Origin of the sequence: Planktothrix sp. PCC 11201, assembly GCF_900009135.1 — a bacterium.
In the GTDB taxonomy this organism is placed as follows: domain Bacteria; phylum Cyanobacteriota; class Cyanobacteriia; order Cyanobacteriales; family Microcoleaceae; genus Planktothrix.
This window is the reverse complement of the sequence record NZ_LT797700.1, coordinates 113,423-171,093: the sequence shown is the minus strand read 5'-3', so window position 1 is coordinate 171,093 and position 57,671 is coordinate 113,423. Positions and strand designations below refer to the sequence as shown.

General features: G+C 40.1%; 35 protein-coding genes and 1 pseudogene (1 of these 36 cut by a window edge). 19 read left to right on the top strand and 17 right to left on the bottom strand.

Annotated elements, in window-relative coordinates:
* Window positions 1-272, top strand: partial view of an aldehyde oxygenase (deformylating) gene (locus PL11201_RS10175; RefSeq protein WP_079678468.1) — the final stretch only. The gene continues 421 nt to the left of window position 1, outside the view; only the last 272 of its 693 coding nucleotides appear in the window; its start codon lies beyond the left edge, outside the window; it ends in the stop codon at window positions 270-272.
* A gap of 114 nt (window positions 273-386) precedes the next feature.
* Window positions 387-1,412, top strand: coding sequence for a long-chain acyl-[acyl-carrier-protein] reductase (locus PL11201_RS10170; RefSeq protein ID WP_079678467.1), 1,026 nt, complete (start codon window positions 387-389; stop codon window positions 1,410-1,412).
* Between the two features lie 106 nt (window positions 1,413-1,518).
* Here PL11201_RS10170 and PL11201_RS10165 read toward each other — a convergent pair whose 3' ends face one another.
* The 5 genes from PL11201_RS10165 to holA all read right to left on the bottom strand — a co-directional run bounded on the left by PL11201_RS10165 (window position 1,519) and on the right by holA (window position 8,343).
* Entirely contained in the window at window positions 1,519-2,271 is a 753-nt protein-coding gene (locus tag PL11201_RS10165; RefSeq protein WP_079678466.1) for an HAD family hydrolase, read from the bottom strand.
* A gap of 46 nt (window positions 2,272-2,317) precedes the next feature.
* Window positions 2,318-2,473: a PCP reductase family protein gene (locus PL11201_RS10160; protein WP_026787533.1), complete on the bottom strand. Its 156-nt coding sequence runs from the start codon at window positions 2,471-2,473 to the stop codon at window positions 2,318-2,320.
* A 35-nt stretch (window positions 2,474-2,508) separates the two neighbouring features.
* The gene (locus tag PL11201_RS10155; protein ID WP_159451526.1) at window positions 2,509-5,754 is read right to left on the bottom strand and encodes a diguanylate cyclase domain-containing protein; all 3,246 of its coding nucleotides are present in this window, start codon (window positions 5,752-5,754) and stop codon (window positions 2,509-2,511) included.
* A gap of 520 nt (window positions 5,755-6,274) precedes the next feature.
* Window positions 6,275-7,258: a hypothetical protein gene (locus tag PL11201_RS10150; RefSeq protein WP_079678464.1), complete on the bottom strand. Its 984-nt coding sequence runs from the start codon at window positions 7,256-7,258 to the stop codon at window positions 6,275-6,277.
* Between the two features lie 83 nt (window positions 7,259-7,341).
* On the bottom strand, window positions 7,342-8,343 hold the full coding sequence (holA, locus tag PL11201_RS10145) for a DNA polymerase III subunit delta (protein ID WP_079678463.1): 1,002 nt from the start codon (window positions 8,341-8,343) through the stop codon (window positions 7,342-7,344).
* A 34-nt stretch (window positions 8,344-8,377) separates the two neighbouring features.
* Here holA and PL11201_RS10140 point away from each other — a divergent pair, with 34 nt between their 5' ends.
* Together PL11201_RS10140 and cbiE are read left to right on the top strand one after the other, a co-directional pair.
* Window positions 8,378-9,163, top strand: a complete 786-nt coding sequence (locus PL11201_RS10140) for a DUF1868 domain-containing protein (RefSeq protein WP_079678462.1) — start codon at window positions 8,378-8,380, stop codon at window positions 9,161-9,163.
* A 102-nt stretch (window positions 9,164-9,265) separates the two neighbouring features.
* Entirely contained in the window at window positions 9,266-10,561 is a 1,296-nt protein-coding gene (gene cbiE / locus PL11201_RS10135) for a precorrin-6y C5,15-methyltransferase (decarboxylating) subunit CbiE (protein WP_144017721.1), read from the top strand.
* A gap of 8 nt (window positions 10,562-10,569) precedes the next feature.
* Here the strand turns inward: cbiE and PL11201_RS10130 are convergent.
* Window positions 10,570-10,809 (bottom strand): annotated as a pseudogene (locus tag PL11201_RS10130) (DnaJ domain-containing protein); the annotation flags it as partial.
* A 262-nt stretch (window positions 10,810-11,071) separates the two neighbouring features.
* Window positions 11,072-12,295 carry a bifunctional sterol desaturase/short chain dehydrogenase gene (locus PL11201_RS10125; protein ID WP_079678460.1) on the bottom strand — a complete coding sequence of 408 codons (1,224 nt, stop codon included), beginning with the start codon at window positions 12,293-12,295 and terminating at the stop codon, window positions 11,072-11,074.
* A 233-nt stretch (window positions 12,296-12,528) separates the two neighbouring features.
* On the opposite strand from PL11201_RS10125, the gene PL11201_RS10120 reads away from it, so the two are divergent.
* Entirely contained in the window at window positions 12,529-15,726 is a 3,198-nt protein-coding gene (locus PL11201_RS10120; protein WP_079678459.1) for an ATP-binding protein, read from the top strand.
* A gap of 131 nt (window positions 15,727-15,857) precedes the next feature.
* On the opposite strand, the gene PL11201_RS10115 is transcribed toward PL11201_RS10120, so the two are convergent.
* Window positions 15,858-17,681: a two-component system response regulator gene (locus PL11201_RS10115; protein ID WP_079678458.1), complete on the bottom strand. Its 1,824-nt coding sequence runs from the start codon at window positions 17,679-17,681 to the stop codon at window positions 15,858-15,860.
* A gap of 590 nt (window positions 17,682-18,271) precedes the next feature.
* Between PL11201_RS10115 and PL11201_RS10110 the strand changes: the two genes are divergently transcribed.
* The 3 genes from PL11201_RS10110 (at window position 18,272) to PL11201_RS10095 (ending at window position 28,337) form a co-directional block, all read left to right on the top strand.
* On the top strand, window positions 18,272-18,940 hold the full coding sequence (locus PL11201_RS10110) for a response regulator transcription factor (RefSeq protein WP_079678457.1): 669 nt from the start codon (window positions 18,272-18,274) through the stop codon (window positions 18,938-18,940).
* Between the two features lie 696 nt (window positions 18,941-19,636).
* A complete protein-coding gene (locus tag PL11201_RS10100) occupies window positions 19,637-26,251 on the top strand; it encodes a hypothetical protein (RefSeq protein WP_144017720.1) in 6,615 nt (2,204 codons plus the stop codon).
* A gap of 148 nt (window positions 26,252-26,399) precedes the next feature.
* Entirely contained in the window at window positions 26,400-28,337 is a 1,938-nt protein-coding gene (locus tag PL11201_RS10095; RefSeq protein WP_079678455.1) for a sensor histidine kinase, read from the top strand.
* Here PL11201_RS10095 and PL11201_RS10090 read toward each other — a convergent pair.
* Window positions 28,334-28,858, bottom strand: a complete 525-nt coding sequence (locus PL11201_RS10090; protein WP_079678454.1) for an opioid growth factor receptor-related protein — start codon at window positions 28,856-28,858, stop codon at window positions 28,334-28,336. The genes PL11201_RS10095 and PL11201_RS10090 overlap by 4 nt on opposite strands.
* A 74-nt stretch (window positions 28,859-28,932) precedes the next feature.
* Window positions 28,933-30,237 (bottom strand): glutamate-5-semialdehyde dehydrogenase, encoded by a 1,305-nt coding sequence (locus PL11201_RS10085; protein ID WP_079678453.1) that lies wholly within the window; start codon window positions 30,235-30,237, stop codon window positions 28,933-28,935.
* 214 nt (window positions 30,238-30,451) lie between these two features.
* Here PL11201_RS10085 and PL11201_RS10080 point away from each other — a divergent pair, with 214 nt between their 5' ends.
* Both PL11201_RS10080 and PL11201_RS10075 read left to right on the top strand, forming a co-directional pair.
* Window positions 30,452-31,585 (top strand): glycosyltransferase family 4 protein, encoded by a 1,134-nt coding sequence (locus tag PL11201_RS10080; RefSeq protein ID WP_079678452.1) that lies wholly within the window; start codon window positions 30,452-30,454, stop codon window positions 31,583-31,585.
* A 181-nt stretch (window positions 31,586-31,766) separates the two neighbouring features.
* Complete coding sequence (locus PL11201_RS10075; RefSeq protein WP_079678451.1) at window positions 31,767-34,331, top strand: adenylate/guanylate cyclase domain-containing protein; 2,565 nt, start codon at window positions 31,767-31,769, stop codon at window positions 34,329-34,331.
* A gap of 135 nt (window positions 34,332-34,466) precedes the next feature.
* On the opposite strand, the gene PL11201_RS25950 is transcribed toward PL11201_RS10075, so the two are convergent.
* Window positions 34,467-38,828, bottom strand: a complete 4,362-nt coding sequence (locus PL11201_RS25950; RefSeq protein WP_144017719.1) for a DUF4347 domain-containing protein — start codon at window positions 38,826-38,828, stop codon at window positions 34,467-34,469.
* A gap of 445 nt (window positions 38,829-39,273) precedes the next feature.
* Here PL11201_RS25950 and PL11201_RS10030 point away from each other — a divergent pair, with 445 nt between their 5' ends.
* Together PL11201_RS10030 and PL11201_RS10025 are read left to right on the top strand one after the other, a co-directional pair.
* The gene (locus PL11201_RS10030) at window positions 39,274-40,233 is read left to right on the top strand and encodes an Rpn family recombination-promoting nuclease/putative transposase (protein ID WP_079678450.1); all 960 of its coding nucleotides are present in this window, start codon (window positions 39,274-39,276) and stop codon (window positions 40,231-40,233) included.
* Between the two features lie 46 nt (window positions 40,234-40,279).
* Window positions 40,280-41,257, top strand: a complete 978-nt coding sequence (locus tag PL11201_RS10025; RefSeq protein ID WP_079678449.1) for an Rpn family recombination-promoting nuclease/putative transposase — start codon at window positions 40,280-40,282, stop codon at window positions 41,255-41,257.
* A gap of 25 nt (window positions 41,258-41,282) precedes the next feature.
* Here PL11201_RS10025 and PL11201_RS26775 read toward each other — a convergent pair whose 3' ends face one another.
* Together PL11201_RS26775 and PL11201_RS10015 are read right to left on the bottom strand one after the other, a co-directional pair.
* Window positions 41,283-41,927, bottom strand: a complete 645-nt coding sequence (locus PL11201_RS26775; RefSeq protein ID WP_079678448.1) for a hypothetical protein — start codon at window positions 41,925-41,927, stop codon at window positions 41,283-41,285.
* 81 nt (window positions 41,928-42,008) lie between these two features.
* The gene (locus PL11201_RS10015; RefSeq protein WP_079678447.1) at window positions 42,009-42,548 is read right to left on the bottom strand and encodes an HD domain-containing protein; all 540 of its coding nucleotides are present in this window, start codon (window positions 42,546-42,548) and stop codon (window positions 42,009-42,011) included.
* 68 nt (window positions 42,549-42,616) lie between these two features.
* Here PL11201_RS10015 and sbcD point away from each other — a divergent pair, with 68 nt between their 5' ends.
* Window positions 42,617-43,837, top strand: coding sequence for an exonuclease subunit SbcD (sbcD, locus tag PL11201_RS10010; protein ID WP_079678446.1), 1,221 nt, complete (start codon window positions 42,617-42,619; stop codon window positions 43,835-43,837).
* A 5-nt stretch (window positions 43,838-43,842) separates the two neighbouring features.
* On the opposite strand, the gene PL11201_RS10005 is transcribed toward sbcD, so the two are convergent.
* A complete protein-coding gene (locus tag PL11201_RS10005; RefSeq protein WP_144017718.1) occupies window positions 43,843-45,120 on the bottom strand; it encodes a CBS domain-containing protein in 1,278 nt (425 codons plus the stop codon).
* Window positions 45,121-45,271: 151 nt separating this feature from the next.
* Here PL11201_RS10005 and PL11201_RS10000 point away from each other — a divergent pair, with 151 nt between their 5' ends.
* The 3 genes from PL11201_RS10000 to PL11201_RS09990 all read left to right on the top strand — a co-directional run bounded on the left by PL11201_RS10000 (window position 45,272) and on the right by PL11201_RS09990 (window position 49,673).
* Window positions 45,272-47,134, top strand: a complete 1,863-nt coding sequence (locus tag PL11201_RS10000; protein WP_079678444.1) for a hybrid sensor histidine kinase/response regulator — start codon at window positions 45,272-45,274, stop codon at window positions 47,132-47,134.
* A 380-nt stretch (window positions 47,135-47,514) separates the two neighbouring features.
* A complete protein-coding gene (locus tag PL11201_RS09995; RefSeq protein ID WP_079678443.1) occupies window positions 47,515-49,005 on the top strand; it encodes a trypsin-like peptidase domain-containing protein in 1,491 nt (496 codons plus the stop codon).
* A 68-nt stretch (window positions 49,006-49,073) separates the two neighbouring features.
* Entirely contained in the window at window positions 49,074-49,673 is a 600-nt protein-coding gene (locus tag PL11201_RS09990) for a PPC domain-containing protein (RefSeq protein WP_079678442.1), read from the top strand.
* A 31-nt stretch (window positions 49,674-49,704) separates the two neighbouring features.
* Here the strand turns inward: PL11201_RS09990 and PL11201_RS09985 are convergent, their stop codons facing one another.
* On the bottom strand, window positions 49,705-50,052 hold the full coding sequence (locus PL11201_RS09985) for a hypothetical protein (protein ID WP_079678441.1): 348 nt from the start codon (window positions 50,050-50,052) through the stop codon (window positions 49,705-49,707).
* Between the two features lie 108 nt (window positions 50,053-50,160).
* On the opposite strand from PL11201_RS09985, the gene tmk reads away from it, so the two are divergent.
* From tmk to PL11201_RS09970, 3 genes are all read left to right on the top strand, one after another.
* The gene (gene tmk, locus PL11201_RS09980) at window positions 50,161-50,805 is read left to right on the top strand and encodes a dTMP kinase (protein ID WP_079678440.1); all 645 of its coding nucleotides are present in this window, start codon (window positions 50,161-50,163) and stop codon (window positions 50,803-50,805) included.
* Window positions 50,806-50,820: 15 nt separating this feature from the next.
* Complete coding sequence (gene holB, locus PL11201_RS09975; protein ID WP_079678439.1) at window positions 50,821-51,783, top strand: DNA polymerase III subunit delta'; 963 nt, start codon at window positions 50,821-50,823, stop codon at window positions 51,781-51,783.
* A gap of 126 nt (window positions 51,784-51,909) precedes the next feature.
* Entirely contained in the window at window positions 51,910-54,150 is a 2,241-nt protein-coding gene (locus tag PL11201_RS09970) for an FUSC family protein (protein WP_079678438.1), read from the top strand.
* A 69-nt stretch (window positions 54,151-54,219) separates the two neighbouring features.
* Here PL11201_RS09970 and PL11201_RS27495 read toward each other — a convergent pair whose 3' ends face one another.
* Window positions 54,220-56,610 (bottom strand): DUF4912 domain-containing protein, encoded by a 2,391-nt coding sequence (locus tag PL11201_RS27495; RefSeq protein WP_079678437.1) that lies wholly within the window; start codon window positions 56,608-56,610, stop codon window positions 54,220-54,222.
* Between the two features lie 241 nt (window positions 56,611-56,851).
* The coding region (locus PL11201_RS09960) for an ARC6/PARC6 family protein (protein WP_159451525.1) at window positions 56,852-57,671 on the bottom strand (820 nt) is incomplete at its 5' end.

The following is a 57,671-nucleotide window of genomic DNA, read 5'->3' as shown; positions in this document are numbered from 1 at the left end:
AGGACGAATATCTGCACCTCAATTTTGGGGAAGAATGGCTCAAAGCCAACTTGGAAACCTCCAAAGCGGAACTCGAAGACGCCAACCGCCAAAACCTGCCGATTATTTGGAGAATGCTTAACCAGGTAGCCGATGATGCTCATGTTCTGGGAATGGAAAAGGAAGCATTAGTCGAGGATTTTATGATTGCTTACGGGGAAGCTCTAAGCAATATCGGGTTTTCGACCCGCGATATTATGCGAATGTCCGCCTACGGTCTCACCGCCGCCTAAAATACCCTTTGGATTTTAGATTACCAGTAGAGACGTTGCACAGCAACGTCTCTACCCAGACTGCGGCTTTGGACGTTAAACTCTAAAATCCATATTAAAATCTATAGTTGAATCATGTTTGGTTTAATCGGTCATCTTACCAGTTTAGAACACGCCCAAGCCGTTGCCAGAGATTTAGGATATCCTGAATATGCTGACCAAGGGTTAGATTTTTGGTGCAGCGCTCCGCCTCAAATCGTTGATGATATCAAAGTCACGAGTATTACAGGTCAAATCATTGAAGGCAAATATGTAGAGTCTTGTTTTTTGCCCGAAATGTTAGCCAGTCGTCGCATCAAAGCCGCTACTCGCAAAATTATTAATGCGATGGCTCATGCTCAAAAAAATGGAATTAATATCACAGCTTTAGGGGGATTTTCCTCAATTATTTTTGAAAATTTTAACTTAGAACAAATTCAACAGGTTCGGAATATTAAGTTAGAGTTTGAGCGGTTTACCACCGGAAATACTCACACCGCCTATATTATCTGTCGTCAGGTAGAAAATGCAGCGGCTCGGTTAGGGATTGATTTAACTAAGGCTACCGTTGCCGTTTGTGGAGCCACAGGGGATATTGGCAGTGCGGTTTGTCGTTGGCTCAATAGCCACACAGAGGCCGGAGAATTGTTATTAATTGCCCGGGATAAGGAACGTCTTAATGCTTTACAGGAGGAGTTAGGACGGGGAAAAATTATGGGATTAGAAGAAGCCTTACCCCAAGCGGATATTATTGTTTGGGTGGCGAGTATGCCCCGGGGGGTAGAAATCAATCCCGATACCCTAAAAAAACCCTGTTTGCTCATTGATGGAGGTTATCCCAAGAATTTAGCCACAAAAATTCAACATCCTGAAATTTACGTTTTAGACGGCGGAATTGTGGAACACGCCCTTGATATTGACTGGAAAATTATGAAAATTGTCAATATGAAGTTACCCGGACGTCAACTCTTTGCCTGTTTTGCAGAATCAATGTTACTGGAATTTGAGAAAATTTATACTAATTTTTCCTGGGGTCGCAATCAAATTACTGTTGAGAAAATGGAAAAAATTGGTGAGGTTTCAGTCAAACATGGGTTTAAACCTTTAGCTTTACCACTGTAGGAATCAGTCATCAGTCATCAGTTTAAGAGTCATCAGTTTAAGAGTTATCAGTTTAGGAGTTATCAGTTTAAGAGTTATCAGTTATTAGTCCTGTTAGTTCAATTTTTCAAGAGAAGTAAGAGGATATTAAGGCTAAATCTAAATAGCATTTTTCGGGAATCTTCCCCGCTAAGACCGTAAAAGGTTGTTCGGGTTCACCCAGATGATTTACAACTAATAAAGCATCGGTAAAATCTTGATTTTTGGTATAATCATTGACGGTAATAATTGTTTTTAATCCCGCTTGTTTAGAAGCTGAAAATCCATGATAGGAGTCTTCAAATACTAAACAATCTGCTGCATTTAATCCTAATTTTTCCAAGACATAAAAATAAATATCCGGGGCAGGTTTTTTTGCAGGAACAATATCCCCTGCGGCAATAATTTCAAACCAATTGGGATGAATGGCTGTATTTTCTAATAAGGCTAAAACATTCGGTAAAGCACTGGTTGTAGCGATCGCTAACCTCATTCCTCCTTCCTGGGCTTCTTGAATCAACCGTTGTACCCCAGGACGCAAAGGAATTGAACCCTGATCTAATAATTTTCGATAATATTCATTTTTTAACTGATGTAGATCCCTAATTAAATCATTTAAGTTGTCTGTTAATAAAAAGTCTGGTTCATACTGTTCAATATAATAACGAATTCGCTCTTTTCCCCCGCCAATTGCTAATAATTTACTATACAAATCTACAGACCAATTCCAAGACAAACCCACCTGAGAAAAGGCTTGATTAAAAGCAATTCTATGGCCATCCCGTTCCGTATCCGCTAAAGTACCATCCACATCAAAAATCACCGCTTTGAGTTTTCCCATAATCTTAAATTCAATATTTTTCCTATTCCCTATTCCCTATTCCCTATTAATTAAATTTTTGTTTAGCCTGCTCATAAACCTCAACAGTAATTTGAGTAACGCCTAATTCCTGAGCAAACTTTTCAATCTTTTTCCGAGCCGCTGGACGGACAAAAAAGGGAATTTCTTTCAAACGAGTTTCGGCTTCTGCTGTCCATTCCATAGAATTAATTAAAAAATACAAAAAATCATCTCAATCTATAATATACTGACAACGGCCCGATTTCGTCCCTGGGTTTTCGCCTGATATAGAGCATGATCCGCAGCATTAATTAAATCCAAAGGAAACCGCTCGACCGTAGGAATTAAAGTACAAATCCCAATACTCATGGTTACCCGGTCAGCAACGTTAGAACTACGATGGGGTAGATTAAACTGTTCAAGGACATCTTGAATTTTCTGAGCCACTTGCAACGCCCCTTCCCGATCAGTGTGAGGTAAAATTACCACAAATTCTTCCCCCCCATAACGGGCAACTAAATCAATGGAACGCTGAACACCCTGTTGCAAAGCCTGAGCAACCCGTTGTAAACAGGTATCACCTTGAGAATGTCCGTAGGTATCATTATATTGCTTGAAATAATCAATATCACAAAGCAATAAGGAAAGCGGGCGTTGCTCTCGGATTAAATGATGCCATTCTTGATTTAAGATATCATCAAAACAGCGACGATTAGCAATTTGGGTCAGTTGATCAACCATGGCTAAATTTTGTAATTGTTGATTAGCCAGTTGTAATTGTTGATGAAGTTCTGATTGGTGAATGGCGATCGCTAACTGAATTGCTAATTGCTGCGTCAGTTCAATTTCTAGGGTTTGCCATTCCCGCGGCTGAGTACAATCATGGACGACTAATAGCCCCCATAAACCCTGGGTTTGTAAGATAATCGGAACCACTAATTTTGCTCGTACTTGTAAAAGTTCTAATAATTCCAAATGACAGGGAGTAAGCCCGGCGGTATAAATATCAGGAGTCGCTTTAATCGTGTTTTTCCAATAGTATTGTCCCTGATTTTCCACAAAATAGCTATCGGTAATTTCCATTTTCAGAATAGCTTTTGTCCCAGGACTTACAGATTCTTTAACCACCATACCACCCCAGTCGGAATTGAAACGGTAAATGATCACCCGATCTGTCTGTAGGAACTGACGCACCTCGGCGGTAGTGGTTTGCAGAATTTCATCTAAATCCAAAGACTGACGAATTCGTTGGGTAATGGTATAAATCATCCGTTCCCCTTCAGCCTGTTGTTTTAAGGTTTCTTCCACTTGTTTACGCGCCGTAATATTGGTAAAAGAAGCCACCACTGCATAGGGTTGGGGTGAGTCGGGATGAAATAAGGGTTGGGAATTAATCGAAATCCAGGTTAAATTTTTATCGGGTTTATATACTCCCATAATCACATTAAATTGAGGCTTTCCTGTTTGTAAAGTGACCATCGCTGGATGGTTTTCTCCAGGAAAATTTGAACCATCCTCTTGAATGGCTCGCCACTGGGGGTCAATGGAAGTTAAGCCCATCATCTGGTCGGTCGTTAACCCTAAAATATCTTCCGCACTTTGATTACAGGCGGTGATCTGACCATCGACTTGCTGGAGGACAATACCTTCAGCCATGGCTGCAATCACAGAGCGATAACGTTCTTCACTTTCCTTCAGATTGATTTCTACCTGTTGGCGATCGCTAATATCCTCAAAAATATATAACCGTCCAAAATAGTGATCGTCTTGATCTCGAATTTGACTAGAAAAACGGCGAATAGTACGCCCATCAGAAAAAGCAATTGTATCCTCAATTACCGCCCGATTGTCTTGTGATTGCAAGGGTTTACAGGACTCGGTAAAGGCAGGAACATCAGCAATTAAAGGAATACAATCGGGAATAATATCCTTGTTTTTTAAAACTCCTGCTAACATCTGAATTTCTAAGTGTTCAATTCCCCAAATTTTACAAAAAAGATGATTAAAATAGAGAATATTATCCGTTTGATTATCAACAACAAAAAATGCCAAGTTAGACGTATCCGTCATCGAACGTAATAAGGCTTCTTTCCAGCGCAATTCTTGTTCAGTATGCAGATGTTCAATCAAAGCAGTTTGCTGTTCTGTAATATCTTTTTCATTCACAAGAAGCATGGCATTTCCTGTTACTGGATCACGGGTACAACGCACATCTAAACCATGCCAACGAATACCATTTAAAGTATAAACCTGAGTCTCAATACTAAAAATTGCCCCGGACTGGGCGGTTACGATCGCGGTTTCTCCAATCTTAGGATCGACAAAATGGCGGGCAAAGGCATTATCATGATTGAGATTGGGATAGAGGGTATCGCCATAACACTCAAGAGCGGAGGGATTTTGCATTAAGGGGACACCCTCCAGGGTATATAGGGAAATCATCACGGTGGTATGATTCAGGACTTCAATCGCCCGCAGGGTTTCAGGAGAGCTTTGATTAGCAACTTCTGTAATCCCTTCCACTAACATTGCTATCCGACCCGTTTCAATCTGAATTCCAGAACAAGTACAACGAACTGATATCGGTTTACCTTGGGGGTAAAATGTCCAGGTTTCGGTGATATTTTTTTTGTATTTAAATTGTTGTAAATAAGCGTTTAAACGAATGCGAGTAGCTTCTGAAATATCCTGAAAATTACGTTGAATTAATTCTTCTCGATCAGTAGCATTCCAGATATGAAGTGCGGCAGGGTTAGCCCACCACATTTGTAAATTCTCAATATCAAAAATCCAGACTGGGGTTTGGAGTCGATCTAGCCCATTTAATTCCAGAATTGATATAGCATTATTAGATTTTTCAGTTAAATATTCGTCATCAAGATGAGAACATTGGCAATCGGGTCTGGCGTTTATTTCTTGGATAGGTAGTGATATTCTTTGCGATTTTTGTTGATATAATTGCCGGAGATGGTGATCAGCTTCTCTATATTGAATAGCAATTCCTAATTGCATCGCCATGTGTTGCATAAATTTAATGTCTAGGGTTGTCCACTGACGGGAACTTTGACATTGATGAACAATCAATAAACCCCAAAGCTCGGGTAAGGTTGGAGAAGTTTGAGGCGATGGAGATCTCAGGAGTAAAATCGGGACAACCAGATTGGCGCGGATTTGTAATCGTTGTAAAAGCTCTTTGTAACAAGCTTGAAGCGGCTTAGTCTCTACATCTTCAATTGAGCTAATCTGTCCTCGACGATAGAGGTCTACCCACTTGGCTTGAAAGCAGGGATCATAGATTAGTTGTCCTAAAATTGGTATCCCTTCAGGACTGACGGATTCTTCTGCTACGACCCCATCGCCATCAGGTAAGAAACGATAGACCACAGCCCGATCACAACCCAAGATTGCCCTAATTCCTTTGACCGTTACGTCTAAAACTTCACCTAATTCAAGCTGTTGGTGAATTTTCTGCGTAAGTGTCATGATTTGATTCAGGGTTTGCTCTGAAGTAAGTTGGGATACCAATAGAAGATCACCAAAGACCATGATAGTAGTAGAAGACTTATATCTTTATTATTAACCACTGCCCCTTTCCCTGCATCGATTCGGTTTAAAACTTCATCAAAATTTGATGAAAACTTAATGAAAAGGGGTCTGCACTTTATTAAAAATTTACAATTGCTCCCGGGCCAAATAATACACTGGCTCAATCTTTAATTAGGTATAGCAGTCGCCACATCTATTAGGACATTCTTGAAAGCTAAAAGCTTCTCACAGTAAGTATTTACCTATAGCGAGATTGCCTATTCCCTATTGCCTCTTGCTATACTACCTATTGCCCATAGCAAGATTGCCTAAAAAAAAGGCGGGTAGGTATCAGTTTTCCCTGCTTTTTTAGTATTACTATTGTTTTTTATACCCAGATAAATAACCTTACCAGAAAAAAATTCTGATCACATCTCCGAATTGAAATACAGTTAAAATAGAAACCATCAACTATATTTTAATTGGGAGTAGCAGCAGCTTTTTGTTCCGCTATCTTCTGATTATTAGCATATTGAACGGCCCTATCTTCAGCCACCGTAAACTTAGGATGGGAGTTAGGAACCTTTTTCATCAACTCACTAGCCCGTTTCCATTCCGTTGCCACTTTTGTCCATTCCGCGCGGGTTTGGGCTTTTTGAGCTAAATTTGCGGTAGTGGTTGCGGTTTTAACTGCTTCAGAAAATGGATCAACTGGTGTGGCTGGAGAAGCAGGCGGTTTAGGAGAGGTGGCAGTCGAAGGAGTAGATGAAGTATCGGAGGACTCTGGAGAGGAGGAGGAACCTGTGGGGAGGAAGGGTAAGCGGAAGATTCCGGCAAAATGCAATCCCCCCAAGATGGCCAAAACCGCTAAAACCCCGAACAAGATCATCAACGGTAAAACCTTGCTTTTGGGCTTTTTGGGTTCAACCTGTCGAGTAGTTTCCTCAATTTCCTCATCGGGATCATCATCCTCCTCGGGATTGTAGGCGGCTGCTACATTATTATTATGGTCGGGCAAATATTCATCATCATCGATAATTTCGTCATCATCGATAATTTCGTCGTCAATATTGTAGTCTTCATCTTCATCATCCACCAAAGGCACGGAAGATTCATCCAAAAAGACATCAGCAACTGGCCTGATCACGGGTTCCGGTGGCGTTCTCAGAACAATTTCTTCTTCCCAAACGGGTAAATCATCTCCGAACTGACGCCCATAAACCCGAACGGTGTAAATCGTTTCAACACCGAGGCGATCCATACCATTTCGGACTAATTTAACCAAATCTTTTTGATAGTGAGGAACCTGATCCCCCTCCATCATGACATGGAGACAGCCGTTATCCCGCATGACATCGGCATTAATTCCTTTAGATTTTAGGGAACGGTTAATCGCGTCTGCGATCACCTTGGGATCGCCCTGTTTAGCCAGTTCCCGTGGGCTTTGATCTTGTGATGACATAGCTAAAATGATTTCACCTGTCCATGACAATGATAGTATCACTCATTAATCGCTGTGCAACTATTTTCTGAAAATTAGAACTTTTATCCCCGTTGAAATAGACGACACAATTCAATAATCTGGGTTTGTAGGGTCGAAAGTTCCTCTCCACCCCGTTTCAGATGGGCTTCTAGCTGAAGCAATAGGGGTAAACTCTGTTGAAATTGCTTGAGTGTGGGAGTTTGGACTTCTTTTTGCAGGAAAAATACCCGGTTAGGGTTGCCAATTTCGGCGGTTTTAGCAATTTCGACTTTATCCCGAACTCCGGTTTCCATCATTAATTTAATCCATAACCAAGTCCGAAACTGACTAACTAAAGTTGCCACAATTTTCAGGGCGGGTTCATTATGTAAAAGTAGATCGGCAATTAACTCTAGGGCTTCGCTAGTTTGTCCGGCTTTAATACAAGTGGCAAGTTTTAGGCTGTTTTGAGTATTGGACTGAACTAATCGGGAAATGTCCTCCACACTCAAGGGTTGATGAGTCTTTCCACTAAAGAGTTGGAGTTTTTCCAATTCGTTATACAGTTGTCGGATATCATTTCCGACTAACTCCGCCAGGAGAGCGATACCATTGGGGGTCAGTTTTACCCCGCGTTCGGTGGCCAGGGTTCTAACTTGCTGTTCTAACTTGTCGGTTTCCCAGGGTTTAATCCGCGAAAATTCCCGCACTTCTCCTTTGGATTTACGAATCTGGTCTTCTAGGAACTTGGTAGATTTTAGCCGACCATCGGGTTTGTTAGCACTGGTTAATAGTAAGGTGGTGGTATCGGGGATTGCGGGCAGGGTTCGTTCTAATTCCTGATAAACCTCCGTCGGGCATTGCTGCATCAGGGGGGTATCGGCCAACCAAACAAAGCGTCCACCCAACCCAAACGGGGGAGTCATGGCTTGATTGAGTCCCATTGCGATAGAATTTGCTTGATCGGACACAATTCTGTCAGAATTGAAACTATCCCAACTGGGATCAACGACGGCCGATCGCAATCGTTCCACCGCTTGCAATAAGGAAAAGTCATCGTCTCCCCAGTATAGGTAGATTGGCATAATAACTTAATTTTTTCAAAAGAGGCGATTAAAATTGGACGATACTTATCAAGTTTATGTGAATCGGGTGGCGCGGTTAACGCTGCCAGAATCCTATCACTCTCAGTTGGAGTATATCCAGGAGTCCCCTAAGTTTAAACCCGACTCCCAGGGTAGACGCCAAGCTGTACCTTTCCCTGGTTATACCGTGATTACGCCTCCGGCGGCGGAAGACTTGGATAATCAAGAGTTCTATCAAAATCTCCAAGATTGTCAACAGCAACTGGGTGAAAAGTTTGATCCTGATTTTTTAATTACTATCCCCCCGGATAGTTTACATTTTACCCTGGCTGATTTGGTCTGGGACAGTGCCTATCGAGATGCTAGTCAAGATCCTAATTTTGAGCCGAATTTGCATGAAGCGATCGCTCAATCTTTTGAGACGTTTAAATCAACCCCGATTTCTCCGGGTATCCGTTGGCAAATTTTTGGTTTTATGTTATTACCAAGGGCGATTGCCGTTTGCTTGGTTCCCCGAGATCAAGAGTCCTATCAAAAAACTCTTGAATTTCGCCGATCTATCTATCAAAATCCGGGTTTAATTCCGTTAGGTGTCGATCAACAATATTATCTAACGGCGCACATTACCTTGGGTTATTTCGGAAGTATTCCTGAAGATTTAGATCGGGCAAATTTTTGTAATATTCTATCTTCTTTTAATCAACAATGGTTGGATTCAACTCAAGAAATCTGGGTTAACCGAGCCGAACTCCGCAAATTTGACGACATGAATCGCTATTATCGAGAACCAAACTGGCCCGTTTTAGAGTTTAAATCCTAGGGGTTAGTGATTGGTTGTTCGGGTGTTGATGGTTAATCTCTAACGATCAACACCTGTTGAAGAAGGGACGGGGAAAGGGCAACGGGCAATAGGAAATCCTGATTGATGATTCATGTTATTGGAATTGGGTTAGAAGGGGCATCAGGACTGAGTGAGTCTGTGCTTAATTTAATTATGGGAGCGACGGTATTAGTCGGACGCGATCGCCATTTAAGTTATTTTCCTGAACATTTAGCCACCCAGTTAACCTTGGGAGATTTAACAGAAACCATTGTCGCCATTCGTCAACAACTGATTAGATGGGAAGTCGAAAATAAACAATCTAGTAATAATTATATTGTAATTTTGGTAGCGGGTGATCCGTTATTTTTTGGGTTAGGTCATTTATTGATAGCCGAATTTTCCCCCGAACAATTAACCTTTCATCCCCATGTTAGTTCGATTCAGTTAGCCTTTAATCGGATTAAAACCCCTTGGCAAGATGCTCAAATTCTCCGAGCCCAGAGTCCGGCGATGGAAACCTTAATCCAAGCCTTACAACAGGGGATAGAAAAAATAGCAATTTTAACGGATACTATTTATAATCCCTTCGCGATCGCCCAATTAATCAGAAGTTTAGATTTACCTAATTGTTATCAATTTTGGGTTTGTGAAAATTTAGGGGGAAGGGATGAAAAGGTGCAACAATGGGATATAGAAATACTAAAAAATCAAGTTTTTTCACCCTTAAATATTGTTATCTTACTACGTCAATCTCGATCATCCCTAGAACCCTTAGATGTATCTAAACTTCCGACTTTTGGCATTCGGGATCAACTATTTTTAAGTTATAGCGATCGCCCCGAACTAATGACAAAAAGGGAAGTGAGGAGTTTAATCTTGGGAGAATTAGGATTACAACCCAAACAAACAATCTGGGATATTGGCGCCGGAATGGGTTCAGTTTCTATAGAAATTGCTCGTATTTTTCCTGATTCTACCATTTATGCAATTGAAAAAACAGCGGTCGGAACCAGCTTAATTGAACAAAATCGCCAACGGTTTCAAGTGAATAATATGATTTCAATTCATGGAGAAGCCCCAGATATTTTACATCATTTACGTTCTCCTAATCGAATTTTTATGGGGGGATGTGAAAAAAATTTAGGCGAAATATTAGGGATTTGTAGTATTCGTTTAAGTCCTGGTGGTGTAATTGTTTTAGCCTTAGAAACCATTGAACATTTAAACGCGGCTTTAAATTGGTTAGAACAACGACAACGTATTGAGGGGAGTTGGAGTCATCGAATTCTCAATGTCCAGTTATCTCAGGGGGTTCCCATTAATCATTTAACCCGTTTTTCTTCCTGCAACCCCGTCACCCTTTTAACGATTACTCACCATAGTTTATTTGCTTAGGNTGTGGCCCCGGCTTGATTCCAATATTGACCAAACTGATCATATTTGCGGCGTTTATCGGCGTCGGATAACACCTCGTAGGCTTCGTTGACATCCTTGAAACTCGCCTCAGCTTGTTTATTCCCCGGATTCATGTCGGGGTGATATTTGCGGGCTAGTTTCCGATAGGCTTTTTTGATATCATCGGCCGTCGCGGTTTTATTGAGTCCTAAAGTCGTGTAGTAGTCTTTATAGTCAGTCGCAGACATTCTTCCCCTCTCCTCAATACAGTGATCCCTAGGCTACTCGTTGTTGGATAGTATGCTCCCTAACCTATAGGGTATCAAAGTTATTAACAGGATTACGTTCGGTTGTTGCTGATTTTGCGATCGCAATTTCCGAACCTGGGGAGCAGGGGAGGCAGGGGGAGCAGGGGAAGTAGGGGGAGTAGGGGAGCAGGGGAGGTAAACTCTTTCTATTACCCATAACTCATAACCCATTCGTAATTCGTAATTCGTAATTCGTAATTCCCTAATTAGGCTGGCGACTAAACAATTTAAAATAAGTAGAAACCCAGAATTGTTTAATCGGGAAAGCAATAAAAGTTAAAGGATTAATCGTAACAATGATATTACGAACATCTGCTTGAGCCTGTTTAATCACTTGTTTAGCAACCCAGTTAGGAGACATCACCCCAATCGGGTTTAAGTTACTTTTGAATGGCCCTAAAATTAATTTACGAATCACGCAGGGTGCATCCAAACGACGCAGGGTAATTAAATCTCCTAAAGTCCGTTTACTCAGTTCGTAGAGGGGGCTTAAAGCTGGCCCAACCTCTGCTTCCGATGTATTCACCCAAACTTCCTTTTTAGCAATATCAGCGTTAGTTTTAACGGTACTCAGGAACAATTCTAATAGACGCCAACCGGAAAACGTATTCACCTCATAGGATTGACTGATCGCATCTTGAGTCCTTTGACCGTGAACATTAATTCCATGATTAATAATTAAAATATCTACTTTTTGCAATAACTCCCCTAATTGTTGTTCCTGTCCGACTTGCCAAGTTACGGTTTTGATCGGGATTGTTTCCCCCTCAACCGTTAAACTCAAGGGTTGGTCACCGGAGGTCAAAGCCAGAACTTTTGCCCCTTGAGCATGGAGATGAAATAAAAGAGCTTGTCCGAGAGTTCCCGATGCTCCAGTCACAGCAACGGTTTTTCCCTTGAGTGAAAGTGCCGTTCCCATGATTTTATCTAATAAAGTCAAAGTTCCACAAAAATAGGCATTTTGATTATCAAAATGATGCCGCCAATGGTAAGTTCGATTCACCATCCAAGGAGCGGGAGGACGGTCAAATTCCCCGGGAGTATGGGTCAAATCCGTCAATTGATCCGCATTGGGAATTCCCAAACCTCGGGCAATGGCGGAGAATAGGAAACTGAGGGTATAAAGACAACCGAGAAGGGCAAATCCCTGGTGTTCGGGGGTGTAAATATGGGCGATCGCCAGAAATATCAAACTGAAACTGAACATCACCCCGGCTTCGGGGACATCATTATACCAATGGGCTTGGCGATAAATTTCCTGACTCACGGGAGTTAAATCTGGGCGGAATACCCGATGATGCCAATTGTGTAAACGAATTAAGGGCGGGAAAACATGAGCCGCGACATGATAAAGATCCCTTACCATTTCTGCTCCGACGATAGAACCCACTCCCCAAGCCAAATTCCCAATCCAAACCGTTACCATATCCAATCACTCACACCTTTAATTCGCAAGTTTCCTGCCCACGATTAGCAAGACTCGACTCCAATTGTAGTCAAATTTGGTTCTAATTTTATGGGGGGCAACCCAAATTATAGATTTTGGGGTCATTGTGTAATTGCTATATATTATGTAGACTCGGTTTTTGCGCGCTATATATGGTGTAATTGCCTAAGTCCTGTGATATGTAGAGTGTGGATCAACACATTTTTTGCATTATGGATCAAAATATTGATAATTCTCGGAAAATTCCGTTACGCGGTGTCTTAATTGTTCCTTTTATTTTACAAATCTTTGCCTTTGTGGGATTAACGGGGTATTTTTCGCTAAAAAATGGAGAGAAAGCTGTTAATGATCTGGCGGAACAGTTGCGCGGTGAAATTGCCACGAGAATTGAACAAAATTTACATAGCTATTTAGCCACACCTCGTTTAGTTAATCAAATTAATGCTGATGCTATTAGTCTAGGTCAATTAAACACAGAAGACCTGACAGCATGGGAGCGTAATTTCTGGCGACAAAAAAATAATTTTCATAACGTCAATGGCATGGTAATGATTACTGAAAAAGGTCAGGGTATAGCTATTAATAGTAACGAAGAAGGACAAGTATTAATTCAAGCAACAAGTACAACGAAGCCGAATCAGCTATATATTTACTTGGCTGGGACTAAGGGTGAAAGAACCAAATTAATTAAAGTATTTAAAAATTTCGATCCGCGAAATATTAAAATCTACAAACAAGCCGCAAAATCTGGGAAAAATACTTGGAGTAAAATTGATTTTGGTGATATTGTTAACACTCCAATAATTACAGCTAATCAGCCTCTTTTTGATCGAAATGGAAAAATTACTGGAGCCTTATTTGCAGTTCTACGTTTATCCTTGATTGGGAATTTTTTGCAAGATTTAAAAGTAGGAAAAACGGGACAAACTTTTATTATGGAAAGAAGCGGAATGCTAGTGGCTACTTCTACGTCAGAAAAGCCATACCGCAATAAACAAAGATTTTTAGCCACCGATAGCAAAAATATTTTAACCCAAGCTACCGCCAACTATTTAGTAACAAAATTTAAAAATCTCAATTCTATTCAAAGTTCTCAAAAGTTGATTTTTTTTATCAATGGACAAAAACAATTTGTACAAGTTGTTCCTTTTCGAGACGGTAAAGGTATTGATTGGTTAATTGTAATTGCCATTCCAGAAAACGATTTTATGGAAGAAATTAATGCCAGCAAACAGACAACAATTTTACTATGTTTTTTAGCGTTATTTTTGGCAATTATTTCGGGAATTGTCACTTCTGCATGGATTACTAAACCCATTCAAAATTTGGGTATAGCAGCAAGGGAAATAGCTGATAGTAATTTCGATCAAACAATAAATACTTCCGCCATTGAAGAAGTCAATGCTTTAGCTACTGCTTTTAATCTTATGAGTCAGAAACTCAAGCAGTTTTACGAGCAATTAGAAGATTATTCGCACTCCTTAGAACAAAAAGTTGCCGAAAGAACCCAAGAATTAGAGCAAGAAATACGCGATCGCCAAGAAATACAAGAGATACTCAAGAAAAGTGAACAAAGATATCAACTAACTTTAGAAAGTGTGAATGAAGGCATCTGGGACTGGCAAATCACAACCGATACGATCTATTTTTCACCCCAATGGAAAGCCATGCTAGGCTATGAAGACAAGGAAATTCCTAACCTATTTAGTTCTTGGGAAACACTGGTTCACTCCGATGATTTGCACCAGGTATTAGACTTTTTAGGAGAGCATTTAAAAAGTGACTGTAATGAACCTTATAGTTGCGAATTTCGGATGTGGCACAAAAATGGTAGCTACAGATGGATACTATCACGAGGTCGGATTGTCGAGCGAGATGCAGAAGGCAAACCCATGCGTTTACTTGGTTCTCATACCGATCTTACAGATCGCAAACAAACAGAAATAGAATTGCAAATAGCCAAGGAAACTGCTGACGCTGCGAATAAAGCCAAAAGTGAATTTTTGGCAAACATGAGCCACGAATTACGCACTCCCCTGAATGGGATTTTAGGCTATGCTCAAATCCTCATGGGTGCAAAAAATTTAGACTCTCAAAATGTGCTCAGCGTAAAAATTATTTATCAATGTGGTTCTCATTTACTTACTTTAATTAATGACATTCTCGACTTTTCTAAAATCGAGGCTGGAAAAATAGAATTTTACCCAACGCCATTTAATTTTGGGGCATTTTTAGAGGATGTTAGCCAAATCTTTCGTCTCAGAGCAGAACAAAAAGCTATCAGTTTTACTTGTGAATTTGACTTTTCTTTACCCGACAACTTGCACGGGGACGAAAAACGCTTAAGGCAGGTTTTAATTAATCTCTTGGGTAATGCGGTTAAATTTACTGATTGTGGAGGCGTTACTTTCAAAGTTCAACTGATAAAATTAGTACCCTTAGAACCTAATACCCAGGAATTACAGGCTATCAACACTATCCGCTTTCAAATTGAAGATACTGGAGTTGGTATCGGTAAAGAGCAAATGCAGAAAATTTTTCAACCTTTTGAACAGGTGGGTAATACTGATAAGAGGTCAGAAGGAACTGGTTTGGGATTGGCAATTAGCTTAAAAATTGTTGAAATGATGGGTAGCAGTATTCAAGTTAACAGTCAGTTAAATACTGGTAGTCAGTTTTGGTTTGATTTAGACATCCCTTCTGCTAGTCAATGGGAATCATGCAACATTGAGCCAAAAACTGCGATCGCGGGTTATGGGGGAACTAAACTGAAAATTCTCGCAGTTGATGATCGGTGGGAAAACCGATCTGTGCTAGTTAATTTATTAGCACCCTTGGGTTTTGAAGTCTTAGAAGCTGCTAATGCTCAAGAGGCTTTAGAACAAGTTAATTCTGTCCAATTTAATGCCGTTATTACTGATTTAGTCATGCCAGAAATGGATGGTTTCGAGTTAGTAAGTCGTCTTCGCTCTCAACCTGAATTGCAAGATTTAGTGATTATCATTTCTTCCGCCAGCGTATTTGAAGCTGATCAGCATAAGAGTTTAGATGTGGGAGCAAATGCCTTTTTACCCAAACCCATACAAGCTGCCGAGTTATTTGCATTATTACAAAAGCATTTAGGGATATCTTGGACATATCAAGAGTCAGTTGAACTTGATAAAAATGTCAATCAATCTGTAGAATCAGATTCAGTTTCTTTTTTAGTACCACCACCGGATGAGGAACTTGTAATTTTGTACGATTTGGTAATGAGAGGTAATTTAAAAGCCGTTACTAAACAACTGGAACAATTAAAAAAATTAGATGCAAAATATATCCCCTTTGCCGAACGATTAGGGGAATTAGCTGGAAGTTTTCAAGAAAAACAATTACGATTATTTATCAATGATTATAAACCCAATAAGTAGTTGCACAAAATAAATTACCTAGTTGAGAGAGGGAACAGGGAACGGGGAATAGGGTAAAGGACTTGTAATTAATTTTGTTTAGGTACTTAATAGAAATTAAATTGATGTTTGAGAATCCCCTGATATTTTAATTATAAGCCGATGAACCGCGTGGCATTCTCACTATCTAAGGGGCGGGAAAAAAAGTAACCTTGTCCGAAAATACATCCTAGTTCTCTAAGAATTTCTATTTGTTCTTGAGTCTCAACTCCTTCGGCAACAACTTCCATTTTTAAATTTTCACCTAATAATATAATTGTTTGCATGAGAATTGTATCATTGGGATTTCGATTCAGATTTTCCAAAAAGGAACGATCAATTTTTAAAATATCAATGGGCAAATCCTTGAGTAAATTTAATGAGGAGTAGCCTGTACAAAAATCATCAATACATATACCAACACCAAGATTTTTTAAAAATTTAAAGTTTAAATTTGCTTCTTTAAATAAACAACTTTCAGTGATTTCTATATTTAAAGTATTTTTAGTTATACCAGTTTGTTGTACAATTTCTGCAATCTTTTCAAATAAATTAATTTGCTGGAATTGCAGCGGAGAAAAGTTAACATTCATTGTCAAAGATACGCCAGGTAATTGATCTTGCCAATGTCTTAACTGATTGCAATCTTCGCGTAAAATCCACCAACCTAAAGGGTTAATTAATCCTATTTCTTCAGCCATAGGAATAAATTCATCCGGTGGAATCATGCCTTTTTCGGGATGATTCCAGCGAATTAAAGCTTCAAAACCTTTAATTTCTTGAGTGATCAGGGAAACAATAGGTTGATAGTACAAACAAAATTCTTGTTGGGAGATTGCTTTTCGCAGATCTTGTTCTAATTGTAAGCGTGTAATCACATCGGCCTGCATTTGCGGATCAAAAACCTGATAATTACCACTCCCCCGCTTTTTAGCTTGATACATGGCAATATCTACATCTCTAAGAATATCCATCGGTTGTTGATAACCCATGACACTAGAAGTTATGCCAATACTCGCTTCTATAATTGCTTCGTAGCCCCCATTAAAATTAAAGGGTAACTTAAACTGTTCTAATAGTTGTTGAGCGACGGAAATCCCTGTTTCCGTTTCTACTAAAATTACAAATTCATCCCCACCCATCCTCGTTGCTGTTTGGGAAGGTTTTAAACATCCTTGCATCCGATTTGCCACACAGTTTAATAGCTCATCTCCGGCTAAATGTCCCAGGCTATCATTAATAATTTTAAAGCGATCTAAGTCAATAAATAAAACAGAATAACTAGCCTTAGCTGCAATTAACTCCTGCAATCGCTTCATCAACCAGTCACGATTTGGCAAACCCGTTAAGGAGTCATGGAAGACATTATATTCTAATTGAGCTTTACTTCTGCGTAAGTCTTCCAAGGTTTGAGAAAGTTCAGAGGTGCGTTTTTTTACTCGAATTTCTAATTCTTGATTTAACTGATTCAAGTCTGTACGAACTTGGTTGTGTTCGGCAATTTCTTGTAATAAACAGTGATTTTTTTGTTCAAGAATTGCAGTTAAAATTTGCAATTCTAAATGAGTTTTAATCCTAGCTAAAACTTCTTCTTTACGAAAAGGTTTGGTAATATAATCTACTGCTCCTAAAGAAAGACCTTTGACAATATTATCTGTTTCGGAAAGAGCCGTAATAAAAATTACTGGGATTTGACTATATAAAGGATTTTCTTTCAATCGTTCATACATCTCAAATCCATCCATTTTTGGCATCATTACGTCTAATAAAATTAAGTCAGGAATCACATATTCTAGTTTTTGCATGGCACTTTCTGCATCTTCCGCCACCAAAACTTCAAAATTCGCTTCATTGAGGAAATTCGCTAAGATTCCTAAATTAGCAGGGATATCATCTACTACTAAAATCGTACTTGGGTAATAGGTCATATCTGTCATAAATTTACTTATATTAATTATTGATGGTTATTTTTGATCAGCAAGAACTTTAAAATACTATTAAGGTTTTGATGATTCTGATAGAATTATAGTTCTTGCTCAATGCGATCGCTAATCTCGTTTTGTAATTGGCTTGCTACTTTATTAATCGCTCTGTGTCCATTTCGTAAAGACAACCACCCCGTTAATCCTAAATTTGTATGACAAAAGAAAACACGAGAATAGCACGCAGGGCAAGTTTTTGAAAGCTAGGAATAATTAGACGCATACCTGAGTAAGAGGTTATATCTATGATCGACTTATGTTTTTGTATTGATTGAACATTTCCCAGATTTTTTTCTCTTTCAACTCCCTCGCTAAATGTCGCAATTTTAACGCCAACAGTGAATATTTGATAACCAAGAGTATTTATTAATTTAAGGGTTTTAGCCCTTTGGCGACGAGAAAATATCTAAGTCCCACTAGAAAATGCTATTCTTAACCCTGGCTACTCTAAATATAGTGTAGCTGCGTAAGTCCTGTCTATGTTAAAATTCGATTGTGAGTTAGGAATCCGCATCTACGTTTTAAAGCATCCTAGGTATGACCGCATGAGTCGAATTCTCATTGCTGAAGATGAACCCCGAATTGCCTCCTTTCTGGAAAAGGGACTGCGAGCGAATGGATTTATCACAACTTTGGCCCGCAATGGACAGGAAGCTATAGAAAAAGCCCTCGCCCATGAGTTTGACTTATTGATTCTCGACTTGGGACTTCCTGATCAAGATGGGTTTCAAGTTTTAGAACAATTACGGGGTCAGGGAGAACAAATTCCGATTATTATTTTGACCGCCCGGGATGATATTACGGATAAGGTAGCAGGATTAGAGGGGGGTGCAGATGATTATGTGACTAAACCCTTCCGATTTGCAGAACTTTTAGCTCGGATTCGTGTTCGTTTGCGACATCATCCCCCATTGATGAGTAACGAAGATAAGGCTTTAACTGTTGGCCAGATTACACTGGATTTATATACCCGTCAAGCCTGTTTGGGGGAAACACCGATTACTCTATCGGCTAAGGAATTTCAACTGTTAGAAACGTTTTTGCGCCATCCGGGTCAAGTGTTGAGTCGGGAACAACTATTGGATCAGGTTTGGGGATATGACTATGATCCAGGCTCGAATATTGTTGATGTTTATGTGGGTTATCTGCGTAAAAAGTTAGGGGGTCAACGGATTGAAACGGTACGGGGGATGGGTTATCGTCTGGTGTCTTGAAACTTCTGGGAACTTTTGAACTCAACAGAACGTCCACGGCGGTAACCCTGTCGTAACCAGCGATTGGGACAGATTTAGTGATCAGGATAGGTTTTATTGGTTTTATCCGATCTGCGGTTGGTTCATCAGGGACATTTAACGATCAAATATTGTGACTTTGGGATATAAGCAAAGTCCGGTGGGGATTTTTTTTGAAAAAGCGCGAAAATTAGCTATCTATTGCTTACAAATAGCCAGGCTATGTTGTGTCTATGGGTCAGGCTATTAACAATATTTTAAAAACTGTTATCTCTTGCCTCAACTAAGGGAATACTAAAATTAAGTGGGTGAGGAATAACAAAGTCAATGGAGATTTGAATTAAAGTTAATCACTATCTTTCTTTAACCTAATTTTTGAAAAGGGTTAAAGAAAAAGTTTGTGGTTTAAATTTCAAAAAGTCCACCTAAAAAACAAAAATAGGGCAAGTTTTTGTCGTTTAAATTAAAAAAATAAGCTGATAAAACTCTAAAATTAAGATTTTTCTCATAAAGGATTCATAACCATCTTAAATCAATGTTTTAGAGTGAATATGGGCAGAAAAAACAATCAGAATCGAATAATATTCAATCCTTGATTGATATTCGGTTCGATAGTTTCAGAATGGATCTGCAAGAATACCGTTATTGTGTCGTATAGATTACAAGGTTGAAAAAACCATGAATGACCTGAACAAATTTTCAAAAGAATTAGACAAATTGGGTGACAAACTGGGCAAATTAGCCAACAAACCCGATAAATTCTTCAAGAAACTAGATAAGATCTTTGATAAAGATGCCTATTTGAAATTCAACCCTGATGTTAAACTAGCCGTTGAAGCCAACTTAATAACACCAGAAGAACACTTTCTGCTCTATGGAATTTATGAAAATCGGGAATTTAGTAATCTATTTAGTGTTCGTGAATACTTAAAGCTGAATGTAGATTTCAAATTTGTAGCTGAACAACAGGGTTTAAGTGTTGCTGAACATTTTGTTGATTTTGGACAGAGTGAAAACCGTCCCTGGAATCCTCTATTTAATATTCAGGACTATCTCAATCTTAATCCTGATGTTAAGCAAGCTGTTCAAGATGGTTTGACCAATGCTAGTGAACACTTCTTGGAGCAGGGAATAGATGAAACACGAAAGTTTAGTTTTGTCTTCAAACTCAAAGATTATTTAGCACTTAATCCTGATGTTGCAGTCCAAGCTCAAGAGGGTCTAATCAATCCGATTCTCCACTTTTTTAATGTGGGTCAATTTGAAGGTCGAGAATGCAATAAGTCCTTCTTGAATGTCAAGTATTATTTAGAAGCAAACCCAGATATTAAGTTGGCTGTTAAGTCAGGTCAAATTAGTGCGATCGCTCATTTTCTCGAATTTGGTCTGGGGGAAAATCGTCCGTTCAATCCTAACGTTTCTGTTACTAAGATTCTGCAACAATTTAAGGTTAGTAACCTCTCAGTAATTAGTATTGAGCAAATCAAGCAATTTATTGAGGCATCGCTATCAGCACCCGCACCCACACCCACACCCGCACCCACGCCCACACCCACACTCGCACCAACCGCAACACCCGCACCGATACCAACGGTTGAACCGACACCTGCACCAACCACAACACCTGCAGCACCAACCGCAACATCAACACCCGTACCAACGGTTGAACCGACACCCGCACCAACCGCAACACCCACACCCGTACCAACGGTTGAACCGACACCCGCACCAACCGCAACACCAACACCCGTACCAACGGTTGAACCAACACCCGTTCCCACACTAGAACCAACTGCGGAACTTCCCTCAGAATTGTTCAATCTTGACTATATTAAAATCACCTATGGGGTTGAACTGAAAGCGGGTTTAAAAGTTGAGGATCTCAGCAAAATTACAGATAGTGAAATTCTCAATTTCATCAAAGAAAATGGATTAAAGCTGGGGATTAATACCTCAGCCTATGTAGATATTAAGAGTTACCTAGAAGCTTATAGCCAACAACTACTAAGTTTCTATCAAGTTGCCTCTGTTTCCAATCTCACTTTTGTACAGATTCTCAACTATATTAGTGGAGTAGGTTTAGAAGCAGGAAACAGTCCCTCTGTCTTCATTGATTTTGATTTTGTCAAGAAAAATCATGCTAAAAAATTAGAGAAATTCCTTGAGAAAACCCTTGACAAAATCACCAACAAAGATATTTTAAAATATCTTGACCAAGAAGGAATTGGAAGTGGAGATCAACTCTCAGGTTCCATCGACTTTAATTACATTCGGTCAACGTATAATGTGGAACTGGTTGCTAAATTTGGGGTGAGCTTAGAACTCATTAGTAATCAGCAAATCTTTGCATTTATCAACAGTAAAGAAGGATCTGAAGTAATTACCCATCCTTCACCTACCGTTGATATTAACTTCGTCAAAGTTGTTTACGCGAAAGAGATTGCAGCCTACTTCAATATTTCCGTTGAACAAGTCCTGGCTCTGCCCAATCTTCAGATTTTGCTGTTCATTAATAATGTTCCACCAGAACAAAACGTCGATACCTCTTGGACAGTTTCTTTAAATTACTTAGAAGCTGTTTATGGGAAAGAATTAGTCGCTGGGTTAGGAAAAAATCCGTCCGTTGAACAAATTCTTAATTTCATTGAAGAACAAGGAATTAAAAACGGACATACCGTTTCTCCCTTCCTGGGTCTGGATTATGTGAAACAGTTGAATCTCGATAAAATTGTCGAGAAATATGACATCACACAAACCAATGAAATTGGAAGTGAAAATATTCTCGAAAGTATCAATGTAGATTACCTCATTGACGTTGAATACTCTCGCGTTAAATACGCTACTCAGTTAGCCGCTTATTTCAAAATTTCCGAGGAAGAAGTTGCCAACCTAACGGATGAAAAAATCAAGGTTTATATCCTGGGAATTGGCAAAGAATTGGGATTAACTGGAAATCCCATTGACTTTAAGAAAGTCGAAAAACTGCTGGAAAAAGAACTCAAAGACTTCTTTAAAGTCAAAGATGTTAAAGAATTAACCGATGGACAAATCAAAGGTTTCCTATCGGGTGAAGGTAAGAAACTCGGACTGCTGAAGCAAATTAGTGAAGTCGTTGATGTCGAATACTATAAAGAAATTTATGGTAAAGTCTTAACGGCTGAATTTGGAGCAGATATCAAAGCGGAAAACATCATTGATTTTCTATTTGGTGATAAATCTCCAGTTATTGATGTGAAATTCTGCTTAGATAAATATGCAGACGAACTCACACAATATGCCGATAGTTTAGGGAAAAATTCCAAAAAATTAACCCTAGACGATCTGAAAAAATACTTTTTCAGCAATGAAAAGTTTGATGCGGCAAAGAGCCTAGTCACTTTCGATTTAACAGCGTTCAGTACCCAATATTCATCACAGTTAATTGCGTTTTATGGTGTAACTGCGGTTACGGAAATTACCCAAGCGCAAATTTATCAGTTTGTCACCCAAGAAGCCTCAAAATTGAATCTCAATCTTTCTGAATTTATCTCAGCAGATGGATTGGCATTCTACAAGAAAGAATACGCGGAAAAAATCGCGTCTCAATATGGTGTTGAGGTCAGCGTTGTTCAGGAATTAAATCCCAATGTTCTACTCGATATTGTCTTTGGTGGCTGGTCTGATGACCTTGATTCTGACTACTTCCGGGTGAAATTTGCAGGAGATGTTCAAGCGACATTTGGTGTAGATGCGATCGCTAAAGTCACGGATTTACAAATTCTCCAATATCTGCATGATCAGGAAACCGTTGATGTTAAGACAATCAATTGGTTTGATACCGATGGATATGTCAAAAAATACGGTAAAGAACTTGAAGCCGCGCTGAAAGATTCCTACCACGTTAAAGACATTAGTGAACTGTCTAGTCAGCAAATTATCAAGTTTGCTTTTAGTCCTGAAGCTAAAGCGTTTAGCGTAGAAGGATTGATTGATTTAGGGTACGTTACCGACACTTTTGGTGCTGCAATTGTTAGTGGTGATCAAGTTACTGAAAAATGGATTAGTCAATATATTAGCGTTGATGCTGGATATGTTGAGTTTCAACTCAGTGGTTTGATTGAAGCGGGAACTGTTACCTTAGATAAAATTAATCAAGTTCTGGGAACGACCGTTACCAGCGTTGATTTGTTGAGTAAGAAACAACTGATTGACCTTATTAATAACAGTGAATTCAAGACCGCTTTAGGCGCGGGTGTTGAAATTAAACTGTCTCAAGATCCCCCGAATTTGGATTATATCAAAGCCACCTTTGCTCCCGCTTTAGCAGAAGTTTTAGGGGTGAATGTTGCCTCGCTTACGGGTGATACAACCAAGGTTGTTTCTAACGATCAAGTCCTAACCTACCTCGTTAAAAATAAAGCAGCAGAAATCGCGGCATTTGCCAAAGTTACTGAAGCTGAAGTTACACCGGAATTAGCACAACAATGGTTAACTAAATCCAATCTGATTACCCTGGATAATGGTGGTACAACCGATGGCGGTACTCCCATTAAAATCGATTTAGTTTATGGTCGTTATCAGCTAGAACAGTTGGTTACGGACGGAAAAATTACCCTCGATACGGTTAATCAATTCTTAACTACACCGATTGAATCTTTAGCAGCAATTACCGACGCAAATCTGACGGAATTATTACTCAATAAAGACTTGCAAACCGCATTAGGTGAAGACAGTATTGAGTTAGTTCAACCTGATACTTTAGATTTAGGTTTCTTGATTTCTAAATATCAGACTGAACTGTCAGCAAAATACGGTTTACCTGCGGATACTCAATTTACCGAACAACAAATTAAGGATTATTTCACTACCGCAGATGCTGAAAAAATTGCAGCCGCAGGTGTAACGGTTGAACAATATATTCAACAGCTTACGGTGACGGAAGTTCCAGCGCCAGTGCCACCAACTAGCCCAGTGGCAGACTTTGATCCACAATATGTGAAATTCCAACTGAAAGATTTGTTGGATAACAATGTGATCACCCTGGAAGATGTTAATGGTGTTTTGACTACCGATGTTCAAGCGTTAGATGGGTTAACCAATGAACAAGTTCAAGAATTAGTGGTTAACGAAGCCTTTAACACTAAACTGGGTGCAGATAAAGCTCTGAAACTAACACAAACGGAGACACCTGACTATAACTATGTGCGTCACCTTTACGCACAGGAATTAGCGGGTGCTTATAGTGTTTCAGTTAATGATGTTTTAGCGGGAGATGTTGTTACCCTAACCAACGAACAAATCCTTGCAGCCTTTACACAAAAACTGTCAACAATTGATGTGGGATATGTCAGTGATCAACTGGAAAAATTAATTACTGACCAAAAAGTAAGTTTAGATCAAGTCAAACAATTCTTAGGAAGTGGAGACGCAACGTTCACCACCGTTGAAGACTTGACAAATGCCCAAATCATTCAGTTAGTCTATAGTCCTGACTTCAAGGATTTGTTAAAAACAGAGAATCAAACTCTGGAACTTTCCCCTGTTGATTATGAACAGTACATTAAGGACAATACCGATGCTTTGAAAGCAGCCTATCCAGATGTGACCGATATCAAAAATATCACTCTGCAACAGGTCAAGCAATTCATTTATGGTGAAGGAGTTAAACAGGGTATTCAGCTTGATAAATATCTTGCTCTTGATTATCTCGGAGACACCTATACAAGCGCGATTAATAGCGTTGCAGTTGATGATCAGGTGGCGTTAAATTGGTTGAAAGATGACTACAATCAATTGGATGTCAACTATCTGCGTTATCAATTTGACCAGTTAAGTGTTGAACAACAAACGCAGTTATTAACTGATCTGAAAATCCAGAAAGATGTTAATTCTCTGACGGACAAAGACATCATTTCTATCACTTTGAGCGATGCTTATAAACAAGTGTCACCGGATGACAGTATCCAACTAACCGCTATCAATGTTGACGCTTATCGGCAAGGTTACACCCAACAGCTTGTTGATTACTATTTCCCAAGCAACGATGGCGTTACTCCTCCTCCCGATGGCGAAGTTGCTCCTCCTCCCGATGGCGTTACTCCTCCTCTCGATGGCGAAGTTGCTCCTCCTCTCGATAACCCCGAAGATGTTCATAGCGAAAATGGCAACCTAATTGATAAAATCAGCGACAAAGATGTTATTAAGTTTGCCTTTAGCGACGGAATTAAACAAGGAATTAATCCTCTGGAATTCGTTGATAAAGAATACCTAAAAACGGCTTTCAAAGGGGAACTGGCAACCCATTACAACGTTGATATATCGGCAGTTGCTCAACTCGATGATTCCTTGGTCGCGGATTATGTTTATGGTGGGATTCTGGGGGCAGAAATTGACTATAAATTCTATAGTCAAACCTACAAAACCGAGTTAGAAACCACCCTCAACAAACCCATTGAACAAGTCACAGATACGGAGATCCTGCAACACGCTTTAGACGTGACAATTCCGCAAGGAAAAGCGATCGCACCTGTGGATGTGGATGGATTTGTTAAGGAACACAAAAAAGAACTGTCCGAGATTTTTGGTATCGAACCCAAGGAACTCAAAAAACTTGATAAAGCTTTCCTCAAAGACTTTATCCTAGAACAAGCTTCTTCCTATGATTTAGATGGGAAAAAATACACCAATCTTGACTACTATGTGAATCAAGGCGGGGAAGATTTGTTAGAAAATTACCGTGAGGAAAAGGTCTACAATATTGATCCCAAGAAAGTCTTTGACTACGTTTCTGAAAATCAAAAAGACATTTCTAGCACGGCTCCAACGGTTGATTTAGTTTGGTATCAAGAACAATATGCCGATGATCTTGCGACCAATAAACCTAAAATTGATACCAATGGAGATTCCCAACTTTCTAACGATGAGTTGTATGTTTATGCAACCGGGGAAGGTTTAATTAAAGGAAACAAACCTTCTGAATTGTTGAAGGATTTCGACGCATACGTTGCTGATCCTCAAGTGCAAGAAGATGTCTTAACCTACTACAATGTTGGGTCGGCTGATGCACTGACAAATCCTCAAATTGTCACCTATATGGTGGGTAAAGGTTTATTAGATGGTCACGAACCTTTCAGCGATGAATTCTTAACGAAAAATCCTGGACTAGATTTGGCAGCCTTCAAACAAGCTAATGCTCAAGCCTTAGTTCAATATACAGGTCTTGCAATTGAACAGGTGAACTATTTGAATGTCTTCTCCTATGAAGCCAGTGTAGGTTTGTTGAACCCAACCACCACTAACAATGGTTTAGCCTAATCTGAAAGATTAACTCCTAACCCCTCCGGTGACCCCCGGGGGGTTTTTTGTTGAGTTGAATTTTGAGAATAACGATAGCTTATAATAATCATAAAACTATTTAATTTAATATTCTTCCCTATCCCATTGGCTCCAACTCCCAACAATTATGAAAATCTATGCTCGACTTCCCTTAAGCCAAAAAATTATTCTGCCATTTTTGATTGTATTTTTGGTCGTATTAATTGTTGGAGTGATGATTATTGGTTCCTGGTTTACGAAAAGTTTAGAAACCAATATTCAAGAGGATATGAAAATGGCGAATCCTTGGGTTAGCCGAGAGTTTGGAGAACAAATTGAGTTATTAATGATAGAAAATCGCAAGCTCTCCAATTTGGAAACCTTAAAAACGGCTTTAGATACAGGCAATTATAACTCGATTTTTGAACAGGTTACACCCTTACAAGAAGAATTAGAACTAGATTGGTTAAAGATTGTTGATGCTCAAAATAAAATTGTCGTTGATTTGAGATCTCAACCCATAAAAGTTTCAAAAATTAATCATAAAATAGACATTAATAATGGTATTAATGGATTGCCTGTTTCTGATTTGGTAAATATCAAGGATCTGTCCCTAGGGTTAATCATCACAACCTCTCTAATTAAATCCGAAAATAATGTACTAGGAGCTATTGTTTTTGGTCGGTTAGTGACACCGAAATTGCTGGAGGAATTCAAGAAAGGAATGAATATTGATCTGGTAGCTTGGAATCCCGAATTTAAAATTATTGCCTCTACTTTACCCGAAGTTACCCAGATGAATTGGAATCCTCCCAAAATTAATCAATCCCCTAAAAATATTACGATTAAAAATCAGAGTTATTTAGCTGAAACTATTGGTTTAGGCGGAAAAAATCAAAATGCCTTACTCATTACAATATTATATTCTACAACAAGGCTTGAAGAAGGAAAGAAATTGCTTTGGATAGAATTAGTACAATTATTATTGGCTGGTGTATTAGTAGTTACGATTACAGGATTTTTAATTGCTCGTGCAATTACCTATTCCTTGAAAAATTTTATCCATGTTACTCAAAAATTAGCGGCTCAGGATTTAACGGTAAGAGTTACAATCAATAGTTCTGATGAGCTAGGGAAGGTGGGTATAGCCTTTAATAAAATGGCGGAACAGTTAGCCGAACGTGAATACTTACTCCAAAACCAATTAGACCAACTTTCCCAAGCACTTTCCGAATTGAAGCGCACCCAATCCCAATTAATTCAATCGGAAAAAATGTCAAGTTTGGGTCAGTTAGTGGCGGGAGTTGCCCATGAGATTAATAATCCTGTGAGTTTTATTTATGGAAATATTGAATATGTCAAACAGTATACCACAGATTTACTAAAATTAATCAGAATTTATCAAGAATTTTATCCTGATAATCCCGATGAAATTATTACAGTTCTTGAAGATATTGATTTGGATTTTATTATTAAAGATTTACCTAATTTAGTCAACTCAATTCAAAGCGGTGCTGATCGAATTCATAAAATTGTTTTATCATTAAGAAATTTCTCACGTTTAGATGAATCAGAAATTAAAACAGTTGATATTCATGAGGGTATTGAAAATAGTTTGATTCTCTTAAATCATCGCTTAAATTCTAAAATTGAAGTGATCAAAAATTATAGTAATTTACCTAAGATTGAATGTTATGTTGCCTCTTTAAATCAAGTGTTTATGGCAATTTTGACGAATGGGATTGATGCAATTGAAGAAGCCGATATTGAGAATAGTAGGAATCCCACGATTATTATTAATACGGAAATGAATGACAGTGATCATATTAGAATCAGAATTAGAGATAATGGGCATGGAATTCCTGCTCATATTCAGGAGCGAATTTTTGATCCTTTTTTTACGACCAAACCCATTGGAAAAGGGACGGGTTTAAGTTTAGCGATCGCCTATCAAATTATCCAAAAACATCAAGCTGAAATTCAAGTACATTCTTCGGAAAATAAGGGTACAGAATTTATCATCATTTTACCCATAAAATATACTCCCACTGATATTATTTCTCCTTTCAAGTTCTCAAGTCCCTAAGCATTTTTCCAATAACTATAGGTTTCTGACCCAATTTTATCCTTTTCTTCTTGATAAATTTCATCTAAACACTGAAATAATGCTTTGGCTTCATTTTCTAGTCCTAATAGCCTTAAACTGGTTAAAATTCGAGTCAAGCGTAAATAGTTATGATCTCGCCAATCAATCCAATTTTTTTTTCTTTGTTGATAGTTTTCACTTTTGATAATTTTTATCTCTTGAGAGGGCTGGGATTCTAATTTTAATCCATAAAAATCTAACATTAATAATAGAGATTGGTATAACCTTTGTTTTAATTCTGGAGTCTTTCTAAAAGTTTCAATAACAGAGGGATTTAAGGTGGGTGCATTGCGATTAAAATTGCTTTTTTCTACCATAGGAAATAACCATTGAATATAATCATGGGTATATTCTAAACGATCATGTTTCCACTGCCAAATATCTTCTATTTTCCGTCCTTGAGCATCAGGAGATAAACCCAAATAGAACCGAACAAGAATGTCTTGATTGTTTGAACTCATAACAAGTGATTTCTAAACATTAGCCAAGGATAAAAACCCCTGGCTAACAGTATAACCTATTACCGATTACGATATTATAAATCTCGATGGGTAAACGGTTTAGCGTTACTTCCAGAATAGGTTTCTACAATATGCCCGTCCCCAATCACTTGATATTTATAAGTGACTAATCCTTCTAAACCAACGGGGCCGCGGGGGGGCATTTGTTGGGTACTAATTCCTACTTCTGCACCAAAACCATAGCGAAATCCATCCGCAAATCGAGTCGAACAATTATGGAAAACACCCGCAGCATCGACTTGATTTAAAAAGGTCTTGGCGGTGGTTTGATCTTCTGTTATAATGGCATCGGTATGACCGGAACCATAGGTATTAATATGGGCGATCGCTGCTTCTAAATTCTCAACTATTTTAATTGATAAGATTAAATCACTGTATTCCGTTGACCAATCTTCCGTCGTTGCGGGTTTAATATTAACGATTTTTAAGGTTTTCTCATCCCCCCGTAATTCAACATTTTTCGCCTGTAAAGCCGTTACCACTTCTAATAAAAACTCCGAGGCAATATCTCGATGAACTAATAGGGTTTCGACCGCATTACAAGCAGCAGGATATTGAGTTTTCGCATCAATTGTAATGGCGATCGCTTTTTTAATATCCGCCAATTTATCAATATAAACATGACAAATTCCTTCGGCGTGACCCAAAACAGGAATCCGAGTATTATCCTGAACAAACTTTACAAAAGCATTAGAGCCCCGAGGGATAATTAAATCCACATAATCATCTAACCGTAATAATTCTAAAATTTCCTCTCGGGTGGTTAAAAGTTGAACTGCATCGGGATCAATTGCTGTTTGTGATAATCCTTGACGAATGGCTTTAACCAAAACTTGACAAGAATTAATCGCCTCTTTTCCGCCTTTTAAAATAACTCCATTTCCCGATTTTATTGCCAAGGCAGAAATTTGAATCACCGCTTCCGGGCGAGCTTCAAAAATTACCCCTAAAACTCCTAACGGACAGGTAATTCTTTTTAAAATTAACCCCTGATCTAATTCTCGATGAATTTGCACCACTCCCACCGGATCGGGCAATTTAGCAACATCTCTTAATCCGGTAATGGTACTATTTAATTTAGTCAGATCAAATTTGAGACGATTATATAAAGGTTTAGCAATTCCTTCAGCCTCAGCGGCACGACAATCGGCTTCATTGGCCGCAATAATTTCCGATGCAGCCGCTTCTAAAGCCTGAGCAACGGCTTCAATAGCTTGATTTTTTTCTGCTGTTGATAATATCCCTAATTTCTGTGCTGCTAAACGAGTTCTTACAGCAAGTTCAACTAAAGGAATAGAACGGGTTTCCGAGACTATCATTGTTAAAATTTAACCCCAAATTAGTCAAAAATCACTATTTTTTATCATAAGTCATCAGTCATCCGTTTATTAACCATAACCCATTCCCCATCACGGATTTAAGAGGATTACGCAGATTAAAATCCGTGAAATCCGTGCAATCCTCTTAAATCCGTGATCACGAATAATGAGATGATGGGAAAGCTCGGACTATTGACATCAGTGTATAGCTTGTATGCGAATTGCTCTTTTCACTGAGACTTTTTTGCCCAAAATAGATGGGATCGTGACGCGGCTGTGTCATACGGTGGAACAGTTACAACGGTTGGGAGATCAGGTTTTGGTGATTTCTCCGGCTGGGGGACTCACGGACTATAAAGGGGCTAGAATCTATGGAGTGGAAGGGTTTCCCCTACCCATGTACCCGGAGTTAAAATTAGGTATTCCCCATCCGGGTATTGGTGTGCAATTAGAAAAATTCCAGCCCGATCTGATTCATGTGGCGAATCCAGCGATTTTAGGGTTAGGGGGTTTATATTATGCCAAAAAATTAAATATTCCTTTAGTGGCATCCTACCATACCCATCTTCCCCAATATTTGCACCATTATGGCTTAGGACTTTTAGAGGAGGTACTCTGGAGTATGTTAAGAGCAGCCCATAACCAAGCCCAATTAAATCTTTGTACCTCAACGGCGATGGTACGAGAACTACATGATCATGGGATAGAAAGACTGGATTTATGGCAGAGGGGAGTGGATACGGAGATGTTTCAACCTTCTTTAGCTACTGTGGAAATGCGCGATCGCCTCAGCCTGGGACACCCTGACTGTCATCTATTACTCTATGTCGGTCGTTTGGGGGTGGAAAAAGAAATTGAACGAATTAAACCCATTTTAGAGAAAATTCCCAATACCCGTTTAGCCCTAGTAGGTGATGGCCCCCATCGTCAAGCCCTAGAAGCCCATTTTCAGGGAACTCCCACCCATTTCGTCGGTTATCTGCGAGGAAAAGACCTAGCCACAGCCTACGCCTCCGCCGATGCTTTTATTTTCCCCTCCCGTACTGAAACCCTGGGATTGGTGCTATTAGAAGCTATGGCCGCCGGAACTCCCGTGGTCGCAGCCCGGTCAGGGGGGATTCCCGATATTGTTACCGATGGTGTGAATGGCTACTTGTTCGATCCGCTTCAGGAAGATGGAGCAATTACCGCGACTCAACGGTTATTTTTCAATCCCCAGGAAGGGGAAACTCTGCGCCAAAATGCCCGTTTAGAAGCCGAACGTTGGGGATGGGCCGCGGCCACCCAACAGCTACAACACCACTATCAGGAGATTCTCTACCGTTACTCGTTTCCCTCCGTTGCCTAGCATCCACCAGAAACTTTTGATTCAAGACAGGGATGGAAGCCATGACCATCCGTTGTCTGTTATTATCTAGTCAATATATTAATATGTCCTAGTTGGGAAGGTTTTATTCTATTCAAGCTACTTAACGTTCTCTAATCAAAGTTTTTCATTTCAAATCCCTCACCCAAACTATCCCCTTCCCATGACTTTTTCTAATGCTGGTAGCATCTTAGCTACGCTGACACAAGTGGATCGTATGGGCCTATTGGCGGCGCGTGTTAAACATCTGCCAATTGGGGAGTTTATTTGCATTTTAGATTTTATTACCGCAGAATTTCAGCAATTTCTCCGGGCAATTGATCTGATTAATAATGAAGGAATCGAAACTCTATTAGAACAATTGCTCGATGCCTTTACCCTCAAAATTGGGCAAATTCTGCAAGCTGATCGCACGACAATTTTTTTAGTAAATCGTGAAAAAAATCAACTCTGGTATACGAAAATTCAGGAAGAAACTGGACTAGCAAAAGAAATCCGTTTACCAATGAATTCGGGAATTTTAGGTTATGTTGCCCGCACGGGTAAAGGCATGAATGTCACCGATGCTCATAACTGTGAATTATTTGATGTGGATGTGGATGAACCCCCCGGATATTATGCCCGCACCATTCTGTGTATGCCAATTTTTAGTAGCCAAAATCCAGAAGAATCCGTGGCGGTGGTACGGTTGTTAAATAAAGCTGAAGATGCAGAATTCACCGAAGAAGATGAACAACAATTTAGAGCTTTTGCCGATTCGATTGGGATTATTTTAGAAAGTTGTCAATCGTTTTTTGTTGCCGCCCGAAATCAACGGGGAGTCGCCGCTTTATTAAAAGCAACAACAACTTTAGGGCAAAGTTTGGATTTAGAAACAACGTTACAAGCGGTGATGGAACAGGCACGGGATTTAATGCAAGCTGATCGCAGTACCTTATTTTTATTACAAAAAGAAACTCAAGAATTATGGACAAAAGTAGCAAATGCCGATGGTTCAAAAATGATAGAAATTCGGATTCCTGCTAATCGTGGGATTGCCGGATATGTGGCTTCAACGGGTCAAGTTTTGAATATTCCCGATGCCTATTGTGATCCTCGATTTGACCCCAACACTGACCGCAGAACTGGTTATCAAACCCGAAATATTTTATGTATGCCAGTGTTTAATGCGGCGGGGGAATTAATTGGGGTGACTCAGTTAATTAATAAGAATAAAGGGAGTTTTACTAATTCCGATGAAGAATTTTTGAGGGCGTTTAATGCTCAGGCAGGAATTGCCTTACAAAATGCTCAGTTATTTGAAAATGTCATGGTGGAAAAGCAATATCAGAAAGATATTTTACAAAGTCTTTCTGATGTGGTAATTTCTACGGATTTACAAGGAAAAATTGTGACGATTAATGATGCGGCTTTGGAATTATTGGGCTGTCCGAAACCACAAGTTGGCGATCGCTCCATTCGTCAATATTGGGAGGAAAAATTAGCCGGACGTTATGTTTGGGAAGTCCTACCAATTGACAATTTAAGATTCCGTTTGGAAGATAGTCTCCGCCATGCCGCCCGTCACTATGTTCCTGAACAAAGTTTAACCGTCGGTTTAATTAAACAGGAAGAAACTCAAGGAGATGTCATCCAAACTACCTATATTTTAGGCATTCCCGATCACTCCAATTCGGAAATTTATCATCCCTGGGGAGAACCCACAGACCCACAACCCAACACTATAACCTATCCTAAACAGCAAGTTCGACCAATCGAGCGCAGTATTAATTTAACCGTTAATCCCCTGACTAACCCCGAAGGTGGAGTTAGGGGGGGGTTAGTGGTTTTAGAAGATATTAGTCGGGAAAAACGGATGAAAACCACCATGTATCGCTATATGACTCCGGGGGTTGCCGAACAGGTTATGGCTTTGGGAGAAGATGTTTTAATGGTGGGAGAACGTAAAGAAGTGACGATTTTATTTTCCGATATTCGGGGTTATACAACCTTAACAGAAAATTTAGAAGCCTCCGATGTGGTGGCGTTATTAAACCAATATTTTGAAACCATGGTAGAAGCGGTTTTTTCCCATGAAGGTACTTTAGATAAATTCATTGGGGATGCCTTAATGGCGGTATTTGGGGCTCCCCTTCCTCTGCGGGATAATCATGCTTGGATGGCGGTAAAATCGGCTTTAGATATGCGTCGCCGCCTGAAGGAATTTAATCAAATGCGACCCGATGAACCGCAAATTAGAATTGGTATTGGCATGAGTTCGGGGGAAGTGGTATCGGGAAATATTGGTTCACAAAAACGCATGGATTATACCGTTATTGGGGATGGGGTAAATTTAAGTTCTCGCTTAGAACAAATTACTAAACAATATGGTTGTGATATTATTATTAGTGAGATGACTTATCATTTATGTCAAGATAAAATTTGGGTGCGGGAATTGGATCGAGTGCGGGTGAAAGGCAAGAATCAGGCGGTGAGTATTTATGAGTTAATTGGCAATCGTTCGATTGCTTTAGATGACCAGGTACAAGAGTTTTTAGATTGTTTTAATCAAGGGAGAATCGCTTATTTAGCGAAAGATTTTAAACAAGCAATTCGGATTTTTGAAGAAGCGAAAAAAATGCGTCCTGATGATCGGGCGGTACAAATTCATTTAGTGCGATCGCAACAATATTTACAAACTTCTGTTCCTGAAGAATGGGATGGTGTTTATACAATGACAACCAAATAAATTTTAACCCAATTGATTTTATATTGATTTCTTAATTGGGCTACTGTAGCATGAATTTTCGGAAATGGTATTAGGCTGTATCAGGAAAGATCAGTATTAGAGACGCGCCGTGGCACGTCTCTACAATAATGACTGTTATCCTAGAACAAAATTACTCTTACCTATCAAGCTACTATCGACTCCAAGCAGTTGAGCCAACTGTTGTTGACTACTGGCGATTTTAATCAGAGTCGAGCCGTTAGAAGAGGTAATTTCTAACTGTTCAAAAGTTAGACCTCCGGTTAAGGCGATAATATCCTCTCCTTTAGTAAAGTCGGTAATTAGCTCATTCCCAAAACTACTGGCCAGATAGAAGCGGTCATTACCCGCACCACCTGTTAGGGTATCATCGCCAGAGGCTCCGATTAACCAGTCATTACCCTGACCTCCGGTTAAGATATCGTTACCCTCACCACCATCGAGGGTATCATCTCCTAAATCTCCCAATAGGATATCATTGCCTTCATTTCCATCTACAAGGTCATTGGCTTGACCGCCGTAGAGGCTGTCATTATCTGCACCACCAGACATAGTGTCTTGGTCTTCTCCACCCAAGAGCAGGTCATCACCTCCATTGCCTTCTAAGATATCGTTGCCCACATCTCCGAATAGGATGTCCTTACCGTCACCGCCTTGGAGGGAGTCATCATTTTTACCGCCAAACAGCAGGTCATCACCATTGCCTCCTTGTAAAAAGTCATCGTTTTGACCGCCTAAGAGGATGTCATTACCGTCATCTCCGATTAGGATGTCTTTGCTTTCATCTCCAGAAATGAGGTCGTTGCCCTCACTACCAATAATATAATCATCTTCTTTACCTCCATGAGCGATGTCATCTCCGCTACCGAGATCGAGGTAATCATTGCCTTTGTACCCGTACACCTGATCATTTCCCGCACCTGAGTTAATCGAGTTATTCTCATCTGTGCCGAATATTAGGTCATCATCACTTGTCCCCTGTTTGGCTTTTCCACTGGGTTTGGTTGTGTTTAACTTGAGCCCGACAATAAAATTCGTGGGATCAAATACGGTCGTAGGTTGGGGTGTAGGAGCTACTGTAGGTTGGGGTGTGGACGTTACCGTAGGTTGGGGTGTGGGAGTTACCGTAGGTTGGGGTGTGGGAGTTACCGTAGGTTCTGGTGTGGGCGTTACCGTAGGTTGGGGTGTGGGAGTAACCGTAGGTTTGGGTGTGGGAGTTGGTTTAGGTTCTGGTGTGGGAGTAACCGTAGGTTCTGGTGTGGGAGTAACCGTAGGTTCTGGTGTGGGAGTAACCGTAGGTTCTGGTGTGGGAGTAACCGTAGGTTGGGGTGTGGGAGTAACCGTAGGTTGGGGTGTGGGAGTAACCGTAGGTTGGGGTGTGGGAGCTACCGTAGGACTCGGTGTGGGAGCTACTGTAGGACTCGGTGTGGGAGCTACCGTAGGACTCGGTGTGGGAGCTACTGTAGGACTCGGTGTGGGAGCTATGGTATCTACGGTGATGATAACTGGACTGGAAGCGGTAGATGTATTTCCGGCGGTATCTGTGGCTGTGGCTGTTAAGGAGTTAGCACCTGGAGTTAAAGCTGTGGTGGTAAGACTCCAGTTACCGGAAGCATCGGTAGTCGCAGTACCTACTGTAGTTGTACCTTGTAAAATATTAACTGTACTACCAATTTCCGCAGTCCCAGTCAGAGTGGGAGTGGTTTTGTTGGTTGTGGTGGGGGTAGTGGTGATAGTTGGGACGGCGGGTGCTACGGTATCTAAGGTGATGATAACTGGACTGGAAGCGGTAGAAATATTACCTGCGGTATCTGTAGCTGTGGCTGTTAAGGAGTTAGCACCTTGAGTTAAGGCGGTGGTGGTGGTAATACTCCAGTTACCGGAAGCATCTGCTGTGGCTGTACCTAGGGAAGTTGTACCTTGTAAGATATTAACTGTACTACCAATTTCCGCAGTTCCGGTAAGAGTGGGACTATTAGTTGTACCAGTGGTGGTGATAGTTGGGACGGTGGGAGCTACGGTATCTAAGGTGATGATAACTGGACTGGAAGCAGCAGAAATATTACCTGCGGTATCTGTAGCTGTGGCTGTTAAGGAGTTAGCACCTTGAGTTAAGGCGGTGGTGGTGGTAATACTCCAGTTACCGGAAGCATCTGCTGTGGCTGTACCTAGGGAAGTTGTACCTTGCAAAATATTAATTGTACTATTAGCTTCCGCAGTCCCAGTCAGAGTGGGAGTGGTTTTGTTGGTTGTGGTGGGGGTAGTGGTAATAACTGGTATGGCTGGTGCTAAAGCATCAATGGTTAAACTATTACTAGCTGCGGGTGTCCCGGTTTTCACACCACTATCAAAGGTGATATTGCTTAAGGTGGGTGCTGCTAAATTGATGGTATCAGCATTGGTAGGCGATGCTGAGATATCAGTAGTTACGAATAAATAACCAGTGGTGCTTCTGGTAATAGCTTGATTTAACCCAGTGAATGCTAGACTACCGCCTGTTGCTACGGGTGCTTGGCTTGATAGTGGGGTATCTGTTGCTGCATCAAAGGTGCTATCAGCCGAATACCATAATTTGAAGTTGGAGACATCAGTGGCTTGATAAGTCCCGCCTGTAGTTAGGGTTAAACCTGTGAGGTTGGCGTTAACTTCGGTGATAGCTAAGTTGACTTGGTATAGCAACTTATTGGTATTACTGGGGCCGACTGTGGCGGCGGAGACGGCGGGTGTGGTGACGGCAATATCAGGAGTACCATAACGGGCGAGGGCAAAGTCATTGTTGGTACCATTGTTAGCATACCCCGCTACCACGATTCTGCCATTACTATCAATGGCGACCTTAGCGCCATTGTCGGCAGCACCGTTGAAATCAGTGGTCACTTTGCCTGTGGTATTAAAACTGGTATCAAGGGTGCCGGTATTGTCGTATCGTGCTAGGGCAAAGTTACTGTTGGTACCATTCAAAGCAGCCCCCGTCACCACGATTTTGCCATTACCATCAATGGTTATGCCATTGGCACGGTCGTTGGCAGCGTTGAAATCAGTGAGCACTTCGCCTGTGCCATTAAAACTGGTATCAAGGGTGCCGGTATTGTCGTATCGTGCTAGGGCAAAGTCATTGTTGGTACCATTGCTAGCTTGCCCCGCCACCAGGATTTTGCCATTACCATCAATAGTCATGGTATTGATAAGGTCGTTGGTAATGCTGATAAAAGTAACCACTTTCCCCCCAGTCCCAAAAGTGGTATCAAGGGCGCCGGTATTGTCGTATCGTGCTAGGGCAAAGTCATTGGTGGTGTTAGTAATGCCAGTAGACCCCGCCACCACGATTTTGCCATTACCATCAATACTCACGGCAGAGGCACTGTCGAGACCATTGATGTTGGTAGTCACTTTCCCCCCAGTCCCAAAACTGGTATCAAGGGTGCCGTCACTGTTGTATCGTGCTAGGGCAAAGTCATTGTTGATACCATTGTAAGCATACCCCGCCACCAGGATTTTGCCACTACCATCAATGGTTATGGCATTGGCACTGTCGCCATAAAGAAGGCCCAAAACATCAGTAGTCACTTTTCCCCCAGTCCCAAAAGTGGTATCAAGGGAGCCGTCACTGTTGTATCGTGCTAGGGCAAAGTCAAAGTTAGAACTTCCCGCCACCAGGATTTTGCCATTACTAATGGTTATGGCATTGGCACTGTCGATACTATTGATGTTGGTGGTCACTTTCCCTGTGCCATTAAAACTGGTATCAAGGGTGCCGTTAATGTTGTATCGTGCTAGGGCGAAGTCAAAGTTAGAAGTCCCCGCCACCAGGATTTTGCCATTACTATCAATGGTCACGGCAGAACCCACGTCGCTAAAGCCAAAATCAGTGGTCACTTTCCCTGTGGTATTAAAGGTGGTGTCTAAGTCCCCCGCACCTAATACTCCTTGATAAGCTAATTGCAGGTCTGATGTGAGGACGGTAGGTGGCGCTATCTCACCTAATTTTACCTCTAATTCCCAGTTACCGCCTAAATCACTATTCCCGGTGAGGGTATTACTGGCGGCAATATTCGCCCCGGTAATTTGGTGTAACTTCTCGATAAATTCCGTACCCGCGTCTCCGGCGGCTACGTTACATCCATATATATAGAGATGGGCGATACCCCATTCTTGGATTTGGGAGCGATATTTTTCTAGGTTGCCCAATTCTAGGGTGCTGTTGCCCAGGTAGAGGCAGCCGGGGCTACCGTGGGAGATGATGTGTAGGGCTTCGATGCCTGTATGTTGAGCTAGGAGTGAGGTGATTTGCTCTATAGCATCAGGCTGGCTTTCGAGGATGTAGGTGGCCGTGCCTGGTTTGATGCCTTGGACTATGTGTTGACTATCGGATACTGTGGGGTCAATGATGACGATGGAATTGGGATTTTTGCTAAAGCAAAAATCCCAATTCAAAAAATTTTTTTTGGAGGTGCGATGAATTTGAGGTAGAGTACCCATTGGTTTTTGCTTCCTGTAGAATGCTTTATTGTTGAGTCAGTCTGGCTCTGTGGCCGGACTTGAGTTATGAGTTGGTATTTCTACCTCGGGACAGATGACAATTTATTTCAACAACGTAGCAGCGTTCCTTTCGGTTGTCAATGAGTTAAGTAGGTAAACAAAATTAATTACACATTGGGTTAACTTGAAGCCCTTGAAACACATAGAAAACCAGAAATCGGATGTGCAAATAATTTTGTGTAGGTACTTAGCTGATCATTTACAAACTCTTTACATTTCTCTGGGGTATTTTACAGAAATCATCAAAAAAGTCGCAGCGATTTGACGTGGCCGGGGCGGGGGTTTATGATCTTATTGGTTTTATGTGTTTGTGTTATAGTCAAAAAAAGTAAATATAAATAACCATCTGCGTTGATCTGTACTATATTATTTTCCAGGTGACACCATGAAATTTATTAACCCCAAAACAGACTACGCCTTTAAAAAAATCTTTGGTTCGGATCAAAGTCAAGATATTTTAATTAGTTTCCTGAATGCTATCGTCTATCAGGGTGAGACTTTCATCACTTCTTTAGAAATTATCGATCCCTACGCCCCCGGCAGAATTTCTGGTTTGAAAACAACTTATTTTGATGTTAAGGCTCAACTGAATAACGGCGAAAATGTGTTAATTGAAATGCAGGCGTTTAATGTCCCAGCTTTTGGCAAAAGGATTCTTTATAACACAGCAAAAATGTATGTTAATCAGCTAAAATTAGGGGAAGTTTATCCAGAATTGAGAGCAGCAATTGGTGTAGCGGTGACGGATTTTATTATGTTTAATGAACACAATAAAGTCATTTCACAATTTACGCTGAAGGAAGATGAGTTACTGCTGAATTATCAACATAGTCCGTTAAAATTAGTATTTGTGGAGTTACCTAAATTCACTAAAACTCTGGAAGAATTAACAACTATTACGGATAAATGGCTTTATTTTTTACGCAAAGCACCAGATTTAGAAGTAGTGCCAGAATCTATGTTAATTATACCAGAAATTGAGAAGGCTTTTGCGATCGCCGATCGGGTAAACTTAAGTTTAGAGGAAATAGATGATTTGGAGAAGCGGGAACAGTTTGAACGGGAAAGAATAGGTGTTATTGAGTTGAGTAAGGCTGAAGCTCGGGCTGAAGGGCGAACTGAAGGGCGAACTGAAGGACGGGCTGAAGGTATTCAAATTGGTCAAATAAATCTGATTAAACGCCTATTGCAACGGCAATTAGGGGAACTAAATCAAGCAATAGAAGATAGTTTATCACAGCTATCATCAGAGCAATTATCAGCTTTAGCTGAAGCTATTTTTGACTTTTCTAGTATAGCTGATTTATCCAGTTGGCTAGAAACTAATTGCCCTAGTTTAACATAACTGAGGCGATGCCTAATTCCCTATTTATATTATTTCCACTAACACCATGAAATTTATTAACCCCAAAACAGACTACGCCTTTAAAAAAATATTTGGCTCCGATCAAAGTCAAGATATTTTAATTAGTTTCCTGAATGCGATCGTCTATCAAGGTGAGACTTTTATCACTTCTTTAGAAATTATTGATCCCTACGCCCCCGGCAGAATTTCTGGTTTGAAAACAACTTATTTTGATGTTAAGGCTCAACTGAATAACGGCGAAAATGTGTTAATTGAAATGCAGGCGTTTAATGTCCCAGCTTTTGGCAAAAGGATTCTTTATAACACAGCAAAAATGTATGTAAATCAACTAAAATTAGGGGAAGTTTATCCAGAATTGAGAGCAGCTATTGGTGTAGCTGTGACGGATTTTATTATGTTTAATGAACACAATAAAGTCATTTCACAATTTACGCTGAAGGAAGATGAGTTACTGCTGAATTATCAACATAGTCCGTTAAAATTAGTATTTGTGGAGTTACCTAAATTCACTAAAACTCTGGAAGAATTAACAACTATTACGGATAAATGGCTTTATTTTTTACGCAAAGCACCAGATTTAGAAGTAGTGCCAGAATCTATGTTAATTATACCAGAAATTGAGAAGGCTTTTGCGATCGCCGATCGGGTAAACTTAAGTTTAGAGGAAATAGATGATTTGGAGAAGCGGGAACAGTTTGAACGGGAAAGAATAGGTGCTATTGAGTTGGGTAAGGCTCAAGGGCTGGCTGAAGGGATACAAATTGGTGAACAAATTGGTGAACAAAGAGGTGAACAAAGGGGTGAACAAAGGGGTGAACAAAGGGGTAAAATAAATCTGATTAAACGCCTATTAAAACGGCAATTAGGTGAACTAAATCAATCAATAGAAGATAGTTTATCACAGCTATCTTCAGAGCAGTTATCAGCTTTAGCTGAAGCTATTTTTGACTTTTCTAGTATAGCTGATTTATCTAGTTGGCTAGAAACTAATTGCCCTAATTGAACATGAGTGAGATCAGGTTAATTTATTAGAGATTAACCTGTCGTTTAACTTCTTGTTCAATTTGATTCGGAATATTGTCTATTTCTGTCGATAGTTTTTCCAAAGATTGTTCCACCTTTTGATGTAGTTCATTCATTTGATGTTGTTGTAAATTTCCCCATTGGGGTAATTGATTAATAAATTGTTGCAGATCCACAATCACATGGGTTAAACTATTAATCTGGTCTAACTCCGGCCGTTTTTGGAACGCTTGCACAACAATTTCTAACTCCGATTGCATCATGCTTAATGTTTTTTCTAATAGATTTTGACGTTCTAAAAGATTTTGAATCACCGCCATTAAAGATTGCAATTCTTGAGCTAATTGAGGATTGGGATTAATTGCCAGTCCCGAAGATATATTCAAAGTAGAGATAGTTTTCTGTAACTGATCCATGAGTTGATCTAAATCAGCTTGATGTTGCTGAGTTAAACTTTTATTTGTCGCACTATTTTTCCGAATTTGTTGGGCTAATAATTGACGATTGAGCCAATTTAATCCCAGGGCGAAGGCACCCGGAATCGCTGCATAGGTGATTGATTGTCCGGTGAGCAGACCAAAGGAACCGATAATTGCCGCAATAATAAAAATTAATTCGACGAGTTCCGGCCATTGCTTTTTATTAAACATATTATTTGTATTAAGTATTAAATTCAAGGGGCTAGGAGCCAGAGAAGTTGAGACTAGGAAAGCAATTGAATCATTTTCACCCTACCATTTGATCATGGGTAAAGGATTTCGCCGATGGGCTAATAATTCTGTCTTTCCAAGATTTAGCAGATTTTTATGAAATCCCAGGTTGGGAAATGTATCTAAGACTTTTTGAATATCATTCTTTGATAGATCAAATGATCTTATCCCCATTGATACATCAATCCAGTCCGCTTTTCTAAATACTTCAACTAAAGGATATTTACTATCTGGATATCTTCTAATTTTATGGTGTTGATCGATCATCAACTCAATTTCCTTTGACCACTGTTCTTTGCCATTATCCTGCAAATATTTTTTAGCTACCTCTATAGAAGGCTCCAAATAATCGACCGTATTATCTGTCCATATTCCAATATCATGAAAACAACCAGCAATCACGAACTTTTCCTGATCATCTTGCGTAGATTGATGTAGTATTAGGCAAAAATTAACCACTCGATAGACATGGTTTTTATAGGGTTGATATTGACTTCCTATCGTCCCTTGCCACTGATCAAGGATTTGTTCCAACAAAGGAATACGTTCTTGAATTGCCATCACTTTTCCTTAATTGTTTGCCAACATACTAATTATACTATAATTAATAAACTTTAGTAAACTCAGTAATGATTAAAATATTGCATCTTTCGGATATTCATTTGGGAAGTGGTTTTTCCCATGGACAAATCAATCCTGAAACTGGCTTAAATACTCGCTTAGAGGACTTTACCGCCACCTTGGGGCGTTGTATTGATCGAGCGATCGCAGAACCCGTGGATTTAGTCTTATTTGGCGGAGATGCCTTTCCTGACGCGACTCCCGCCCCCTATGTTAAACAGGCTTTTGCCGCTCAATTTCGACGGTTAGTCGATGCAGAAATTCCCACGGTTTTATTAGTAGGAAATCACGATCAACATTCCCAGGGACAAGGAGGAGCCAGTTTAGGGATTTATCGAACTTTAGGAGTTCCCGGTTTTGTAGTTGGGGATAGTTTAGCAACCCATACCATTCCAACCCGCAACGGCGCAATTCAAGTTATTACTTTACCTTGGTTAACTCGGTCAACTTTATTAACTCGTCCTGAAACCGAAGGACTCTCTTTAGAAGCAGTAAATCAACTCTTAATTGAGCGTTTAACCGTCGTTTTAGAGGGAGAAATTCGGCAGTTAGACCCCGAATCACCCACTATTTTATTAGGGCATTTGATGGCAGATAAAGCCAATTTAGGAGCGGAACGGTTTTTGGCTGTTGGTAAAGGATTTAATATTCCCCTGTCCTTGTTAACCCGCTCTTGTTTTGATTATGTTGCCCTAGGTCATGTCCATAAACATCAAAATCTGAATCGGACTAATGATCCCCCTGTTATTTATCCGGGAAGTATTGAGCGAGTGGATTTTAGTGAAGAAAAAGAAGACAAAGGATTTGTTTTAGTTGAAGTCGAAAAAGGTCAAGTTAAATGGCAATTCTGTGCGTTACCTGTGCGATCTTTTTGTACGATTAAAGTAGATATTTCTAAATCTGATGATCCTCTCCAAACCTTAATTAAAGTGATTGAAAAAAATCACATCCAAGACGCAGTTGTTAGGTTAATTTATCAACTGCGTTCCGACCAATTAGATTCCGTTAATAATACAGAATTACACCAGCTTTTGAGTGCCGCCCATAGCTACACTATTAAACCCGAATTAGTTAGCCAATTAGCACGACCCCGTTTGCCAGAATTGGATTCTGGAAGTAGTATTGATCCCCTGGATGCACTGAAAACCTATTTAACCAGTCGGGAAGATTTACTAGGACTTCAAACCGAAATGATCGAAGCGGCTCAACTGCTATTAGCGGGAGAATAATAGAATTAAGATTCAGGCGGGGGAGAATCATTCCGGTGTTTTAAAGTTTGTTCAATTAACTTAATTAAACTTTGACTATTGGAGTCTGAATTTATTTCTTTCCCAGGAGTATAATCGAAAAATTGAGTCAACTCAGGACTAATATCTTTAGCTTGTTCTACAATTAAAACAATCAAATTAGGATTATAATTACCAATGAGGTGTTTTAATTCCTTCATCACCATTTCCACTCGTTCTAACTGCAAGGAAACCGAGCGAGAAATACCAGACTGATTTTGAGCAATATCTTGGAGTTTATGAACATGAAATTTAAAATGATTAGCCATCTTATTGATCTGCTGATTAATATTTAAAATTTGATTCAGCATTTGATTGATTTCTGTATTAATTTGATTAAATCCTTGGGGTGTAGATTGGGATTGATAAGCGACAATCGATCCTTTGACAGCCAAATGACGAATTTGTTGGAGAATTTTACTACTTAAATTACAAGCGGAGTGCATCGAGTCTAAATCATGAGCAATAGACGTGCTGATCTCTTGGATGTAATCGGTATTAGAATTAATGGAATTAGTATTGACAACAATTTCATTAAAAGATTTGTTTGTTTCCTTAATAACTAGCTGACTAATTTGCAAAAAATCTTCATTAATCTCAGTAATTTTTTTGGCGGTTTCAAAAATTTCCTGTTGTTTGACTTTTAAAAAATCCTCATAATTTTTCTTGATTATTTCTTGTTTATTTTGATAATATTTACTGCATTTTTTAACTTTGTTTTTTTCGTTTTTGATAATATCAAAAGATTGTCGAATTTGAGATTGTTGTTGTCGAATAATATTCTGAGCATGATTTAACAGTTGATTTTGAGCTAATAACAGCACTTGCACATCAATAATCCGAAAAATTGTATGTCCAGAAACAATCACAATCGGCTCATAAATTAATTCTTTAGATCGATTTAATGCACTATTAACAGCATCTGCTATTTTAGAATTCTGATCTAATAATAAAGGGGGAGTTCTGAGATAGTCAAGAAGCACTCGAATAGGACTGTTAAAATAAAGATTTTCCCGCTGTGGGGTGTTCATTTGTTCTCGAAACTTTGCTCGTGAAATCATTCCTAAGAAACGAGTTTCATCCATGACGATTACTCCGGGTAAATTAGGGTTTTGTGCGAAGTTCTGAGCAACAACTTTTCCTAAAGTAGTAGAACTGACTCGAAAATCATGAGAAAGGACAGAAGCTAAGGTAGAATCAAAAGTTATGGAAGATGGGCTGCTCATTCACTTTAGCGGTTTGGCGCAAACAAGGGTGATTCTAAGATCATATTGATCACATTGGATTATTTTGTCAAGTTCAGCAGCCACAAACTCGTTAATAGCTACGGCTTTTTTCCTCCTCCCCTATTCTTTAGAGTAACGGTTCTATAAGCCTGTGGACGATATTTTATATCAGCAACTGCAACAAGAGCGACTCTTAAATCAAGTTACGACTCAGATTCGTCAGAGTTTAGATTTATCGGTAATTTTATCAACGGCGGTTGAACAGTTGCGTCAATTTTTATTAGTAGATAGATTGATAATTTATCAATTCAATATCAAACAGCCATTAGAATTAGAGGATTATACAAGTGATTGTGACCAGGAAAAACAGCCCGATTTTATTCAAAAATTAAATTTAGACTGTTTCTTTGGAAAAGTAACTTATGAAGCTCGTTCTTCTGATCAAATTATTTCTGTTTTAAATACATCTGAGGAGCAAGATTGTTTAAAGTATGGCTGTAATCTTCAGGATAAATATTATCACGGTTTTATTCAGTCCGTTTCTGATATTGAGGATAATTATAATAATTCCCCCTGTTTTATTGAATTTTTAAAACAATTTCAAGTCCAATCAATATTAGTGCTTCCGATTGTGGTTCAACAGGAACTATGGGGGTTATTAATTGCTCACCAATGTTTAGAACAACGTCAGTGGAAAACCATAGAAAAAAGGTTTTTAAATCAAATTACCCAACATTTATCCATTGCAATTCATCAAGCCGAACTTTATGCCCAAGTTCAACAACAAAAACAAACCCTAGAACAACGAGTCCTAGAACGAACCGAAGCCCTCCATGATGCCTTATTAGGGGCGCAATCTGCAAACGTAGCTAAAAACCAATTTTTAGCGACTATGAGTCATGAATTGCGAACGCCCTTAACCTGTGTGATTGGAATTTCAGCCACTTTATTACGCTATTCGGGGGAAAAACAAGTCGAGAAGCAACTGTCCCCTGATAAGCAACGGGGGTATTTAAAAACAATTCATGATAGTGGAGAAAAATTACTAGAACTGATTAATGATATTTTGGATTTATCTCAAGTAGAAGCTGGAAAAACAGTTCTCCAAATTAGTGAATTTTCTTTATCAAAATTAGCTAATCAAGTGATCAAAACTTTCCAAGAAAAAGCTAAAAACCGTCAAATTGAACTCATTAATGAGCCGCAAATTAAATCCAATCACAACTTGTTTACTGGAGACTATAACCGGATTCTACAAATTTTATTTAGTTTATTAGAAAATGCTATAAAGTTTACACCAAATGGAGGAAAAGTCACCCTAAAAATCAGAGTTGATCAGAATACAGTGATTTTGCAAGTTAAAGATACCGGAATCGGTATTCCTGATGATCAAAAATCCCTGCTATTTGAGAAATTTCAACAGTTAAATTCGAGCTATGACCGTCAGTATGGAGGCGCGGGTTTAGGTTTGGCTTTAACTAAACAATTAGTAGAATTACATGGAGGAGTGATTCAATTTCAATCCCAGGTGGGAGTAGGTTCTATCTTTACCGTCTATTTACCATCTTTACCCCTAAATTCTAAACTCTCCCAGGATGAAATTGCCCCATCACCCTTAAAAACTTCCCTCCCTTCGGTTTATCTTAATTTTCCCCATCGCAAGTGTGTTTTAATTGAAAATGATGAAGAAACAGCGACTTTAATTTGTGATTTATTAACCGCAGCCGGATATCAAGTGGTTTGGTTAATTGAAGGATTTACCGCCGGGCAGCAAATTAAATTGTTACAACCGGATGCTGTGATTATTAACCTCCATTTAGCCGGACAAATCAGCTATGAAATTCTGAATCAACTTCAGGATAAACCCGAGACCCAAAAGATTAAAATTCTAGCATTAACCCATGAAAGTTCCTGTCCCGAATCTAAACTTTATAAAAATTTAGAAAATTATGATTGTTTAGTCAAACCCATTAAACCCGATGAATTGTTGAATAAATTGGGTTATTTAGTTTAGTTAGTAATTATTTGTAGGGGCGGGTTCATCGAGATTTAAGTGATTAACAAAGATCTAAAAGAACCCGCCCGTACCGGAAATCAGTTAACAGTTAGCAGTTGGCAATTATTAGTTAGTAGTTATTGGTTATTAGTTAGTAGTGTGAGAGTGAATTGATGAACGAATGAATTCTGGGGTGATTACCCATTCTCCCCCAACAACCGTTAAAATCAGAAGTTGAGGTGCGAGGAAAGCCAGGGATTAATTCTTGTGTCCTTTGGGTAAACTGTTGATTAAATCTACAACTGAAGCGGTAGACCTGCCCCGCTTCCCCTTGGAGATGCCACCAGAGCCTCTCAATTGATTAAACTTTAGGTGGGATATCTAGTAGAACTGAATTGATGAATTTTTTATCTTTGCGATTAACAACATTTGGACTGTTGACCATTGGAGCCTTAATTCATGTTCCGGTTGCCAATGCCAACCTCTCAAAAACAATTTCTCCTGTCCCCCCATCCTCCCTTCCTTCTAAGGATTTAATCTCTAATTACGGCTTTGATTCTCCCCTAATTTTGGCAGCCGATAAAACAGAAGAAGAAACCAATATTAAAGTCTATGAAAAGGCAAGTCCCGCCGTGGTTTCCATTGATACCAAAAAAACCAATGGCAGTGGAACCATTATTAGTTCCGATGGTTTCGTGTTAACCAACGCCCATGTGGTATCCGGCGGAGGTACCGTCACCGTCACCCTGGCCGATGGCCGCAAGTTAGAAGCGGAGGTCATCGCCTTTGGAGAACCCGGACTTGATTTAGCCGTGCTGAAAATTCACAATATTCAAAACTTACCCACCATTCCCATTGCCCGTCCCAATTCGGTGAAAGTGGGTCAACGGGCTTTTGCCATTGGTAACCCCTTTGGCCAATTCCAAAACACCTTAACCGTAGGAATTGTTAGTCGTTTAGACCAAAACCGTAATTTAATTCAAACCGATGCGGCAATTAATCCTGGAAACTCCGGTGGCCCCCTGCTCAACAGTGCTGGGGAATTAATTGGGGTGAATACGGCGATTTTTACCCGGGGTCAGGGCGGAGGCAATATTGGTATTGGTTTTGCCATTTCCGTTGACCGGGTTCCGCCATTTTTGCAAGAGGTGAAAGAGGGACGGGCATCTCGCACCCCGACGGCGGAAACCCCGGCGTTTGAAAAGGAAAATGCCAAACAGATTCAATTAAATGGCCCGGAAGTTACGGATACTTTGAAACAGGGGGATGAAGTTTTACCCGTTGATAATAGTTTTTATCATGTTTATGCCTTTGAGGGAAAAGCGGGTCAACAGGTAACAATTGAAATGAGTAGTAACGAGGTGGATTCCTATTTAATTTTGTTAACAGAAGATGGAGAGGAGTTAGCCCAAGATGATGATGGGGGAGGAGAGAAAAACGCCAAAATTGTTACCACTTTACCAACGGATGGAACTTATCTTTTATTAGTCAATTCCTATGAAGCAGGAGAGGCAGGAGTCTATCGTTTACGCTTGAAAGCAACAGAATCCTCCTCCAGTTCGGGAACCGGTCAACTTATTTTAAATGAAACAGGAGTCTTAGAAAATCAGGATTCTGTTTTATCATCCGATGGCAGTTTGTATGATGAATATACTTTTGAAGGAAAACAGGGACAGTCTATTTTAATTCGCTCAGAAAGTCAGGATTTTGATTCCTATTTGGCATTATTTGATCCCAAGGGAAAATTAATAGCTGAAAATGATGATGCCAGTCAGTCTGATAAAAACGCAGAAATTCGGGTGACTTTACCCGCCACAGGTCGGTATAGAGTGGTGGTCAATGCTTATGATAAAACAGGTCGAGGTCAGTATTTATTAACTGTCCGTTAGCGACCCCATAATTCCACTTACCCCGAAGTTTCCCCCTATTCCCTATTCCCCACTATACTGAGGTTTTTATGCAATCAATGTTAATCTGGACAACAACAATGGGTGTATTCGCTCTGCTTCAGACCCCATTATTCGATGTTCTAAAGGTTTCTAATTCCTATCCCTTGAGGGGTTTAGTCCTTGAAAAAGTCGTCGCCCAAGAAACCCCTAATCCTCAACCCTCAGCTAGTCCTGAACCACAGGAAACCCCCGCCCCCACCACAACCCCCAGTCCTGAACCCCCGACACCCTCACCGACAACTCCACCCAGTCCTGAACCCGCTCCAAAACCTACCCCTCCGGCATCTGCTCCTCTATTATTAGAAAAGCAAGGTGAACTCAAAGAAGGAGATCAAGTTTTAGCATCTGATAAGAGTTTGTATGATGAATACACTTTTGAAGGAAAAGAAGGTCAGCAAATCACCATTTTATTAGAAAGTTCTGAGTTTGACGCCTATCTTGCCCTGTTTAATTCAGATAATGAATTACTGCAAGAACATGATGATATCAGTCAAACCAATTCCAATGCTGAAATTACGATCACTTTACCCAAAACCGGAACCTATCGAGTGATTGTTAATGCTTATGATAGTAAAGGTAAAGGAAAATATTTGCTCAAAATCAAGTAAATCAGGGAGACGTGCCCTGGGTGCGTCTCTACTACAAGGCAATACTTTCTAATAGTACCCAATGGCGATTATCAATAATTAATTGGCTGATTTGTTCAAAGATTTCTCGACAGTGATTATGGCTTTGTAAGGGTAGGGATTCATTTTTAATAAAAACCGTCATTTTAGTTTCGTCTATCATCGCAGTGGCTGTGTCAAAAACGATTTCAGCAATCACTAATTGATTCACGCTCACTTGACCAATATTTTCCCTGGCAATAATAGAACTTGGTGTTTGATAGGTGATTTCTAGGTTACAGGATTCTAAAATATCAATCATCATCGGTACGAGATCTTCGAGACCAACATTAACAACAAAAAAACCAGTGTAGCGGGCCATAGGGAACTCCAGATGTGCAATAAATTAATTAGAACTTCAAAGGGAATAATCCATTCCAGACCTTATCATATTTGCATAACCTTTTGAAGACCAACAGATAATTAACAGATGCAGGGAAAATTAATTGTTTTTGAAGGAGTTGAAGGAGGGGGGAAAACCACTCAAATGCAACGTATCCAAGGGTGGTTACAAGGTCTGATAGATACCCCTGTGATCATCACGAGGGAGCCCGGAGGCACCCTATTAGGCCAGGAGTTAAGACGGTTATTATTAGAATATCAGGGGGAGGAACCCATCCAGAATCGGGCGGAATTATTAATGTATGCTGCCGACCGCGCCCAACACGTTGAGGGATTTATCAAGCCTTTATTGGATCAGGGAAATATTATTTTGTGCGATCGCTACACCGATTCAACGATCGCCTATCAAGGCTATGGTCGAGGTTTAGATCTCAATTTAATTCATCAGTTAAATCAAATTGCCACTCAGGGGTTAGAAAGTGATTTAACCCTATGGTTAGAGATTGATGTGGAAATCGGACTCGCCAGAACTCGAAATCGAGGTAAAATGGATCGGATGGAACAAGCTAATTTGGAATTTCATCGGCGTGTACAACAGGGGTTTCAACAATTAGCTGAATATCATCCAGACCGAATTATACCAATTAATGGGATGTTAAATCTTGATCAAGTCACAGAAACAATTCAATTAATTTTAACTCAAAAATTAACAGCCTGGGGATTCGCAATTTAAGGTGATCAAAATAAAATGAATACCTTTTTTGACCAATTAATCGAACAACAAGCCGCCATTGAGTTATTAACCCAAGCTGTAGCCCAAAATAGAATCGCTCCAGCCTATTTATTTGCCGGGGTAGATGGTATTGGTCGGACATTAACTGCTAACTGTTTTATTGAATTTCTATTTTGCCAAAATTCCGATAAACAAGTTAATCAAAAACAGATTCACTCTCGAATTCAACAGAAAAATCACCCCGATATTTTATGGGTAGAACCCACCTATTTACATCAGGGAAAACGACTTTCTACCAAGGAAGCCACAGAAGCTGGAGTCAAACGGAAAGCCCCCCCTCAAATTCGGATTGAACAAATTCGAGAAATTAGTCAATTTTTGAGTCGTCCTCCCTTAGAAGCCCCTCGGTTAATGGTAGTGGTGGAACACGCGGAATCCATGCCGGAATCTGCCGCCAATGGACTTTTGAAAACCTTAGAAGAACCTGGAAAAGCTACAATTATTTTAATAGCACCCGGCATTGATTCTTTATTACCAACCTTGGTTTCTCGCTGTGCTAAAATCCCCTTTTATCGGTTAACTGATACAGGGATGATTCAAGTCCTAAAACGCCATAATTTTGAGGATATTCTATCTCATTCTGAAATTTTAGCCATGGCACAAGGAAGCCCAGGACAAGCCATTTCCCATTGGCAACAACTACAAACCATTCCTGTAGAATTTTTAAATAAAGTCAAAAAGCCTCCCTCTAATTTAAGATCGGCTTTAGAGTTAGCAAAGGAAATTAGCCAAACTTTGGACAGTGAAGCGCAACTCTGGTTAGTTGATTATTTACAACATTGTGATTGGCAAGATCAACAAAAAACCGGAATTATTGATCAAACCTTCTTAAAACAGTTAGAAAAAACTCGACAATATTTATTAAGTTATGTTCAACCTCGATTGGTTTGGGAATGCACATTAATGAGTCGATTTTGAAAATATAAGAAATAGGCAATATAGCAGTCGCCACATCTATTAGGACATTCTTGAAAGCTAAAAGCTGCTCACAGTAAGTATTTACCTATTGCCCATTCCCTATTCCCTCTTGCTATATAATTCCTTATGACTAAAACATTTTTAAATCCACAATTTAGTTTTCTCTTGAAACCTAGTGGAAATCTAAAATCAGCAAGGGCTTTGAGATTAACTATTGCCCTATCTGTTGCGTTAGCCGTTGGAAAATTAACTGGTCATTCTGATATTGGTTTTTATGTGGGTCTGGATAGCTTATTTTTTCTGTTGAGTGATACCGGGGGATTTTATTGGACTCGGGCTATTTCTCTATTATTTACAGTTTTGGTTTCCACTTTATTTGTTGCTTTGGCGACCTTAGTTTCACATATTCTATTACTCAAACTCATATTTTCATTTTGTAGTTTATTTTTAGTGGGCTATATCAGTTTATATGGACATCCAGGAGTTTTGTCGGGAATAGTAATTGGTTTGTTTACTTTATTTACCCTAAATCTACCCTCTGGAGGTTGGGAAATTGTCAGTGAAAGAGTGATTATTTGTCTAATAGCTGGAACTTGGACAATGGTATTGTGTTTGGGTATTTGGCCATTAAATCCCTATCTTCCCTTAAAAAAATCAATTAGTCAATGTTATCAAGCTATTGCAAAATATATTAATCAAGCTAAGAATATATCTGAATCTCAAGAATTAAAACAAGTTATTCAAGTACGAGAAACCCTACAAAATGCCCGCCAAGCCTGGACATTAGACCGAAAATTAAGATTAGGAAATACGAGGTTAGGGGAATCAGCTATTATTTTAATTCAGGATGCGGATAATTTAATCACATCCATTGTTACGGTAATAGAATTAGTCCAGCTTCATCAACATGATCCTCAATTTGTCACCGTCCGTATTTTAGTCAATGATGCCTTAGAAAAAATTGCTTTATTTTGTCTAAACTTAGTCAAACTTTTGTGGAATAAATCGATTACTGTTAATACAGATTACTTACAATCTATTGTAACAGCGATCGCCCAACAAAAACAACTCCAACAAAAAACCATAGCCGATCATGCTGAAGATTATCCGGCTTTGGTTGTCATAGAACGCATTATTTCTACCTTAGAAACCATTATTATTCAATTAGATTCTACCGCATCTACTGTCATTCAAATCAAAAATAATCAATCGATTAATCGTATCCCAAAAGACAAAATTTTATCCGCAGAATCAGAATTATTATCAGGAAGTAAAACCCCATCTTGGTTTGATCCTTTACGAGATAATTTTACCTTTGACTCCAGCTTTTTTCGTCACGGACTCCGGTTAAGTATCATGATCACGATTGGGGTAGCTATTTATAGTATAGCAGAACTTCCCCAAGGAAATTGGTTAACAATGACTATTTTAGTGGTTTTACAACCTAGTTTTGGCAATACCTTTCAACGATTTTTTCATCGGATGTTAGGAACAATTTTAGGCGCAATAATTACCCCTATTTTTTGGTTACTGATTCCCAGTCAATTAATTTTACAAACCATTAGTTTAAGTTCAATTGTGATTGGATTTTCTTTAATTCCTTTTCATTATGGTTTATCTGTGTTTTTCATCTCTATATTTGCCATTGGAACAGAAATGAGTAGACAGGGGGGAGATTGGCAAGTTGCAATGATTCGTTTTCTCTGGACTTGTGTGGGGGCAGCCTTAGCTTTTGTGGGGGCATTTTTGTTATTTAGACCCAATGAAAAAGAACAGTTATCGGTTAAATTAGTGAAAGCAATTTCCGCCTCTTTAGATTACTTTAATGCGGTTTTATCGGTTTATTTAGGAACCGTCCCCTATGATTTAAACCTAATTATTAAACAACGACAAAAAACCCGTTTAGCTTATTTTAATGCTCAAGCAGCCTTACAACAGTTAAGTAGTGATCCGAATACCTCGGCTACGGATATTGAACCGAAAATGGCACTATTAATTTATTTACACCGATTTAGTCGTTCTGTAAGTGTTTTATTCGCACAACTTGAGCATTTTAGCGGCACTGAACCCCATCCTGAACTAGCGAATTTTGTTGAACAAGTCAATCAATTTTTTCTCCCTCTAATTAGCTCTATTTTAACCGGAACTTTACCGCCTGCCTTACCCACTTTTGAACCTTCAATTCAAGCCATACAAACCCACCTACAAACCTTACAAGTAACTCGCCTGCAAGAATTTGCTACCGATCAAGACTATACCCCTACCCGTCAAATTTTAAAAGATTATACCATTTTAGGCATCGAACTCAATCAAATGCTCAATTCCCTCAACTCTATTGATTCTACCGTTGTGCGTTTAAACCAATAAAAAACCCCTCACATCAGATCGAGGGGGCATAATTTCTGAAAACTATATTGTTAACAGTTTGATTTCAAATTAATGAATCCATTCGGGTATCGCTTCTTCTTTCGTATTAGTCCGACGTTCCGGGGTTTCACGCACAAACTTGAGATGGACAGAACGGGTTTGTTCTCCATCGGCGGCTACGGCGAAAATCGGGAAGTCGAGTAAACCATCTTGGAAAGACATCTGTAAACGGAATGTACCATCGGAGTTCAGTTTAATCGGACGTCCGCCAATGGTTAAGTTAGCACTAGGTTCGGTCGCGCCATAGACAATTAGTTCAGCATCCGCTACTAACCAGAATTCCCGAGGGCGAATGGGAGGCATGGAAGCACCCATCCCGATACCAGACATTCCCATCCCGGACATTGTATAGCCGAATCCGGCACCGGACTCTGTATAACCCACACCGGATTGAGTATAACCCACACCGGATTGAGTATAGCCCAATCCCGCCCCTGACTCCGTATAACCCACACCCGATTGAGTGTAGCCAATACCGGATTGGGTATAACCCACACCCGATTGAGTATAGCCAACACCCGACTGGGTATAGCCCAATCCCGCCCCTGACTCCGTATAACCCACACCCGATTGAGTGTAACCAATACCGGATTGGGTATAGCCCACACCCGATTGAGTATAGCCAATACCCGACTGGGTATAGCCCAATCCCGCCCCTGACTCCGTATAACCTACACCCGATTGAGTGTAGCCAACACCCGATTGAGTATAGCCAACACCCGATTGAGTATAGCCAACACCCGATTGAGTATAGCCAACACCCGACTGAGTATAGCCAACACCCGACTGGGTATAGGCCAATCCCGCCCCTGACTCCGTATAACCTACACCCGATTGAGTGTAACCAATACCGGATTGGGTATAACCTAATCCCGCCCCTGACTCCGTATAACCTACACCCGATTGAGTGTAACCAATACCGGATTGAGTGTAACCAATACCTAGACCCACACCAGACAGGCCCATACCCGACTGGGTATAACCTAATCCAGCCCCTGACTCTGTATAACCCACACCCGATTGAGTATAACCAATACCAGATTGGGTATAACCAATACCCAGACCCACACCAGACAGACCAATACCCGATTGGGTATAACCTAATCCAGCCCCTGACTCTGTATAACCGATACCGGATTGAGTATAACCAATACCAGATTGGGTATAACCAATACCTAGACCCACACCAGACAGGCCAATACCAGATTGGGTATAACCTAATCCCGCCCCTGACTCCGTATAACCCACACCCGATTGAGTGTAACCAATACCGGATTGAGTGTAACCAATACCTAGACCCACACCAGACAGGCCAATACCCGATTGGGTATAACCTAATCCAGCACCAGACTCCGTATAACCTACACCCGACTGGGTATAACCAATACCAATACCCGACTGGGTTTGTCCAACACCGGAAGTGGTGTAACCTACACCCGATTGAGTGTAACCAATACCAATACCCGACTGGGTTTGTCCAACACCGGAAGTGGTGTAACCCAAACCGACACCAGACTGAACTTCACCAACTCCAGAAGCCCAAATTCCCACGCCGGAGGGGAAAATAAAAGAACTCACAGCCTTTTCGGGTTTAACAACTTGGTGCATCGAACCAAAGAGGGAACCCGCAATCCGTTTAGCTTCTGTTTCCTTGGATAACCCAAATAGATCGCTATGAACCCCGGCAAGGACATAGGATTTTTTGGGGACAGGGAACTCATAGAAGGTTTTCCCCTGTAATTCTTCTTCCCAAGAAACGGTAATAAACTGATCGTCAATCCATTCTGCGGGATAAACCGGAGGAATCCGAGTCGCCGCAGAACGAGCTAATTCTAACCACCGACCGTCAACACAGCGATAACCAATTTCAACAACATAATCTCGATCGCTGACCGGAATCGGTAAATACCATTCCCGCGCCAACTCATCACAGGGATATTCTTGAATACTATGGGGACTTTGAGAGTCCAAATCAATATCAGTAACATCATAAATCCGCAGGGCTAACTGTTGTCCCCCTTGGCGTCGAAACATTTCCTTCTGTTCGTTAGAAACGTCCCAGTAAGTATAGGCCGATTCAGGATCTCGGGGCATCATCACAATCTGGCTTTCACCATACCCACCGGGTAAGTCAGCTAAACCCTCATCCACGGAGGATAGGGAATCAGCTATCTGATAGTTCTGACCGACTAGAGAAAACTTTGCAACTTCCACTTGTTCTTGTGCCTCCAATGCGCGAGATGGATTAGGGGTTCCAAACTTCTGACTTTCGATTTCCTCGATAGCTTCTAAAAGCTGAGATTTACGCATTCGACTATAGCGAGAAATGCCATATTCACTTGCTACCTTGCGAAGTTGCCGCAGTGTCATAGTTTCTAAAGGTGGGCGTTCCTTTGACATAAAAGAGTGATCTCCATTGGCTTAAACAGCAGATTGATAACTCTGTGGAAATTCTTCGGGATCATGGGGATCGCTTGATTACTCACCATATTGCAGAAAATATTAAGTTTGGTCAAGGGGTAAATCAATATTGATGAGTAAATATACACAGTTTTCGGGATTATGGGGATCATTATGTCATGAATCCCTGACATTTGGAGGTAAAAAAAACCTCTTTGGGGATCAAAGAGGGATATTTCCATCAGCGAATCACTTGCCAATCTTCAATCCGCCAAGCTCCATCCTTACGAATCAAGCGATACTGAATCTGTAAAGAGGCATCCTCCGTGTTTTGGGCCTGACCGCGACTAAAAAACTGGGTTTGTTCCTGAACATTGGCGATTGCGAGAGCTTGGTTAGGATTAGCCTGATCAATCTGGACTTCACTGACTTTCACGTTGTGTTTGTAAGTGCGATAGGAACCCTCTTGTTTCATGTTTTGTGACATAGCCACCCAACGGGCCAAGGCCGGATCAACTAATATTTCCCGCAGACCCTCAACTCGATACTCTGGCCCTAGGGCGGCGGATTTTGCCGATAACCATTGATTCAGTTTGGCTTCCGCCACTTCTGGAGTGATTTTTTCCGGTTCGGCGGTGACGGGTGTTGGTTCAGGAATGGGTAAGGGAGGCTGGCTCAACTGCACCATCGCCTGTTCCCCTTTCAAAGTTGGCCCAGACCAGCCTAAAACATCGGCAAAGGCTCCCAAAACCCGGGAGAGTAAGAACCACAGCAACCACAGTCCGAATAACCCTCCCAGACCCAGAATTAATAACCGACGCCATTGACTGGAATCATTTTTCCGTTGAATCCGACGGAGGCTACTACTATTGGCAGAGCTAGAAGCGGTTTTGGGGGAAGGAGTTGGCGGGACATGGGCTGACGCGGTCGGGTCTGGAAGCGGTTGGGGGGCAGTTTCGGACGAACCGCGACGGGAAGATTCAGGAATTTTGCGACTTCCCTGTAAGGAGGTTGCGGTAGAACCCGGTTCTACCGCAGTCCGCACACTGGCTGGGGGGGGT

What these genes read in the sequence shown, in the direction of transcription:
- PL11201_RS09990 (WP_079678442.1), top strand. Translation starts at nt 49,074, where the DNA reads ATGCAATCAATGTTAATCTGGACAACAACAATGGGTGTATTCGCTCTG.
- PL11201_RS10090 (WP_079678454.1), bottom strand. Translation starts at nt 28,858, where the DNA reads ATGAGTTCAAACAATCAAGACATTCTTGTTCGGTTCTATTTGGGTTTA.
- PL11201_RS10015 (WP_079678447.1), bottom strand. Translation starts at nt 42,548, where the DNA reads ATGGCAATTCAAGAACGTATTCCTTTGTTGGAACAAATCCTTGATCAG.
- PL11201_RS10170 (WP_079678467.1), top strand. Translation starts at nt 387, where the DNA reads ATGTTTGGTTTAATCGGTCATCTTACCAGTTTAGAACACGCCCAAGCC.
- PL11201_RS10080 (WP_079678452.1), top strand. Translation starts at nt 30,452, where the DNA reads ATGCGAATTGCTCTTTTCACTGAGACTTTTTTGCCCAAAATAGATGGG.
- sbcD (WP_079678446.1), top strand. Translation starts at nt 42,617, where the DNA reads ATGATTAAAATATTGCATCTTTCGGATATTCATTTGGGAAGTGGTTTT.
- PL11201_RS10160 (WP_026787533.1), bottom strand. Translation starts at nt 2,473, where the DNA reads ATGGAATGGACAGCAGAAGCCGAAACTCGTTTGAAAGAAATTCCCTTT.
- PL11201_RS10075 (WP_079678451.1), top strand. Translation starts at nt 31,767, where the DNA reads ATGACTTTTTCTAATGCTGGTAGCATCTTAGCTACGCTGACACAAGTG.
- PL11201_RS10125 (WP_079678460.1), bottom strand. Translation starts at nt 12,295, where the DNA reads ATGGTAACGGTTTGGATTGGGAATTTGGCTTGGGGAGTGGGTTCTATC.
- tmk (WP_079678440.1), top strand. Translation starts at nt 50,161, where the DNA reads ATGCAGGGAAAATTAATTGTTTTTGAAGGAGTTGAAGGAGGGGGGAAA.
- PL11201_RS09985 (WP_079678441.1), bottom strand. Translation starts at nt 50,052, where the DNA reads ATGGCCCGCTACACTGGTTTTTTTGTTGTTAATGTTGGTCTCGAAGAT.
- PL11201_RS10155 (WP_159451526.1), bottom strand. Translation starts at nt 5,754, where the DNA reads ATGACACTTACGCAGAAAATTCACCAACAGCTTGAATTAGGTGAAGTT.
- PL11201_RS10005 (WP_144017718.1), bottom strand. Translation starts at nt 45,120, where the DNA reads ATGAGCAGCCCATCTTCCATAACTTTTGATTCTACCTTAGCTTCTGTC.
- PL11201_RS26775 (WP_079678448.1), bottom strand. Translation starts at nt 41,927, where the DNA reads ATGTTTAATAAAAAGCAATGGCCGGAACTCGTCGAATTAATTTTTATT.
- PL11201_RS10100 (WP_144017720.1), top strand. Translation starts at nt 19,637, where the DNA reads ATGAATGACCTGAACAAATTTTCAAAAGAATTAGACAAATTGGGTGAC.
- holA (WP_079678463.1), bottom strand. Translation starts at nt 8,343, where the DNA reads ATGCCAATCTACCTATACTGGGGAGACGATGACTTTTCCTTATTGCAA.
- PL11201_RS09995 (WP_079678443.1), top strand. Translation starts at nt 47,515, where the DNA reads ATGAATTTTTTATCTTTGCGATTAACAACATTTGGACTGTTGACCATT.
- PL11201_RS10150 (WP_079678464.1), bottom strand. Translation starts at nt 7,258, where the DNA reads ATGTCATCACAAGATCAAAGCCCACGGGAACTGGCTAAACAGGGCGAT.
- PL11201_RS27495 (WP_079678437.1), bottom strand. Translation starts at nt 56,610, where the DNA reads ATGTCAAAGGAACGCCCACCTTTAGAAACTATGACACTGCGGCAACTT.
- PL11201_RS10165 (WP_079678466.1), bottom strand. Translation starts at nt 2,271, where the DNA reads ATGGGAAAACTCAAAGCGGTGATTTTTGATGTGGATGGTACTTTAGCG.
- holB (WP_079678439.1), top strand. Translation starts at nt 50,821, where the DNA reads ATGAATACCTTTTTTGACCAATTAATCGAACAACAAGCCGCCATTGAG.
- PL11201_RS09970 (WP_079678438.1), top strand. Translation starts at nt 51,910, where the DNA reads ATGACTAAAACATTTTTAAATCCACAATTTAGTTTTCTCTTGAAACCT.
- PL11201_RS10095 (WP_079678455.1), top strand. Translation starts at nt 26,400, where the DNA reads ATGAAAATCTATGCTCGACTTCCCTTAAGCCAAAAAATTATTCTGCCA.
- PL11201_RS25950 (WP_144017719.1), bottom strand. Translation starts at nt 38,828, where the DNA reads ATGGGTACTCTACCTCAAATTCATCGCACCTCCAAAAAAAATTTTTTG.
- PL11201_RS10085 (WP_079678453.1), bottom strand. Translation starts at nt 30,237, where the DNA reads ATGATAGTCTCGGAAACCCGTTCTATTCCTTTAGTTGAACTTGCTGTA.
- PL11201_RS10115 (WP_079678458.1), bottom strand. Translation starts at nt 17,681, where the DNA reads ATGACAGATATGACCTATTACCCAAGTACGATTTTAGTAGTAGATGAT.
- PL11201_RS10025 (WP_079678449.1), top strand. Translation starts at nt 40,280, where the DNA reads ATGAAATTTATTAACCCCAAAACAGACTACGCCTTTAAAAAAATATTT.
- PL11201_RS10110 (WP_079678457.1), top strand. Translation starts at nt 18,272, where the DNA reads ATGAGTCGAATTCTCATTGCTGAAGATGAACCCCGAATTGCCTCCTTT.
- PL11201_RS10030 (WP_079678450.1), top strand. Translation starts at nt 39,274, where the DNA reads ATGAAATTTATTAACCCCAAAACAGACTACGCCTTTAAAAAAATCTTT.
- PL11201_RS10120 (WP_079678459.1), top strand. Translation starts at nt 12,529, where the DNA reads ATGGATCAAAATATTGATAATTCTCGGAAAATTCCGTTACGCGGTGTC.